The following is a 56,015-nucleotide window of genomic DNA, read 5'->3' on the forward strand; positions in this document are numbered from 1 at the left end:
GGACAGCGCCAAGAAGGTACGACGTCAGCCGGACGGCCCTAGCCCAATTTTCACCCGCTCAGGGTCGCGCCGCTAGGCGCACGAACTACTAACCCCCCCACCCCACCCCCACCTTGCCCACGGTGATCATGAGGTTAGCGGCGACAAATCGGACACGAGGCGCGGCTAACCTCATGATCAACGCCGGAGGGTGGGGTCAGGTGGGGGAGATGGCGGGGTAGGGGAGGGTTAGGGTGCCGTGGCGCCAGTGGTGGGGGTGGTTGGTGATTGGCCAGCCCGCTTCGCGGACGGCTCGGACCGTTTGTAGCCAGCGCTGGCGGGGGCCGAAGGGGGCGTAGCCGGCGGCGGCCTGCCAGGCGTCGTCCAGGGCGCCGATCAGGTCGTGGATCCGCTCGCCCGGGACGTTGCGGTGGATCAGCGCCTTCGGCAGCCGCTCGGCGAGCTGGGCCGGCCGCTCCAGGGTGGTCAGCTTCGCGGCCAGGGTCAGCGTGCGCGGGCCGTCCGCGTCGAGCAGCACCCAGCCACCGAGCCGGCCCAGCTCGTCGCAGGTCCCCTCGACCAGCAGCCCGCCCGGGGCCAGCCGGCCGGTCACCGTACGCCAGGCCTCGGCTACCTCGCTCTCGTCGTACTGGCGTAGCACGTTGAACGCCCGGACCAGGGCGGGCCGGAGCCCGGCCAGTTCGAAACCACCCCGGGCGAAGGTCAACCCGGGCGGATCGGCGGCGGGCTGGGCGGCGGCCACGCGTACCGGATCGATCTCCAACCCGACCACCCGGACGTCCGCGCGGACCCCGGCCGCGAGGCGGGCCCGCAACTCGACGGCGGTCACCGGGGTAGCGCCGTAGCCCAGGTCGACGACCAGCGGGTCGGCGGCCGCGCGCAGCGCGTCGCCGCAGGTTTCGACGATCCAGTTGTCCACCCGCCGGAGCCGGTTGGGATTCGTCGTCCCCCGGGTGACGACGCCCTGCGGCTTCACCTCAGCTCACCCGGTGCACCTTGTGCTGGGCGGCCTGGGCCAGCGGGCGGATCACCAACTGATCGACGTTCACGTGGTGCGGACGGGTGGCGCACCAGGCGACGCAGTCGGCGATGTCGTCGGCGACCAGCGGCTCGGCCACCCCTGCGTAGACCGCCGCGGCCCGCTCCGCGTCGCCGTCGAAGCGGACCAGGCCGAACTCCTCGGTCTTCACCATCCCGGGGTCGATCTCGATCACCCGGACCGGCCGGCCGCTCAGCTCCAGCCGGAGCGTGCCGGCGATCGCGGTCTGCGCGTGCTTGGCGGCGGTGTAACCGCCCCCGCCCTCGTAGACGACGTGCCCGGCGGTGGAGCCGACGATCACGATGGTGCCGGCACCGGACGCCTCCAGTGCGGGCAGCAGCGCCTTGGTGACCCGGAGCGTGCCGAGCACGTTCACGTCGTACATCCACTGCCAGTCACCGACGGCTGCGGACTCGACCGGGTCCAGGCCGCGCGCCCCGCCGGCGTTGTTGACCAGCAGGGTGACCGGGCCGGGTGCGGCGGCGGCCGCCACCGCCAGCCCGGCGACCGACTCGTCGGAGGTGACGTCGCACCCCACCGCGGTGGCCGCGCCGCCGGCCGCCTCGATCTCGGCGACCAGGCCGGCCAACCGGTCGGTACGCCGGGCGGCGGCGAGCACGTGGAAACCCTCGGCGGCCAGCCGGCGGGCGGTGGCCGCACCGATCCCGCTGGACGCCCCGGTGACGATGGCGACGGAGGTCATCCGGCCATTCTCCCCTGCCCCCGTGCCGACGCCGCGATGAGGTCCGTCACGCCCGGACCAGCCGGTACGCATTTCCGAAGCCCGATCGGGAAGATGACATCCGGCGCGGAGGTTGACCGAGAAGCGCCGGTCGTGCGGGACGGCAGCAACCGTGACAGAGGGAGCGGACGTGGCGGAAATGCACACCGGTGTCGGTCGTCAGCGCGGTGCCCTGCCGTGGCCACGGCCGCGCCGAATCGCCACCGTCTCGGTGCACACCTCGCCGCTGCACCAGCCCGGCACGGGCGACGCGGGCGGCATGAACGTCTACATCCTGGAGGTCGCCCGGCGGCTGGCCGAGGCCGACGTCGAGGTGGAGATCTTCACCCGGGCGACCTCCGGCGACCTGCCGCCGGTGGTCGAGATGGCGCCCGGTGTGCACGTCCGGCACGTCACCGCCGGGCCCCTTGAGGGGCTGACCAAGGAGGAGTTGCCCGGCCAGCTCTGCGCCTTCACCGCCGGCGTGCTGCGCGCCGAGGCGGCCCGCCCGCCGGGCCACTACGACCTGATCCACTCGCACTACTGGCTCTCCGGCCAGGTCGGCTGGCTGGCCAAGGAGCGTTGGGGCGTGCCGCTGGTGCACACCGCACACACCCTCGCGAAGGTCAAGAACGCCCAGCTCGCCGCCGGAGACCGGCCCGAGCCGAAGGCTCGGGTCATCGGCGAGGAGCAGGTGGTCGCCGAGGCCGAGCGGCTGGTCGCCAACACCCGCGTCGAGGCCCGCGACCTGATCGGCCGGTACGACGCCGACCCCGCCCGGGTGACCGTGGTGGAGCCCGGCGTCGACCTGGACCGGTTCCGCCCCGCACCGGGCGACCGCGAGTCCGCCGTACGTGCCGCCCGCCGCCGGCTCGGGCTTCCCACCCAGGGGTACGTGGTGGCTTTCGTCGGCCGGATCCAGCCGCTCAAGGCCCCCGACGTGCTGATCCGGGCGGTGGCCGCGCTGCGCGAGCGGGATCCCGGGCTGGCCGACGAGCTGACCGTGGTGATCTGCGGTGGCCCCAGCGGCAGCGGCCTCGACCGCCCCACCGCCCTGATCGAGCTGGCCGGTTCGCTCGGCGTCGCCGACCGGGTGCGCTTCCTGCCGCCGCGGACCGGCGAGGACCTGCCCGCCCTCTACCGGGCCGCCGACCTGGTCGCGGTGCCGTCGTACAACGAATCGTTCGGGCTGGTCGCGCTGGAGGCCCAGGCGTGCGGCACGCCCGTCCTCGCCGCCGCCGTGGGTGGCCTGGTCACCGCCGTACGCGACGGGGTCAGCGGAGTGCTCATCGGCGGCCACGACCCGGTCGACTGGGCCCGTACGCTGTCCCGGCTGCTGCCCGACCGGCTGCGCCGGGCCACCCTGGCCCGGGGTGCGGAGCGGCACGCCCGCAACTTCTCCTGGCAGCGCACCGTCTCCGGGCTGCTCACCGTCTACGGCGAGGCGATCGCCGAGCACCGCGAACGGCTCACCGGCCAGCTCGCCGCCGACCCCGCCCTGTCCTGCTCCTGGTGACCTGTCGCCCCAGGGGGCGGCGGCTCGGCAGCCGTAAAGTGGGTGCGATGAGCCGCAGGAGTGGGGTCGCCGCGCTGATCGAGTCGTTTTGCGCCGAGCGCGAGCTGGCGTGGGAGTCCACCGGCGAGACGTCGTACGCGGTCACCCTGCCGGGGACGCACAAGCTCAAGACGATCTGCAACCTGATCGTCGGCGAGCACGCGTTGCGGATCGAGGCGTTTCTGATGCGCCAACCGGACGAGCGCCGCGAGGAGCTCTGGGCCTGGCTGCTCCAGCGCAACGCACGGATGTACGCCGTGTCCTTCTCCATCGACGCGGTCGGCGACGTCTACCTGACCGGGCGGGTCAACCTGGCCGGAGTGGACGAGGCGGAGCTGGACCGCCTCCTCGGCGCCGTGCTGACGTACGCCGACGAGTCCTTCGACCGCATGCTGGAGATCGGCTTCGGCACCGCCATCCGCCGAGAGTGGGAGTGGCGGGTCAAGCGGGGGGAGTCGACGGCAAACCTGGCCGCCTTTGCCCACCTCTTCGCGCCGTCGACCGGCACCACGTCCGGCTCCGGTGGTTCGGACCCGTCCTGACGGGTATGCCGCACCGCGCGGTGCGGCATGTGGGACCCACCGCGGGCCGAGGACGGACTGTCGAGGAGCGTGTCCCATGGCTCAGCGCAGCAGCTCAGGTCGCGGCACGACTGCGACGAGGACCAGACCGCAAACCGGCAACCAGACCCCGGGCACGCCGGGCGTCTCCGAATCCGAGATCTCCCGGATGAAGGTCGACGACCTCCGCAGCCAGCTCCGCCGGCGCGGGGTCACCGGAATCTCCACCCTGCGCAAGCCCGAGCTGGTGAAGACGCTGGCGAGGACCCTCCGCGCGGAGAGCCGCGGCGGCGGTGCGGCACGTAAGGCCACCGGGCCGGCCGGTCGCGCCGCCACGAAGAAGGCGGCCGCCAAGAAGGCCCCGGCGAAGAAGGCCGTGGGCAAGGCGGTGCCCGCCGCGAAGGCCACCGGTGCGCGGGCGACGAAGGTCGCGGTGAAGGAGGCGGCCGTGAAGAAGGCTGCGGTGAAGCGGGCGGCTCCCGCGAAGAAGGCCGTAGTCAAGAAGGCACCCGCCGCGAGGAAGGCGGCACCCGCGAGGAAGGCGGCGACGACAAGGGCGCGGGGTACGACTGCGACAGCCGCTGCGGGTGGGCGGGCGATGCCCGCTACGGGCGGTACGGCGGCGACGCCGGTCCGGACCGGTCGGACCTCGGCCCGCTCGGTGCGGTCGTCCCAGCAGATCACCTCGCTGCAGGATCGTCCGGAGCGCCCCGGCCGGAGCCTGGTGACCGCCAACCACGACGTGATTCAGCGCTGGGCGCGGGCCCGGGGCGCTAAGCCGGCCACCATCGCCGGCACCGAGCGCGAAGGCCGGCCCGGGGTGCTGACGTTCAACATCCCGGGGTGGCGGGAGAGCAGTCGGATTCGGGAGATCACCTGGGAGGACTGGTTCCGGACGTTCGACTCACGGCGGCTGAACCTGATCTACCAGGAACAACTCCGGGACGGCCGGCAGAGCAACTTCTTCCGGACAGAGTCACCCGAACGCGAGGACGCCTGAGGTTTAGGGGAATGGCCGGCGGGAATGCGCTGTTGGCCACCGGTAGACACCCGGAGCCGGGGCGACGGATCTCCGACCCGAAGGCTGTGACGGGCGAGACAGCGATCCAAGTTGAATCCAGAATCCGGGCGAACTAACTTTATTGCACCGCGCACCGCTTGTAATCGTTCGGGGGAGCGGCGGATCGATCAGATCCGCGCAAGCGAGGCGCGAAGATCGGGTGGAGCACACCGTTGGGGGACGGTGCCATCCGAGGAACCGGCGGCGCGAGCGGGCGACGCTTACGGGGGTGAGTGTCGCCCGCCGCCGCCGGGTGTACGGAGCGCCCATCACGACGGGGGTCGGGGTGGGCGCTCGGTGTATCCGCTCCTCAGCCGCGTACCGGTTCCGGTTCCTGTCGCGGCGCGCGCAGGGCGGCGACCCGGCGTTCCCGGGACGGCCCCGCGAGCAGGTGACCGACCGCCGCGACCAGGCCCAGCCCGCCGACGACGAGCCAGTGCCGGTCGCCCAGGTGCTGGAGGCTCAGCCCGCCCAACGCCGGTGCCACGAAGGACGCCGCCGGGAAGGTCAGGTAGAAGACCGACTGGTAGCGGGCCCGCAGTTCCGGCGGCGCCAGGTCCGCGTTGATCTGCGCGTTCGGCGGTGCGGCAAGCATCTGGCCGATCGTCCAGACCACTGCCGCTCCGAGGTAGAGCGGCAGGTGGTCGGCAACGGCCAGGGCGCCGAAGCCGAGTGCCATCAGCCCGGTGGAGACCGCGAGGACACTCGACTTGCGGTACGGCTCGATCAGCCGCGGCACGAAGAGTTGCCCGGCCACGATCAGCGCGCCGCCGAGCGCCACCACCAGCCCGTACGCGGAGGGCCGCAGGCCGTCCGCCCGCATCGCCAGCGGCATGATCGTCGAGGTCTGCATGGTCAGCACGGCCAGCAGGAAGGTCAGCCCGACGAAGACGAGGAAAGTGCGGTCGGTCAGCGCGGTGTGCAGACCGGGCCGCCGGAGCCGGCCGGGCCGAACCGGGCCGACGCCGGTGGCGGCTGCCCGGGCGGCGTGGGCGAGCGTCTCCGGAACCTTCAGCGCGATGACGGCCGCAGCGGCCAGGGTCGCTGCGGCGTCGACCAGGAAGAGCGCGACGAAGCTGGCCTCGGCCAGTACGCCGGCCAACAGCGACGCCACCGCCATGCCGAGGTTGAAGGCCCAGAACTGGAGGTTGAAGGCGTGCGAGCGGCGTTCCTCGGGCACCACGTCGACGATCGCCGCGACGAACGCCGGTCCGGGCATCGAGTGCACCACCCCGACCAGCGCGGCGAGCGCGGCGATCACCGCCAGTTGCCGGCTGACCGCCAGCCCCGCCATCAGCCCGGCCGCGCCGAGGTGCGCGGCGAGCAGGGTCGCGCGCCGGCCCCACCGGTCGGCCAGCACCCCGCCGAGCAGCGTTCCGACCGCCCCGCCCGCCCCGTACGCCCCGACGACCAGGCCGGCGAGGGACGCGGAGACACCGCGTGCCGCGGTCAGGTAGAGCGAGAGGAACAGCATCGCGAAGGCGCCGGCCCGGTTGATCAGCAGCCCGGACCAGAGGTACCAGAAGGTGGCGGGCAACCCCCCGGCCGTGTCGTCCCACCAGCGCCGCACCTGTCCCCCTAAAAGTCCGCCCGCTGAGGCGATGATCAACTCTGTGCGGCACGTTGGTGTCAAACCCTCGGAGGATGCCACATGTTGCCGTACACCGAGTCGATCATTTCCCCCCGGCGGGGCGGGTACCTATGAGGCGATGCCGGCCGGCTCGGCCGGCGTGCGGGCCACGGCGACCGGCCGGACCGGCGTCGCGGGAGCCCGGAGCTGGGCGGCGCGCCGCTCCCGGGCCGGGCCGGAGATCAGGTGGGCGACCGCCATCGCGCCGCCGATCGCGGCGCAGCCGAGCCAGAGCGTGGTGTTGCCGGCGTGCTCCCGGACCAGGCCGCCGAAAATCGGGGCGGCCGCCGCGGCCAGCTGCCAGGAGAGTGAGAAGACGCCCTGGTAGCGGCCGCGAAGCGCGGCGGGGGAGAGCTCGGCGATGAGGGTGGCGTTGGACGGCGAGTTGAGCATCTCGCCGACCGTCCAGATCAGCACGGTCAGGCCGTAGAACCAGGCCGCGCCGGCGAACGCGGTCAGCCCGAAACCGGCGCCCATCACCAGCGCGGCGAGCGCCAGCACGTGCGACCGGCTCCGACCCTTGATCAGCCGGGGCACGAAGAGTTGCCCGACCACGATCAGCACCCCGTTGAGCGCGATCACCGAGCCGTACGTGGCGGGGCTCAGGCCGGATTCGCCCATCGCGATCGGCAGCATCGAGATGTGCTGGAGGAAGACCAGCGCGGCGAACAGGTTGAGCGCCACGAAGCCCAGGAAGACCCGGTCGCGCAGGATGGTCCGCAGGGCGCCGGCGGGAGCGGCGCCCTTGACGGCCGGGCCGGTCGACCGGGTCTCCCGGACCCGGGCGAAGATGACCAGCGCGGTGATCAGGGTGGTCGCCGCGTCGACCAGGAAGAGCAGCAGGTAGCCGGCCTGGGCGGCGACGCCGGCGAGCACTGCGGCGCAGGCGAAGCCGAGGTTGACCGCCCAGTAGTTCAGCGTGAAGGCGCGCAGCCGGTCCTTCTCGGGCACCACGTCGATGATCATGGCCCCGAACGCCGGACGGGCCATCTCCGCGAACCCGCCCAGCAGCAGGGCGCCCAGCGCGACCGCCCCGAGCGGCCGGGCCAGGCCGAGCGCGACCATCATGGTGGCCGCGCCGAGATGCGCGGTGAGCAGGGTGGGCCGCCGCCCCCACCGGTCGGTCAGGGTGCCGCCGATCGTGGTGCCGACCGCGCCGCCGACGCCCCACATCCCGATCACCAGGCCGGCCTGCGAGGCTGAGAAGCCGCGGGCCTGGGTGAGGTAGATGGCCAGGAAGACCAGGACGAACGAGCCGAGCCGGTTGATCAGGGTGCCGGTCCAGAGATACCAGAAGGCTCTCGGTAGTCCACCCGTGGTGTCCCGGAACCAGCCCCGTACCGTCCGCATCCCGACGCCCCCGTTAGGTAATGACCAATATCTCAGTAGCGCCTTACAACCTAGTCCCGCCCCGGAACGCTGGTCAGCAGGTTTTCCACGTGGTGGTCGTCACCACCGGTCCCTGCGTGTCCGAACATCAGGTACGGCAGGATGATCGGCATGACTGCGAGCGAGGGACCTACCGTCGGGACGCTGGTCCTGCTGCGGCACGGCGAGAGCGACTGGAACGCCAAGAACCTCTTCACCGGCTGGGTCGACGTCGACCTGACGGCCAAGGGGGAGAGCGAGGCGCGGCGCGGCGGTGAGCTGCTCCGCGAGCACAACCTGTTGCCGGACGTGGTGCACACGAGCGTGATGCGCCGCGCGATCCGTACCGCCGAATTGGCGCTCGACGCAGCCGACCGGCACTGGATCGCGGTGCGCCGGTCGTGGCGGCTCAACGAGCGGCACTACGGCGCGCTCCAGGGCAAGAACAAGAAGCAGACCCTGGACGAGTACGGCGAGGAGCAGTTCATGCTGTGGCGCCGGTCGTACGACACGCCACCGCCGCCGATCGACGACAACGACGAGTGGTCCCAGGTCGGTGACCCTCGGTACGCGCTGCTGCCGACCGAGCTGATGCCGCGCACCGAGTGCCTCAAGGACGTCGTCGAGCGGATGCTGCCGTACTGGTACGACTCGATCGTGCCGGACATCCTGGCCGGCCGCACGGTGCTGGTGGCGGCGCACGGCAACTCGCTGCGCGCCTTGGTCAAGCACCTCGACCAGATCTCCGACGAGGCGATCGCCAAGCTGAACATCCCGACCGGCATCCCGCTGCGCTACGACCTCGACCCGGACCTGCGCCCGCAGACCCTCGGCGGAACGTACCTCGATCCGGAGGCCGCCAAGGCGGCCGCCGCCGCGGTCGCCAACCAGGGCCGCTGACCGCCTGCAAGGAGGGGCTCCTGGTCAACGCCAGGGGCCCCTCCTTGTACCTCAGGCGGTCTCACCCGTGATCAGATAGACCACGTGCTCGCCGACGTTGACGGCGTGGTCGGCGAACCGCTCGTAGAAACGGCCGAGCAGGGTCGCATCGATCGCCGTCTCCACCCCGTACGGCCAGTCGTCGCCGAGCAGCACGGTGAAGAGGCTCTTGTGCAGGTCGTCCATGACGTCGTCGTCGCTGTCCAGTTCGCCGGCGATGGTCGCGTCGGGGCTGGCCAGCACCTTGCCGATCTTTCCGGCCAGCCGGTCGGCGACGGCCGCCATGTCGGTGAAGACCGGTCGCAGCTCGGCCGGCACCGCCGGCGAGGGGTGCCGGCGCAGCGCGGTCTTGGCGACGTGCTCGGCCAGGTCGCCCATTCGTTCCAGGTCGGCGGCCACGTGCAGGGCGGTGATCATGGCGCGCAGGTCGGAGGCCACGGGTGCCTGCCGGGCCAGCAGGTCACAGACCCGCTCCTCCACGTCCCGGTAGCGGCCGTCGATCTCGGCGTCGCCCGCGGCCACCGTCTCGGCTGCCGCGCGGTCGGCGGTGAGCAGGGCCGTGGTGGCCTGGCGCATGGCGGCGCGTACCGCCTCCGCCATGTCCACCAGCAGTTGGCTGACAAGCTGCAGGTCGGCCCGGAACTCGTAACGCATCGTCACTTCCTGACGGTCGGTGGCCGCCGGCGGCCGGTGCGGACCACCTGCGGCGTGAGCAGGTGCGCGACCCACCGTAGGTTGGGGCGGCCGGCTCTACGGTGAACGCGGGTGAACGACGCGGGACCCGTGAGTGAACTTTTTCGGAAGTGAGACTGTTTCGTCCCATTTCACCCGAACGCCGGCTGAACAATGACCCTACGATCGCCGGGTGGAATGGGCGGTGGCGGTCGAGGTGGCAGTGGCTCTGGTGGCCGGACTGGTCGCCGGGACGCTGCTGTCCCGACCGGTCAGGAAATGGCGCCGGTCGGCGTCGTCGGAGAGCGGAAGCTCCCGTCAGAGCACAGGGAGGCCCGGGATTCCCGACGAGCGACAGGGCGGGCTGTCCGGGCTCGGCCGCAAGACGATCGACTCGCTCCGCGCCGGCGTGGTGGTGCTCGACCCGGAGGACGTGCCGGTGCTGGTCAACCCGGCCGCGCGGGCGATGGGCCTGCTTCGTGCCGGGACGACGCCCGGATCCATCGCGGCGCACCCGCTGGTCCGTACCCTCGCCGGGCAGGTCCGGCGCACGGGCGTGCGCCGCGAGATTGAGCTGGACCTGCCGCGCGGTCGCGACAGCGCGGGAGACAACCCGCTCGGCGTGCACCTGCGCGCGATGGGCCTGGGTGCCGGCTACATCTCGGTCGAGGCGGCCGACGTCACGGAATCGCACCGGCTGGCCCGGGTCCGGCGAGACTTCGTGGCCAACGTGAGCCACGAGCTCAAGACCCCGATCGGCGCGCTCCAACTCCTCGCCGAGGCGTTGGTGGACGCCACCGAGCCGGCCGGCGGGGGCGCGCCCGACCTGTCCGAGGACCTGATCGCCGCCCGACGGTTCGCCGAGCGGATCCAGCACGAGTCGACCCGGTTGGGCCGGCTGGTGCAGGAGTTGCTGGAGTTGACCCGGCTCCAGGGCGCCGAGCCGCAGCCCGCCCCGGAGCCGGTCGCTGTGGACTGGGTGATCGCCGAGGTGATCGACCGGACCCGGACCGCGGCCACCGCCCGCCGGGTGGAGATCGCCGTCGACGGGCAGCGTGGCCTCACCGTGTACGGCAGCGACAGCCAGCTCGCCACCGCCGTGGCGAACCTGGTGGAGAACGCGATCAACTACTCGGGCGAGGACACCGCGGTACGGGTGACCGCGCGGGCCACCGACGAGCACGTCGAGATCGCCGTGACCGACCAGGGCATCGGCATCGCCCCGAACGAGGTCGACCGGATCTTCGAACGCTTCTACCGGGCCGATCAGGCCCGCTCCAGGGCCACCGGAGGCACCGGCCTCGGGCTGGCCATCGTCAAACACATCGCCAGCAACCATGGCGGCCGGGTGGATGTGTCGAGCACTCTTGGTGGGGGGTCGACGTTCACCCTCCGGCTGCCCGCCCGCCCCCCGGACGACCTGGAGGCGACGCTCTCCTCTGCTGGGATCGAGGCCGGCCCGGCCGAGCTCCGGTAGGTCCGACCGACAGGAAAGGAAACACCCCCGTTGAGCCGCGTACTGGTGGTTGAGGACGAGGAATCGTTCTCGGACGCCCTGTCCTACATGCTCCGCAAGGAGGGCTTCGAGGTGTCCGTCGCCGCGACGGGCACGGCCGCCCTCACCGAGTTCGACCGGACCGGTGCCGACATCGTGCTGCTCGACCTGATGTTGCCGGAAATGTCGGGTACGGAGGTCTGCCGTCAGCTCCGCCAGCGGTCGCACGTCCCGATCATCATGGTCACCGCCCGGGACAGTGAGATCGACAAGGTGGTCGGCCTGGAGATCGGGGCCGACGACTACGTCACCAAGCCGTACTCGCCGCGTGAGTTGGTCGCTCGGATCCGGGCGGTGCTGCGCCGGCAGAGCGCGGAGGCGACCGAGACCGGTGTCCCGACGCTCGCCGCCGGCCCGGTCCGGATGGACATCGAGCGGCACGTGGTGACCGTGGCCGGTGCCCCCGTGCAACTGCCGCTCAAGGAGTTCGAGCTGCTGGAGATGCTGCTGCGCAACGCGGGCCGGGTGCTCACCCGGGGGCAGCTCATCGACCGGGTCTGGGGTGCCGACTACGTGGGCGACACCAAGACGCTGGACGTGCACGTCAAGCGACTGCGCTCCAAGATCGAGCCGGAGCCGTCCGCGCCCCGCCACCTCGTCACCGTCCGTGGCCTGGGCTACAAGTTCGAGCCCTGATCGGGCCGCCCGCCCCTTGGGCTGGCTCATGATCTGCGCAGTTCCCTGAAAGTGCTGCCTCCCGCCGCCGCGAGGGGCCACTTTCAGGGAAGTTATCCGGATCTTTGCCCGGCGTCCCCTGGCCCGGTGCGGGTTGTCCGGACCTTCGCGACGTGTCCCGGCTCGGTGCGGGGTTGTCCGGATCTTGCCGGCGTGCCCTGGCCGGGTGTGGTGGTGTGGGGTGAGTGTCGGGTTCGTGGGTGTGGTCGGGGGGTCCCGGGGGCAGAATGGCTGGTGGGGGTCGGTCGTTGAACACGGGTGCACGGCCGAGGAGGACGCCCCCGCCAGGCGGGGTGCGCGGGCCCGGAATGATGGCGGGCCGCCGGTCGTTGTACATGGTCCCGGCGCCGCGAAGAGGCGAGCTTCCTCGCCCCGTGAGCCAGCCGGTTGAAGACTTTTCCCCGTTTTTGGGCGCCTGACGTGGTGCTTGCGCATGATGCCGACCCCCATCGGCGTGTGCGCCGACCCCCGAATGGAGCTTGGTCATGAATTCGATGCTGCGTAAGAGCATTCTTGGTGTTGCTGGTCTGGCTTTCACCGGTGGTGTGTTCGCTGGTCCGATCGCTGCTCATGCTGCTGAGCCGGTGCACGCCGCCCCGGCCGTCGCGGTGCAGGCCGGCAAGCCGGCCGTGGACATGGGCAAGTTGATTCCGAACGGTGTGCAGGGCGCGCAGTCGAAGATCGCTCTGAACGATGAGCAGACCGCGGACGCGAAGGCGATCATCGCGGCGACGAAGAAGGCCGGCATGCCCGAGCGGGCCGCCGTCATCTCGATCGCCACCAGCTTGCAGGAGTCGAAGCTGGAGAACCTGGGCCACCTGGGTGACCAGAACGACCACGACTCGCTGGGCCTGTTCCAGCAGCGCCCCTCCTCCGGTTGGGGCACCCCGGAGCAGATCACGAACCCCGAGTACTCGACGACCGCGTTCCTCAAGGGCCTGAAGCAGGTCGACGGGTGGCAGGACATGCCGCTGACCAAGGCCGCGCAGACGGTGCAGGTCTCGGCGTACCCGGATGCCTACGCCCAGTGGGAGCAGCAGGCCGCTGACCTGGTCGCCCAGTACTGGAACAGCTGACCCCGCTTGAACGACACGTTGGCCGGCACCCCGAACCCGGGGTGCCGGCCAGCGGCGTCTTGCAGATCTTGGAGAGTTGCCGTTCGAGGCGAACGGGAACTCTCCAAGATCCGCAGGCTGCACCTCGCCGGTGGTCATTCGACGAGCCGGGCCAGCAGCCTGGCTTCGCGTTTCTCGTCCAACCGAAGGTCACTCCGTCGCGGGGTGGGGGGCGATCTGGCCCTGGCGCAGGCGGGCGGCGCAAAGCTCGGCCAGTTTCGCGTACGCGGGGGCGCCGATCAGCGCGGTCAGCTCCGGGGCGTACGAGAGGTACATCGGCTCGGTGCCGACGTGCGCGTCGGTCGAGGAGGTGCACCACCAGTCGAGGTCGTGCCCGCCCGCGCCCCAGCCCCGCCGGTCGAACTCGGCGAGCGTGGAGATCAGCACCTTGGTGTTGTCCGGCCGCTTGTGCCAGTCCTGGTCCCGACGGACCGGCAGCTGCCAGCAGACGTCCGGCTTGTACTCCAGCGGATGCACCCCGTCGCGCAGCGCCTGGGCGTGCAGCGCGCAGCCGCCCCCGCCGGGAAAGTCGGCGTCGTTGAGGAAGACACACGGCGAGTTGGCGTCCCGGGTGGCCGTACGCCGGGCCGGGTTCTTGCCGTCGACGGTGTCGTTCTCGGTCCAGTTCTTGAAGCCCTTGCGGAAGTGCTGCCAGGTCTCCGGGGTGAGCCGCTTGACGGCGGCGCGGACCCGCTTCTCGTCATCCGAGTCGGTGAAGAACGCCCCGTGCGAGCAGCAGCCGTCGGCGGCCCGGCCGGCGATGATGCCGTGGCAGCCCTTGCCGAAGACGCAGGTCCACCGGGAGAGCAACCAGGTCAGGTCGGCGCGGATCACGTGCTTGGCGTCCGCCGGGTCGACGAACTCGATCCACTCCCGGGGGAAGTCCAGCTCCACCTCCCGGCTGCGTGGGTCGTCGGGGTCGTCCACCAGCACCTGCAGCTCGATCTGGCCTGTCACCCGGACCAGCGTACGCGGGGTGAGCCGGGCCGGCCGGTGAGCCGAAGAAACGTGTTGGACATAGGCTCGCCAGCATGCGACTGGGTGTCCTCGACGTCGGTTCCAACACGGTGCACCTGCTGGTGGTCGACGCTCACCACGGCGCCCACCCGTGGCCGGCGCACTCCGAGAAGGTGGTGCTCCGGCTGGCCGAGCAGATCGGCCCGGACGGCGCGCTCACCGAGGCGGGCGCGGACAGCCTGGTCAAGGCGGTCGGCATGGCCCGTACGGCGGCGGACGGGCTGGACGTCGACGACCTGCTCGCCTTCGCCACCAGCGCGGTCCGCGACGCGACCAACGCCGGCGACGTGCTGGCCCGGGTCCGCGACGACACCGGCGTACGCCTGGAGGTGCTCTCCGGTGCGGACGAGGCGCGGATGACCTTCCTCGCGGTGCGACGGTGGTTCGGGTGGTCCGCCGGCCGGCTGCTGGTCATGGACATCGGCGGCGGCTCGCTGGAACTGGCCGCGGGTATCGACGAGGACCCGGACGTGGCGATCTCGCTGCCGCTGGGTGCCGGCCGGTTGAGCCGTGAGCGACTGCGGGTCGACCCGGCCGGTGCGGTGCCGCCGTCCGCGGCGGCCGTCGACGAGCTGCGGGAGTACGTCGACGCGTTGCTCGACCCGGTGGTGAAGCAGCTTGCCGAGGTGGGCTGGGAGCGCCCGGTGGCCACCTCGAAGACGTTCCGGATGCTGGCCCGGCTGGCCGGCGCGGCGCCGTCCGGCGCCGGGCTCTGGGCCCCGCGCAGCCTGACCCGGACCGGCCTGCGGCAGGTGCTCGGCTTCATCCGGCACATCCCGCCCCGTCAGCTGCACGAGCTGGAGGGGGTGAGCGCCGGGCGGGCCCACCAGCTGCTCGCCGGTGCGGTGGTGGCCGAGGCGGTGCTGCGCCGGCTCGACGTGGACCGCCTGGACATCTGCCCGTGGGCGCTGCGGGAGGGGGTCATCCTGCGTCGGCTCGATCAGCTCGCGCCGATGTGATCGCGGTTTGGCGGTTTGCGTGCTTTGCGGATGCTCGTCCTGATACTCCGTGACCCGGGCGGTTACCCTGAGGGATGTGACTTCCCGCGTCCCGGTGCTCCTCTCCAGTTCCTCGGTCTTTCCTGAGCGGACCGCGGCGGCGTTCCAGCTGGCCTCGGCGCTCGGGTACGACGGCGTCGAGGTGATGGTCTGGACCGACGTGGTGAGCCAGGACCCGGGCGCGCTGCGCGGCCTGGCCGACCACTACGGCGTGCCGGTGCTCTCGGTGCACGCGCCCTGCCTGCTGGTCACCCAGCGGGTGTGGAGCCCCGACCCGTGGGAGCGGCTACGCAAGGCGGCCGAGCTGGCCGAGACGTTGGAGGCCCCGACGGTGGTGGTGCACCCACCGTTCACCTGGCAGCGGGACTACGCCCGGAACTTCGCCGACGGCCTCGAACGGATCGCCGGGCAGTTCGGCGGGCTGCGTTTCGCGGTGGAGAACATGTACCCGGTGCGGATGGCCGGTCGACAGTTCGTCCCGTACACCCCCGGCTGGGATCCGACCGACACCGGCTACGCCTCGTACACGCTGGATTTGTCGCACTGCGCGGCCTCGCACACCGACGCGCTGGCGATGGCCGACCGGATGGGGGCCGGCCTGGCCCACGTGCACCTGGGCGACGGCACCGGCGAAGGGCGCGACGAGCACCTGGTGCCCGGACGCGGCGGCCAGCCCTGCGCGGAGCTGCTCCGCTCACTGGCCGGCCGGGGCTTCACCGGCTCGGTCGCGGTGGAGGTCACCACCCGGGGCGCGAAGAGCCGCGCGGTCCGCGAGGCCGACCTGCGCGAGGCCCTGGAGTTTGCCCGCGCCAACCTCACCGCACCGTCCCCGGTCGACGCCTGACCGCCCCCGCCGGCGCTAACGGACCGGGGTGAGGGGTTCGGGCTGGGCGGGGACCGGAAGCGGGTCGCCGCCGGCGGCGCGCTTGCGGGCCCGGTGCGCGGCCACGTGCGAGCGGGTGGCGCAGCGCTCCGAGCAGAACCGCCGGCAGCAGTTCGACGACGTGTCCAGGTAGACGTTGCCGCAGCGCTCGTCGGCGCAGACGCCGAACCGGGCGCTGCCGTACTCGCAGAGCCAGACCGACAGGCCCCAGACCGCGCCGGCCAGGTATTCCGACGAGACCGAGGCGCCCCGGCCGGTCACGTGCATGTGCCAGTCGCTGGAGTCGTGGCCGGAAATGCGCGGCTGCACCGGGAAGGTCTCCAGCAGCGCGTTCAGCTCCGCCACCGCCTCGGCGTCCCGGCCCGAGGTGCCGTACTCGAAGACGTCGCGCAGGCGCTTCTGCGCCCGCCGGAAAATCGCCAGGTCCCGGTCCGCGATCTCGTCGCGCATCCACCCGTTGTCGTCCGGGAAGAGGGCCCGCAGGTCGTCGAGGTCGTCCAGGCGGGCGTTGACGAGATCAACTCCGGTCCGGGCGTACGCGTCGAAGTTCACGGGACCAACGGTAGACGACTCACGCGCTCCGCGGCGCGTCGATGTAGTGGGGGAGGAACCGCGCGTAACCATCCGTGATGAGGCTTGCGCTCTCGCGTACGCCGGCGCCGGCGGACTCGCCGTCGACGGTCCAGCTCCCCACTACCGTGTGGTTGCCGGCGAACTCGGGCAGCGCCCGGAACTCCTGGTAACAGAAGCCCTCGTCACCGTAGCTTCCCGGATTGGTGATCTCGGTTCCTCCGGTGACGATGCGTACCGAAGCGCCCTCCCGGCCGAGCAGCGGCTTCGCCACGTACTCGGTCATCCCGCGCGGCGAGCCCAGGTACGCCGGCAGCAGATAGTCATGGCCCGGGTACAGCTCCCAGAGCACCGCCAGCAGCGCCTTGTTCGACAGCAGCAGCTTCCAGGCCGGCTCGATCCAGGTGGTCGGGGTGCCCGGTTCCAGCGCCGGCGGCCCGTACGGCTCGGCCAGCATCCACTCCCAGGGATAGAGCTTGAAACAGGTGGTGATCGGCCCGTTGTCGGCGTCCACGAAGCGCCGCCCGTCCCAGCCGATCTGCTGGATCGGCATGAGCGTGACGTCCAGCCCGGCCTGGCGGGCCGTCTCGGCCAGGTAGCCGGCGGTGATGAGGTCCTCGCCCGACTCCTCCTCGTCGGACCAGACCACGTGCAGCCGCGGGTCGTGCAGCCCCGCGGCGATCTTCGCCCACGCCTCGACCAGCCGCTCGTGCAGGCTGTTCCACTGGTCCGCCTCGGGGCGCGTGTGCTCCAGCCAGTACCACTGCACGATGCTCGCCTCGACCAGCGCGGTCGGGGTGTCGGCGTTGTATTCCAGCAGCTTCGGCGGCCAGGTGCCGTCGTACCAGAGGTCGAAGCGGCCGTAGAGGGTCGGCGGGGCCTCCCGCAGCGACCGGGCGACCGCCTCGGTGGCCCAGGCCGGGATGCCGAACTCCGCGTACCGGTTGCGGGCCACCACGTGCTCGGCGGCGGTCACCGCCATCCGGTGCAGCTCCTCGGTCGCCTCTTCCAGCCGGAGCACCTCGGCCAGGTCGAAGGCGTACGCGGCGGTTTCGTCCCAGTACGACATGATCCCCCCGTCGGGCAGTTCGGTGTCGACGTACACCAGGCCCTGCGAGCGGATGGTGGCGTCCCAGTCGGGGCGCGGAGTGCTCGCCTCGCGTCGCACCTCAGCCGCCGCACGAGGCGAGATGGGTGCCGAAGCCGCCCTGTCCGGGCAGCGCGGCGGCGACCGGAGTGGGCGTGTCGCGGGCGGCGGCCGGCCCGGGCGCCCGGATGGCCTGCGTGACCGCGTTGCCACCGCTCTTGGCCGGGCGGGCGCAGTCGTCATCGTCGTTGTTGCAGCCGGAGAGGGTGAGCGCCAGCGCGGTCAGCGCGCCGAGGTGCACGGTGGCCGACCGGAGCCGGCGTCGGGGGCGGGGTTCCATGTGATCGTTTCTAGTCGACCGAGGCCATCGTCACCGCCCCCCGGCATGGGTCCGCAGGTGGCGTTACGCTCGGCTCATGCTCCGTTCCGTCATCCTCGCCGCCGCCCGGTCATCCCGGGTGGAGCGGCTCGTCGCGACGGCCCCGTTCACCCGGGACGTCGTCCGTCGGTTCGTCGCTGGCGCCGGCACCGACGACGCGCTGCGCGCGACCCGCGCGCTCGTCGCCGACGGCCTCGCGGTCACCCTCGACAACCTCGGTGAGGACACCGTCACCCCGGAGCAGGCGAACGCCACCCGGGACGAATACCTCAAGCTGCTGCGACTGCTCGCCGCTGCGGAGCTCACCCCGGCCGCCGAGGTCAGCGTGAAGCTCTCCGCCCTCGGCCAGATGTTCGACGAGCAACTCGCGTACGACAACGCGCGGGCGATCTGCGTGGCGGCGGACACGGCGGGCACCACGGTCACCCTGGACATGGAGGACCACACCACCACCGACTCGACGCTGGACATCCTCGCCAAGCTGCGCAAGGACCACCCGTCGACGGGCGCGGTGCTCCAGGCGTACCTGCGGCGGACCGAGTCGGACTGCCGGGAGTTGTCCGGCGCCGGGTCCCGGGTGCGGCTCTGCAAAGGGGCGTACAAGGAGCCGGAGTCGGTGGCGTACCAGTCCACCCGCGACGTGGACAAGTCGTACGTGCGCTGCATGAACGTGCTGATGTCCGGCGACGGCTACCCGATGCTGGCCACCCACGACCCGCGCCTGATCGCCATCGGCGAGGACCGGGCCCGCTGGTTCGACCGCGGCCCGGACCGCTTCGAGTTCCAGATGCTCTACGGCATCCGCCCGGAGGAGCAGCAACGGCTGGTCGGCGAGGGCTACACCGTGCGCACCTACGTCCCCTACGGCGAGCAGTGGTACGGCTACCTGATGCGCCGCCTGGCCGAGCGCCCGGCCAACCTGATGTTCTTCGGCCGCGCGCTGGCCTCCACGAAGTGACTCAGCCGTTCGACCAGACCCGGGTGCTCAGCACAGGCTATGAAAACTAGCTGGCGCGCGGGCTGGAGGTTCTGATGAAGGCACCACTGCTGGCGGTTGCCTTCCTGGTGGAGCTGGCGCTGCTTGGCGCCGCCGGCTGGTGGGGGTTCACCCGCGACGGCGGCTGGCCGCTGCGCCTGCTCGCCGGACTCGGCGTACCGCTGCTGATCGCCGTGGTGTGGGGCCTGTTCTGCTCGCCGAAGGCCACGGTGTCGCTGCCCGCGGCGGCCAAACTCACCGTGCAGGCCGGCTGCTTCGTCACCGGCGGGCTGCTGCTCGCGTTGGCCGGTCGGCCGGTGCCGGCGGTCCTGCTGGTCGGCCTCTGGACGGCGAACAAGACGCTGCTCACGTACCTCCGCGACCCGGTCTGAGCCGGGGCCAGAGATCTTGGAAGGAACGGGCCCCTCCAGGGGCCGTTTGCCTCCAAGGTCGGGCCGGGCGCGATGCCGTGGCGGGGGGTGCTCGGTTGGTCGTACCCTTCGCCCGTGACCGACGGCGACGAGCAGGTCTCCGGCCCGGCGGGGGGCAGCGGAGCACAGCCGGCCGACCCACCCGTGACCGGGCTCGCCGCGCCCAACGGTGGAGCGTCGCCCCGCCGGCGCGGGCCGCTCTGGACCGCGCTCGCGCTGGTGCTCGCCCTGCTGGCGTGCGGTGTGCCCGGCGTACTCCTGCTCGGGCTCGTGGGGGACGCGGCCGGGCGGTCGGCGGTGGGCCGAAAGGACGACCCGGCCACGGCGGCGGCGCGGCGGCTCGGCGTGCGGATGACGGCGCAGCTCGACCGCCAGGCCAGCGCGCTGCTCGGCGGCGACCGGACCGGCTTCCTCGCCGTCGCCGAGTCGGCCGCCCGCCCCGACCTCACCCGCCGCTACGCCGCGCTGCGCGCGCTGCGGGTCACCGTGTGGCGGCCGGTGGCGGACGGCGCGCCGGCGGCCGTCGACGGGCGACCGGGGGAGTGGCGGCTGGCGGTGACGGTCGACTACTGCTTCGTGGCGCCGGACTGCACCCCGAGCACGGTGGAGATCGGCACCCGGTGGCGCCTGGTGGGGGAGGAGCCCCGGCTGGTCGCCGTCGAGGAGTCCCAGGCAAAGCCCGCCGGCACCCGGCCCTGGGAGGTGAGCGACCTGGCCGTTGCCGTCGGCGAGCGGACCCTCGTCGCGACCACGCCCGCGCTACGGGCCAAGCTTCCCCGGCTGCTCGCCCAGGCCGAGGCCGCCGCCAAGGTCGCCGACCGGTACGCGGTCAGCGGCACCCCGCCGGACCGCTACCTGGTCTTCTATGCCGGTCAGGCCGAGTGGCAGCGTTGGTACGGCGGCGGCCGGCCGAAGTGGACGGCCGGGTACGCGGTCGGCGTCGGCGGCGGGCACCACGACGTGGTGTTGAACGCCCAGAGCGTCAGCCCGAGCGGAATGGGCGAGCTGCTCCGGCACGAGTTGGCCCACGCCGCGTCGCTGCCCGCCGAGGGCTACTCCGACCGGTCCAACTGGTGGCTGGTGGAAGGGCTGGCCGAGTACGCGGGCGCGGACGGTCAGCCGGTGAACCGCCACGAGGGCCTGGCCGAGGTGCGGAAGCTGGTCCGCGGTGGCTGGGACGGGCGGTTCGACTCGCTGGCGCCCGCCGACGACGCGACCGATGACCGGGTCGGCGGCGCCTACGGCGTCGGCTACCTGGCCGTACGCCACCTGGTCGACCGGTACGGGGAGCAGCGGGTGCTCGACTTCTTCCGGGCTGTGGTGCACGAGCACCGGTCCCTGGACGACGCCGCCGACCAGGTGTTCGGCGACCCCTGGCCCGCCCTGCACGACGAGTGCGTCGATTATCTCCGGGCGATCGCCGGCTGAGCTTCATGATCGACCGCTGTCCGGCGGTCCCGGCGGACCTGCGACACTGGACGGCGCTCCCAGCGCGGAGCCCCGGTCCGCGTCCGGAAGCGGCCCGGGGCGCCCGTCCGGTGGCTCCGGTGGCGCCACCGGAGCCACCGGACGCCTTCCGCGCCCAGCGGCGGCCCCGGAGGGCGGACACCGCGCTGCCGGTGGACGCGGTCTCGCCGACACCCCCAGCCTTGGTCGCGCTCCCAGAATTGGACGCGGCGCCCTTGCGGGTGGAAAACGCCAGGTCAACAGCGGGAGAGCGGCGGCCCTTCCATGATCAATCGCAAGAAGGGATCGCGCCGGTCACAGCCGCCCCGCTACCGTACTGGTAACACGCGCGTCGCTCGTCGTGGCGGGAGCAACCCGCTCGGCGGCACGCGCCGGGCATGGGATTGGGTCGGTGAGCCATGGCCGGGTCGCAGTCCGACGGTCGGCTGTCGGATGTCAGGTTCCTGACCGTCGCCGAGGTGGCGACGGTCATGCGGGTCTCCAAGATGACGGTCTACCGTCTCGTGCACAGCGGTGAGCTGACCGCGGTACGGGTCGGCCGGTCGTTTCGGGTGCCCGAGCACGCCGTGCACGAGTACCTCCGGGGCGCGTTCCAGGAGACCGCCTGACCCGCCGCCGGCCAGGCCGTCGAGTGCGACGTAACGGGCATCGACGGGGGCGCGTTGGTCCTGCTGATACGCTCCCGCTACCCTGGACCCCGACCGTGACCGCACGCCGGTGCGCCCTGCCCACCACGCTGGTCCGGTCCGTTGTCCGCAAGCGGTCACCGGCGCCACCTGCGGTGGTGTCACCCGGTCCGCCCCGCACGTTGCATCGAAAGGCTGTCGTATGGGCTCGGTGGTCAAGAAGCGCCGCAAGCGCATGGCTAAGAAGAAGCACCGCAAGCTGCTGCGCAAGACCCGCGTCCAGCGTCGCCGTCTCGGCAAGTGACCGGGGCCGGGCTCCGGCCCGGCACCCGGCATCACTTGCCATTTGTCGACCCTCGGAGGCACAGGTGATCAGGCCGCGGACGTCCCGGCTCGATCCCGTCTGCCGGGCAAGGCGCGCGACATGACCCCCGGTGGCACCCTCGGTGCTCCGGGGGTTGTCGTCGTGACCGGGGTCGGCCGCTACCTCGGCGCGCACGTCGCCGCCCGCCTCGCCGCCGACCCCCGCATCGAGCGCGTCATCGGGGTCGACCCGGCGGCTCCCGTCCCCGAGCTGGCCGACCTGCTCGACGGGGTCGAGCGGATCCGCCTCGACCTCGACTCGCTCGGCGGCCTGCTCGTCGACCTCGACGTCGACGCGGTGGTGCACCTGGCGCTGGTCAGCGCGCCCGACCCACAGCACGGCGGTCGGGCGGCGATGAAGGATCAGAACGTCATCGGCACCATGCAACTGCTCGCCGCCTGCCAGCGGCTGCCGCGGCTGCGCAAGCTGGTGGTCCGGTCCTCGACCGCCGCGTACGGGGTGTCGTTCCGCGACCCGGCCGTCTTCACCGAGGAGACCGAGCCGCGCGAGGTGCCGCGCGGCGGCTTCGGCCGGGACATCCTCGACATCGAGGGGTACGTCCGCGGCTTCCGTCGCCGCCGCCCCGACGTCACCGCGACCGTACTGCGCTTCGCGCCGTTCATCGGCTCCACCGCGGACACCACGCTCACCCGCTACTTCTCCCAGCCGGTGGTGCCCACCGTCTTCGGCCGAGACCCGCGGCTCCAGTTCGTGCACTTCGACGACGCCCTGGAGGTGCTGCACCGCGCGGTCGCCGAGGACCACCCGGGAACGTACAACGTCGCCGGGCCGGGGGTGCTCTCTCTGTCGCAGGCGATCCGCCGGGCAGGTCGGGTGGCCGTGCCGGTGCTGGAGCCGGGGTTCTCCGGTGCCGCCGCGATCGCCCGGAGCCTGGGCTTCGGCCGGTACGGGCTGGACCAGGTCGACCTCTTCGTACACGGTCGGGTGGTGGACACCACCAGACTCGAGCGGGAGTTCGGCTTCACCCCCCGCTCGACCGCTGCCGCCTTCGACGACTTCCTCCACGCCCACCACGGCGGCGCGGTGGTCACCCCGGAGCAGCTCGCCGCGGCCGAGCAGTTGGTGCTGGAGGGCATCCGGCAGGTGCGGGCCGCCGTACGGGAGCGGTCGTGAGCGGGGCCGACGAGCGGGGTGAGGCCCGCTATGGCGTACCACTGGCCGTGCCCGATCCGGACGCGGAGCCGACGCGGCGCAACGGACACCGGCCCCCGGTTGCGGCCGCCGCCGACCCGGGGCCGACCGACGAGCCGGAGGGCGGCACGGCTCCCGTGCCGCCCGCCCCGGCCGTGGCCGACCGGCCCGGAGACCACTGGGACCGCAAGGTCGCCAGGGGCCTCGCCTTCCTGCGGCGGCGGCTCGCCGGCGACTACGAGGTGGACGAGTTCGGCTTCGACCCGGAGCTGACCGACGCGGTCTTCCACCCGCTGATCCGGCTGCTCTACCGGGACTGGTTCCGCACCGAGGTCAGCGGTGTGGAGCACGTGCCGGAAGCCGAGCCCGGCCTGGTGGTCGGCAACCACTCCGGCACGGTGGCGCTGGACGCGCTGGTCCTCGCCACCGCGCTGCACGACCGGCACCCCGCGCACCGCTACCTGCGGTTGCTCGGCGCCGATCTGGTCTTCCGGATGCCGATGGTCTCCGAGCTGGCCCGCAAGACCGGCGGGACGGTGGCCTGCAACCCGGATGCGGAACGGCTGCTCAGCAACGGCGAGCTGGTCGGCGTCTTCCCGGAGGGGTTCAAGGGGGTCGGCAAGCTCTACTCCGACCGCTACAAGCTCCAGCGGTTCGGTCGGGGTGGCTTTGTCTCGGCGGCGCTGCGTACCGGCACGCCGATCGTGCCGGTGGCGATCGTCGGCGGCGAGGAGATCTATCCGATGCTCGCCGACATCAAGCCGCTCGCCCGGCTGCTCAAGCTGCCCTACTTTCCGATCACGCCGACGTTCCCCTGGCTGGGGCCGCTGGGCATGGTGCCGCTGCCGAGCAAGTGGCTGATCGAGTTCTGCCCGCCGATTCCGACCGCGCATCTGCGCGACTCGGCGGAGGATCCGCTGGTCGTGTTCAACCTCGCCGACCAGGTACGCGAGACGATCCAGCAGACCCTGCACGAGCTGCTCGAACGCCGCCCCGACCCGTTCGGTCCCTGACCGTTAACCGGCGCGGTGGCGGCGGCGCTGCAGCGCCAGACCGGCGGTGACCGCGCCGGCGAGCAGCCCGGCGGCGGCCGTCGACGGTACGGCGATCCGGACCGCCCGGCGTCCGGTGCGGAAGTCGCGGACGTCCCAGCCGTCCCGGCGGGCCTGCCGCAGCAGTGCCGGATCGGGGTTGACCGCCACCGGGTGACCCACGACGGAAAGCATCGGCAGGTCGTTGACGGAGTCGCTGTAGGCGGCGCAGTGGCTCAGGTCCAGCCCCTCGACCGCGGCAAGCCGGGCCACCGCCTCGGCCTTGGCCGGCCCGTGCATGAGGTCGCCGACCAGCCGGCCGGTGTACGTCCCGTCAACCACCTCGGCGACCGTGCCGATCGCCCCGGTCAGCCCGAGCCGGGTCGCGATCACCCGGCCGATCTCCACCGGGGCGGCGCTGACCAGCCACACCCGCTCACCCGCGTCCAGGTGCTCCTGCGCCAGCCGGCGGGTGCCGGCCCAGATTCGCGGGGCCATCAGCTCGTCGAAGATCTCTTCCGCGAGCCGCTCCACGTCGTCGACCCGCCAGCCGTTGATGAAGGCGAGCGCGGCCTCCTTGGCCTGCGACATGTCCCCGGCGCGTTCGGTGGCGAACAGCCGGAACCTGGCCTGCCGCCAGGCGAACCGAGCCAGGTCACCGGTGGTGAAGTACTTCCGGGCCGCCAGCCCCCGGGCGAACCAGTAGATCGAGGCGCCCTGCATCATCGTGTTGTCCACGTCGAAGAAGGCGGCGGCGCGACCGGGTGTCGAGGCCGCCTCGATCCGGGCCATGGCGACCTCCTCCCGTCGACGACCGCGTATCCCCCATTGGCGAGCGTATCCGGCGTTGTGTAACGGGTGCCTGCTCGCGTTGAGAAGTGTGGCGTGGCCGGCCGGTGTCCGACGGGCGGTCAGCGGTCGGCGGGGCAGGTGCCCGGGGCCGGGCCGAGGGCGTCGCTGGCCGACGGTGCCGGCAGCCCGCAGGCGATGGCGGCGCGGATCCCGGCGGCGCGACTGTTCACGTCGTCGAGGAGGGCCAGCGACCGGTGGGTGCGTTCCCGCTCGACGTGGTCGGCCCGGTCGAGCAGCCCGCTGACCGCCCGCTGCTGGCTGCCGAGGAACGCGTCGATCGCGTTCAGCCCGGCCGGATCGGAGCGCTGCGTGGCCACAGTGGCCAGCAGGCGTACGCCCTGCCGGGTGTCGGCGTCCATGTCGTCCAGGACGGCACTGAACCCGATCCGGTCGCCATGCACCGTGGTGGCCTCGTCGAATCGGGTCCGGGCGAAGTCGAGGAAGAGCTGACCTCGGCTGAGATCCGAGCTGGCCAGGGCGAGCTGGGCCCGCTCGGTGGAGCGCTTCATCCCGTAGAGCGCGTCGCCGGGTAGCGCGTTCTCGCTGGCGGCGGAGATGCCGGAGAGCGCGATCGCTCCGGCGGCCACCCCGACCAGGATCGCGCCCCGGGCGCGGGCCCGCCGGCCGGTCACGGCCGGTAGCAGCGACCCGCGTACGCCGATGCCCGCCGTGGCGGTGTCCGCCTTGGCCGGGGTGTCGACGCCTTGCCGCTCGGCGGCGGCGACCAGCATCGCGCGCAGCCCGGTGCGGAAGTTCGCGTCGACCTCGACGGCCGGCCGGTCGGCGGCGAGCCGTTGACTCACCGCGACGAGCGCGGCGAGTTCGTCGTCGGCCCGGGAACGGACGTGGTGCCGCCGGCCGCCGTTGGCCTCGTCGAGGAGCTGCGCGAAGCGCTCGGCACGCCGACGGGAGAAGAGGTCGCTGTCCACCGTAGGCACCCCCTCTCGCTGGTGACGGCCTCCTCGGCCGTCGTCGTCACCAGCGACCGGTGGCAGCGTGACGCGACGGTCGACCGAGACGGTCGACCATGCCCGCCGGACCGGGGGGCCCGGGGGACGCCGGGACAACCACTGGTCGCACCCGGAGAAACGGACCGCGCCGGTCGCCGGTTACGGGGACGGGGGCGACGAATCACCAAGCATGATTGCCGTCACCGGGGTCGGACGGCACACTTCTGCCCGTGCCCGGCGCATCGCCGAGCGGGCGCCGGGGTCGGGCACGGGTTGGGGGTCAGGGCTGGAAGCCGTCGGGCAGCAGCCGGGCCAGGGCCCGGACCGCCCGGTACTGCAACGCCTTGATGGCGCCCTCGTTCTTGCCCATCGCACGGGCCGTCTCGGCGACCGAGAAGCCCTGGAGAAAGCGGAGCACGATGCACTCCTGCTGCTCCGGGTTGAGCTGCTTGACCGCGGTGAGCAGCGCGACGTTTGTGATGTGCTCGACCACGGCCGCCTCCGGGCTGCCCTCCGGCCCCCGGTCCTCCCGGTCGGCGTCGAGCACGTCGCCGGTGGTGACCTCCAGCCGGTACCGCCCCGACTTGAAGTGGTCGGCGACCAGGTTGCGGGCGATGGTGACCAGCCAGGCACCCAGGTCGCGCCCCTGCCAGGTGACGCTGCCGATGCGCTTGAGCGCCCGGAGGAAGGTGTCGGAGGTGAGGTCCTCGGCGAGCTGGCGGTTGCCGACCCGGAAGTAGACGAACCGGAAGACCGTGTCGACGTACCGGTCGTAGAGCAGGCCGAACGCCTCGGCCTCGCCGGCCTGCGCCCGCTCGACCAGCGTCCACACCTCGGTCGCCGGATCGGACGGATCGGGGCGGCTCGGGTAGCCGGTGGCGGGGGTCGCTGCGGCGGGCACCGCTGGCAGGATCGCGGTGTCGGCGGCCGGCACCGCCGGGAGTACGGCGGTGTCGCCGGCGGACACTGCCGGGAGTATGGCGGTGTCGCTGGTCGTTGGGTCGGTGGCCGACGGGCCGTCGCCGCCGCGCCGACCCTGTGTTGGCGCGGCCGGCCGGGACGGGGTGCCGAGCCGGCCGGAGGCGGGCTTCGCGTTGCCACCGGGCACCACCGGTCGCGGCGGTGCCTCGTTGTGGTGCGAGCGGTTGCGGACCCGTCGGGCCCCCTCATCCCGTACCGCCGGGCCCCACGTCCCCTCGCCGGAGGCGCGGGACTCCACCCGTTCGTTGGCCGGTGTTCGCTGGGTCGGGCCGGTCATTCCGGCCGATCGGTCCGCGTAACCGAAGGTGGTCACCGTGCCTCCCCGATCCGCGCGGGGCGCGGCCGCACCGGTCGCTGAGGCGTCGCGGTGAGACCGCGTACGCCCGGGCCGGGCAGAGTCGTTCCGGGACGTGCCGGCGGGCGGCAGATCCCCTTGAGGTGCTGGTCCGATGCGCTCACAGGCAAGGGGGCCTCCTCGGGCTGAGGGGTGTCGACTCACGGCAAATGGGGTGAGCCGACCAGGGTGATGATAGGGGTCAACGTCACCCGCACGTGGCAAGTCCGTTACACAGAGCGGAAGTATTTCCCGCTCCATCGCACCCGTGGCGGACCGGTTGTCCGTCGTGTGCGGTTGACTTTCGCGTTGGGCACCGGTCTTGAGTGGAACTCCTGGTCGGAGCGAATTTCGTGGCTCTCGGCGTGTCGCGGCAGCGGCCCGTGGTCACCGACCTCGCCGTGCTCCGAGCCGCCTGCCTGCGCGTAACCTGGCCGGACGGAGAGTGAAACATCCGAACCGCTCGACACCGAGCAACCAGTGGGAGGCAGGTACCCGATGTCCAGTGACGCCCGGCTCACCTTGATCACTCGGCCCGGCTGTCACCTGTGCGAGGACGCGAAGGCGGCGCTCGACCGGGTGGTGGCGGTCACCGGCGACCGCTGGATCGAGAAAGACGTCACCGACGACATCGAGCTGGAGCGCGAGTACGGCGACCGGCTGCCGGTGGTGCTGCTGGACGGCAAGGAGCACGGCTACTGGCGGGTCGAAGAGGACCGCCTGCTGCGGGACCTGACCACCCCGCAGCTCTGACCGGCCCTTTATCGTGCAGCGATGACCACTGCTCGCCGCCACCTGGTGTGGGACTGGAACGGAACGCTCCTCGACGACCTCGATCTGGTGGTGCGGGCCACCAACGTCGCCTTCGCCAGCGCCGGCGGCCCGGCGGTCACCGCTGACGAGCACCGGGTCCGGTTCCGTCGGCCGATCGTCGACTACTACGCCGAGATGCTCGGCCGGGCGATCGACGAGGAGGCGTTCGGCCGGCTCGACCGGATCTTCCACGACGCGTACCGGGCCGGGCTGACCGACTGCGCGTTGGCCGCCGACGCGACTGCGGCGATCGCCGCCTGGCCGGGCAGCCAGTCGCTGCTGTCCATGTGGTTCCACGACGAGCTGGTGCCGACCGTGCAGACGTACGGGCTGACCCCGCACTTCACCCGGGTGGACGGGCTGCGGGCCGCGGTGGGCGGCGGCCACAAGGCCGAGTGGCTGGAGAAGCACCTGGCCGAGCTGGGGCTCGCCGGCCACGAGGTGATGCTGATCGGCGACTCGCTCGACGACGCCGACGCCGCCCTCTCGGTCGGCGCCCGCTGCGTCCTCTACACCGGCGGCCTCTCCGACCCGGCCCGCCTCCGCGCCTCCAACCACCCCGTGGCCAACACCCTCACCGAAGCCGTGGCCCTAGCCCACACCCTCCCCTAACCTCCCGTCCGCGCTTGTTGATCAAGGGGTTTGCGTCTGGATCGCGCGAATCCTCGACGCAAAACTTCTTGATCAACTCAGCTGGAGGGGGTGGGGATGGGGGTTAGGCGCGGAGGTGGGTTAGGACGGCTAGGACGCGGCGGTGGTGGGTTGTTGCGTCCTGGGGGAGGTTGAGCTTGGTGAAGATGTTGCGGACGTGTTTCTCGACGGCGCCGTCGCTGACCACCAGGTTTCGGGCGATCGCGGTGTTGGAGCGGCCCTCGGCCATCAGGGCCAGCACCTCCCGCTCGCGTGGGGTCAGCGCGGCCAGCGGGTCGCCGCGCCGGCGGCGGACCAGCAACTGGCCGATCACCTCCGGGTCGAGCACCGTGCCGCCGGTGGCCACCCGGTTCAACGCGTCCAGGAACTCGTCGATCGCGGCCACCCGGTCCTTCAGCAGGTAGCCGATCCCGCCGCCGGCCCCGCCGGTGGTGGCGAGCAGGTCGTCCGCGTACGACACCTCGACGTACTGGGAGAGCACCAGGACCGGCGTACGGGGCACCCGCCGGCGGGCCTCCACGGCGGCGCGCAACCCCTCGTCGGTGTGCGAGGGCGGCATCCGTACGTCCACCACCGAGACGTCCGGCCGGTGCGTCACCACCGCCTCGACCAGGGCGTCTCCGTCCCCGACGGCGGCCACCACCTCGTGTCCCGACTCGGTCAGCAGCCGGACCAGCCCCTCCCGGAGCAGTACGGCATCGTCCGCGACAATCACCCGCATAGGTCCGGTGTCTATCACGTCCTCGGTCATCGGTCCGCCCGTCAGCGAGGCAGTTCGACGCGGATCACGGTGGGGCCGCCGGTCGGGCTGGTGACGTCGAGCACGCCGCCGACCGCCCGGACCCGGTCGGCGATCCCGCTCAGCCCGTGCCCCTTGGCCAGGTGGGCGCCGCCCACCCCGTCGTCCGCCACGCTGATCTCCAGCCGGCCCACCCGACGGGTCACCTCAACGTGGCAGGCGGCCGCCCGGCTGTGCTTGGCGACGTTGGTCAGCGCCTCGGCCACCACGAAGTACGCGGTGGTCTCCACCGCCGGGTCCAGCCGTCCCTGCGGCGTACCCAGGTCGTCGTCGACCGCCAGCTCGGTGGGGACCAGCGCGCGGGCGGCGAGGGCGGCCAGGGCGCTCGGCAGGCCCCGGTCGACCAGGATCGGCGGGGCGATTCCCCGGGACAGGGCCCGCAGCTCGTCGAGGGTCTCCCGGGTCTGGGTGACCGCCTCGTCCAGGGTCCGCCGGGCCGCCTCGGGGTCGGCGGCGAGCTGCTGGCGGGCCCGGCTGAGGTCCATGGCGAGGCGGACCAGGCGCTGCTGCGGGCCGTCGTGGATGTCCCGTTCCAGCCGGCGCAGGGCGGACGCCTCGGCGGAGGCGGCGGCCCGCTTCTGGTCCTCCAGCGTGCTGATCCGGTGGCGCATCTCGGCCACCCCGGTCAGCAGGAAGCGGGCCAGGCCGGCCTGGAGCCGGGCGCACCCACGGGCCACCAGCGGCAGGGTGAGCAGGCAGAACAGGCCGAACGAGGTGTTCAACGCGATCCGTGGGGCGGGCCCCACGCCCATCCCGAGCAACTCGCTGAGGTCCTGCTGCCCGGGGCCGCGCGGGATAGCCCAGTCGTACGTGAAGTAGAGGGTGCCGCCGACGGCCATCGCCCACCAGACCAGCACCACCACGAAGGTCGGCAGTGACACGAGCAGCTTGACGAATGCGTGCAGCAGGTCGAGCCAGGACTGCGGGTCGCGCATCGGCGTCAGGATCCGGCGCCAGTACCCGCCCCGCGGCTGAGGTGCCAGGTAGACCGGGCGGACCCGGGGCTGGCGGAGCACCCCGGGCAGCCGGAACCGCTCGAGATCGGCCAGCCCGCGGGCCACGTACAGGGTGCCGGCGAGTACGGGCAGACCGAGCGTGGTGACCAGCAGTCCGGCGGTGAGTGAGATCCCCGCCACCGCCACCACGAAGCCGACCAGCGCCAGTGGCAGGCCGAAGAGCACGTAACCGGAGTCGCGCAGGAGCTGCCGGGCGAGTCCCGGCGATGGTGCGGTGGGGGCCGGTGCGTCGGCCAGGGGTGCGGCGGTCATGCCATCGAGGCTATGGGCCGGAGCCCGCCCGACCCATCCCGCGCACCGGCCTCTCCGGGGTGGGGTTCTCCCTACCCCGTGTGAGAGTCGTCGCGTCGGGCGGTGACACGGCGCTACCGGGCGCGCGCGATTGGTCAGAGAAGTCGGGATTGAGCAATAATCACCGAGCGGCGCCGACGGTGCGCGGTTATCGATCTTGTGAAGTGGAGGGGCAGGTGGAGGCGCGTCGCCGGCCAGCAAGATCGCGATTTGTGCACCTGTTCACAAGCGCCTACTCTGTAGTTCCGACGCGCCCTGCTAGCACAGCCGGCAACATCGGTCGCCAGCGGGAGTCCCGAGACGACCGGCCACCGACGCTGGTCGAGGATCGCACCGCACGGAGTCTCATGAGTCAGCACCGTCACCCTGGCGCGCCCGGTCGCGCCGGTGCCGTACCGGCGCTCCCGGACCTGCCCGAGGCGACCGTCGCGCGGCTTCCGGAATACCTCCGTGCCCTGCACGCCCTCGCCGACGCCGGCGACGAGACGGTCTCCAGCGAGGCGCTGGCCAACGCCGCCGGGGTCAACTCGGCGAAGCTCCGTAAGGACCTCTCCCACCTCGGCTCCTACGGAACCAGAGGGGTCGGCTACGACGTCGCCCTGCTGATCGACCAGATCGAGTCGGTGCTCGGGCTCACCCAGTGCCGGTCGGTCGCCCTGGTCGGCGTGGGTAATCTCGGTCACGCCCTGGCCGGCTACGACGGCTTCGCCAGCCGTGGCTTCCGGATCGCCGCGCTCTTCGACGCGGACTCGTCCCGGATCGGCGAGGAGATCAACGGGCTGCTCGTCCGGCACATCGACGAGCTGCCCCGGGTGGCCGCCGACGAGTTGATCTCGATAGGGGTCATCGCCACCCCGGCGCCGGCCGCCCAGTCGGTGGCCGACCAGCTCGTCGCCGTCGGCGTGACGAGCATCCTCAACTTCGCTCCGTGCGTACTCTCGGTGCCGGATGGGGTCGACGTGCGCAAGGTCGACCTCGCGATCGAGCTGCAGATCCTGTCCTTCCACGAGCACCGCAAGGCCTCGCTGACCGCCCTGCCCGCCACCGGCGGGTCCGCCCTCACCGCCCTGCCGGGCGGGCTCACGGCCACCGACACACAGGAGGCGATCGGCACGTGAAACTGCTCGCCGTCGGCGCGTCGTACCGCACCGCTCCGGTCGCCACGCTGGAGCGGCTGGCCGTCCCGCCCGCCGACCTCACCCGCACCCTGGACCGGCTGGTCGCCCAGTCGTACGTCGCCGAGGCCGTGCTCGTCTCCACCTGCAACCGGGTGGAGGTGTACGCGGCCGTCTCCGGTTTCCACGGCGGCCTCGGCGACATCTGCGCGGTCCTGGCCGAGCTGGCTGGCTGCCCGCCGGCGGCGCTCGCCAACCACCTCTATGTCCACTACGACGCCGCCGCCGTCAACCACGTCTTCCGGGTCGCCGCCGGGCTGGACTCGATGGTCGTCGGCGAGGCGCAGATCCTCGGCCAGCTCCGGGACGCCTACCACTGCTCCAGCGGCGCCGACGCCACCGGCCGCCTGCTGCACGAGCTGATGCAGCAGGCGCTGCGGGTGGGCAAGCGCGCGCACGCCGAGACCAACATCGATCGGGCCGGTCAGAGCGTGGTCACCGCCGCCCTCGACCTCGCCGCTGACCTGCTCGGCGGCGAACTGGCCGGCCGCCCCGCCATGGTGGTGGGCGCCGGCGCGATGGGCTCGCTCGGCGTCGCCACCCTCTCCCGGCTGGGCGCCGGGTCGCTCACCGTCACCAACCGCAGCGCCGACCGGGCCGTCCGGCTGGCCGAATCGTACGGCGCGAACGCCGTGCCGATGGCCGAACTGGTCGATGCGCTCTCCACAGTGGACATCGTAGTGGCCGCCACCGCGGCCACGGAACCGGTCCTCACCCGCGACGTGGTGAGCCGGGCGCTGGCTCGGCGCGATGTCGGCCGGGGCCGGCTGGTCCTGCTCGACCTGGCCGTCCCGCGCGACGTCGAGGCGGGCGTCGCCGAGCTGCCCGGCGTCGAGGTGATCGACATCGACCGGATGGCCGCGATCCTCGCCGACGGCGCCGCCGCCGCCGATGCCGCCGAGGTGGCCCGGATCGTCGCCGACGAGGTCGAGGCGTTCCTCAGCTGGCTGCGCGGCGCCGACGTGGCGCCCACCGTGGCCGCCCTGCGCGGGCGCGCCGACGACGTGGTCGCGGCCGAGCTGCGCCGGCTGGCCCAGCGCCGTCCCGACCTCACCGACGACCAACGCGCCGAGGTCGCCCGCACCGTGCACCGGGTGGTGCAGCGGCTGCTGCACCAACCGACCGTACGGGTCCGCCAGCTCGCCGCCGAGCCCGGCGGCGACCAGTACGCGGCCCTGCTGCGCGAGCTGTTCGACCTGCAGGTGCCGCAGACCTCTCCGGTCGACACCGTGCCCGACGTGGTGGAACCGGAGATCGTCATGCCGGCTGACACCGCCCCACCCACCGGAGGTGCCCGATGACCGCCCCCCTGCGCCTTGGCACGCGGGGCAGCGCCCTGGCGATGGCCCAGTCCGGCCACGTCGCCGAGGCCCTCACCAAGGCAACCGGCCGCGAGGTCGAGTTGGTCGAGGTGCTGACCGCCGGGGACCGCTCCTCGGCCCCGGTGCACCGGCTCGGCGTCGGCGTCTTCGTCTCCGCACTGCGGGACGCGCTGACCGCCGGCACCATCGACTTCGCCGTCCACTCGTACAAGGACCTGCCCACCGCGGACGCCCCCGGCCTGCACATCGCCGCGGTGCCGCCCCGGCAGGACCCGCGTGACGCGCTCGTCGCCCGGGACGGCCGTACGCTCGCCGAGCTGCCGCCCGGCGCCCGGGTCGGCACCGGCGCACTGCGCCGCATCGCCCAGCTGCACGCGCTCGGGATGCAGCTGGAGGTCACCCCGATCCGGGGCAACGTGGACACCCGCCTCGGCCGGGTGCTCGGCCCGGACGCCGACCTCGACGCCGTCGTCCTGGCCCGGGCCGGGCTCGCCCGCCTCGACCGGACGGACGTGATCACCGAGACGCTCGATCCGATGCTGATGCTGCCCGCGCCCGCGCAGGGCGCGCTGGCGGTGGAGTGCCGGATCGACGACCAGGACATGGTCGAGCTGCTCGCGGTGCTCGACCACGCACCGTCCCGCGCCGCGGTCATCGCGGAACGGGCGCTGCTGGCCACCCTGGAGGCCGGGTGCAGCGCACCCGTCGCCGCCTACGGCGAACTCGCCGAGGGTGAGACCGGTGAGGAGATCTACCTGCGCGGGGCGGTGATCAGCCCGGACGGTACTCGCGACCTCCGACTGTCCCGCACCGGAACGCCCGCCGACGCGGCGGAGATCGGCAAGGCACTCGCCGCCGAACTCCTCGAACTCGGCGCCGACTCGATCCTCGGCCAAGAAGGACACGCCGGCCCGGGGACCCAGCAATTTGGGAGCACAGAATGACCCGCACCCGTAAGCCCGTAGGCCGTATCGCGTTCGTCGGGGCCGGTCCCGGCGACCCGGGCCTGCTGACCAGCCGGGCGCACGACGCCTTGATCGACGCCGACCAGGTGGTGTACGACCGGGGAATCCCCGAGTCGCTGCTCGAGCACATCCGGGCCCAGGCCAAGTCCGACGCCCAGTTCAGCCCTGCCGAGGGCGTACCGGGGGACGTGGCGAAGGTGCTGATCTCCGCAGCCCGCTCCGGGCAGAACGCGGTGCACCTGGTCGCCGGTGACCCGTTCGGCCACGAGTCGGTGGTCAGGGAGGTGCAGGCGGTGGCGCGTACCGCCGCGCGCTTCGAGGTGGTTCCGGGCGTCGGCCAGGCTGAGGGCGTGTCCACCTACGCGGGTGTGCCGCTGCCGGGGATGCGGACCGCCGCCGACGTCGAGGACGTCACCACGCTGGACTTCGACGCGCTGGCCGCGGCTGTCGGCCGGGGCTCGCTCGCCCTGGCCGTGGACGCCGGCGACCTGGCCGCGATCCGGGACGGCCTGCTGGCCGCCGGGGTGGACGGCACCACCGGCGTCGGGGTGACCGGCGACGGCACCGGCGAGACGCAGTACACCACCACGTCGACCGTGGACTCCTTCGTCGCGGCGGCGCTCGGTTTCACCGGCCGGGTCGTGCTCACCATCGGTGTGGGCGTCTCCGAACGCGACAAGCTGAGCTGGTGGGAGAACCGGCCGCTGTACGGCTGGAAGGTGCTCGTACCCCGGACCAAGGAGCAGGCCGGTGCGATGAGCGCCCGACTGCGGGCGTACGGGGCGATCCCGTGCGAGGTGCCGACCATCGCGGTCGAGCCGCCGCGTACCCCCGCCCAGATGGAGCGGGCGATCAAGGGCCTGGTCGACGGCCGGTACGCCTGGGTGGTCTTCACCTCGGTGAACGCGGTGCGGGCCGTCTGGGAGAAGTTCGCCGAGCACGGCCTGGACGCCCGCCACTTCGGCGGCGTCAAGATCGCCTGCATCGGCGAGGCCACCGCGGACGCGGTCCGGGCGTTCGGCATCCAGCCGGAGCTGGTGCCCTCGGGCGAGCAGACCTCGGAGGGTCTGCTGGCCGAGTTCTCGCCGCACGACGAGATCCTCGACCCGGTCGGCCGGGTGCTGCTGCCGCGTGCCGACATCGCCACCGAGACCCTGGCCGCCGGGCTCACCGAACGGGGCTGGGAGGTCGACGACGTGACCGCGTACCGGACCGTCCGGGCCGCCCCGCCGCCGGCCGAGATTCGGGACGCGATCAAGTCGGGCGGCTTCGACGCCGTGCTCTTCACGTCCTCCTCGACAGTGCGCAATCTCGTCGGTATCGCCGGGAAGCCGCACGCGCGTACCGTTGTCGCCGTCATCGGGCCCAAGACGGCGGAGACGGCGACGGAGTTCGGCCTGCGGGTCGACGTGCAGCCGGCCCACGCGTCGGTGCCCGACCTGGTGGAGGCGCTCGCCGCCTACGCCGTCGAGCTGCGCGAGAAGCTGGCCGCCATGCCGGCCAAGCAGCGCCGCGGCTCGAAGGTGCAGGGGCCGACCGCCCTGAGGTTCCGCTGACAGGAGGCTCCCGTGGCATACCCCGAGGTTCGGCCCCGCCGGCTGCGTCGTAACGCGGCCGTGCGGCGGCTGGTCTCCGAGACTCGCGTCGACCCGGCCGAGCTGGTCCTGCCGATGTTCGTCAAGGAAGGGTTGACCGAGCCACGGGCCATCGCGTCGCTCCCGGGAGTGCTCCAGCACTCCCGGGACTCGCTGCGCAAGGCCGCCGTCGAGGCGGTCCAGGCCGGGGTGGGCGGGCTCATGCTCTTCGGCGTGCCGGCGTCACGGGACGAGTCCGGGTCCGGTGGTCTCGATCCGGACGGCATCCTCAACGTGGCGATCCGGGACGTCGTCGCCGAGGTGGGCGACGCCACCGTGGTGATGAGTGACCTCTGCCTGGACGAGTTCACCTCGCACGGCCACTGCGGGCTGCTCACCCCGGACGGCACCGTGGACAACGACGCCACGCTGGAGGCTTACGCCCGGATGGCGGTCGCCCAGGCCGACGCCGGGGTCGGCATGGTCGGGCCGTCCGGGATGATGGACGGCCAGGTCGGCGTGGTCCGCCGGGCGCTGGACGCCGCCGGTCACCAGGACGTGGCGGTGCTCGCGTACGCGGTCAAGTACGCCTCCGCCTTCTACGGCCCGTTCCGCGATGCGGTGGAGTCGGCCCTCGACGGCGACCGGCGCACCTACCAGCAGGACCCGGCGAACCTGCGGGAGTCCCTGCGCGAGGTCGAGCTGGACGTCGCCGAGGGTGCCGACCTGGTGATGGTCAAGCCGGCCCTGCCGTACCTCGACGTGGTGTCGGCGGTCCGGGCCGCGGTGGACGTCCCGGTCGCCGCCTACCAGGTCTCCGGCGAGTACGCGATGGTCGAGGCGGCTGCCGCGAACGGTTGGATCGACCGGGAGCGGGTGATGCTCGAGACGCTCACCTCGATCCGCCGGGCCGGGGCGCAGATCATCCTCACCTACTGGGCGGTCGAGGCCGCCCAACTGCTCCGCCAGCGCTACTGAGCTGTCCGCTGCGCTGCGGGGCACCGTGCGGGAAGCCGCTCCAGGGCCGACCGGGCGGCCAGGCTGTCGTCGACGGCCAACGCAAGCGCCCGGCGGATTCGGGTTCGACGTGCTCCCGGTGGAACTGCTCGGACCCGCATTCCCGGCGGCGACGTGGCCGGCGGCGCATCCGGATCCCTCGCTGGTCGCCGCGTGGTACCCGGTCCAAGCCACTGCGGATCGTCACCCTGCGTGCCTGAATCGGCGGCCCCCCACCTACCGCACCGCTCGCTTTGCTCTGCAGCCATCCACGCAGCAGCAACCCTCCGTGTCTGACGCGTATATGGCTGCGGAGCAAAGTCTGGAGAGGGCTAATAGCGTGTCGACGCGGCCGAGGGGTATTTGCCTGATTTGGGGGCTGCTGGGAGGCGGTGGAGGGAGCCGGCGGGCGGCAGTGGTCTTGTTGACGTTACCCAGCGTCATCTTTACGGTGGGTTACCAACTTCCGTGTCGGTTCCCCAGTTGGCGAGGCGGCCGGCCCGCTGACGCGGCCGGAAGTTGTCCACAGGGTGCTCGGTTTTCCACAGCCGAGCCAGCCGGGGTTGCCGCGGTGCGGCCTGCGGGGAGAGCGTGGCGGGGTGACCGATGCTGCCAACCCCGAGCGTCCCGGCCGGCCCGAAGAAGTCGTGGAACCGCCCACGCTGCTCACCGAGCCCTTCGACATTCCCTGGCCCGCTGCCGGGATCGTCCGGGCGGTCCGTCGTCGCGCCGACGCCAGCCAGCGTGAGCTGGCCCGGTTCGCCCGGGTGCATCCGGCCACTGTCGGCCGGATCGAGGCGGGCACGCTGACCCCGAGCATCGCCATGCTGCAGCGGATCATCAGCGTGGCGGGCTTCCGCCTCGCCGTCGTGGACGACTCGGGTCGGGTGCTCAAGCCGATGCGCGACCGCGGCGACCTGCGCGACGGGGCGGAACGCCGCTACCCGTCCCATCTCGACGTCATCACCGATCCGGAGCCGGGGGAGTGGTGGGCCGACCGGTATGGCCTGGCGCGGCCACCGGAGACGTTCTACCGCGACCGGGCGGTCCGGGACGCCCTGCGGCGGCGCAGCCAGTGGGAGGTGCGGGTGGCCAAGTACCGGAGTGTCCCGCCCCCGCCCGATCTGGGGCGGCGTGGAATCAGACCTTGAGCGACACAGCCGGCCGGCGGCCAAGCGTCAGCGGGGTGGATCGAGGCGGTGGACCAGCTCGGCGACGTCGACGCCGTATTCGCACCACTCCCGGTCGGGGCGGTAGCCAAGCTCCGCGTTGACCTTGAGCATGGCCTCGTTGGCCTGCGCGTTCCAGGTCTGCACCTCGACCAGCTCCGGCTCGGCCGAGCGTAGCTCCAGCAGCATCCGGGCCTTGATGGCCCGGTCGATGCCGTAGCCGCGGTGGTCGCGGACCACGATGGTGTCGTACTGGTCGGCGCGGGTCGGGTGCTGGGCCGGCACCACCACCTCGGTCAGCCCGGCGACCTCGCCGGTCTGCTCGTGCAGGGCCAGCACAATGTACGGCTTCATCCCTCGCCGGTGCAGGGTGGTCAGGCTGTCCCGCAGCCGCTCCGGGTCGTACGAGCTGGGCCGCAGCTCGCCGTCGTCGACGTCACGCACCTCGGCCTTGGCCCGCGCGTACGCCTCGATCAGCTCATCCGGCGGGCCGCCCGGGCAGAACTCCAGGTGGTATCCGGCGCCCACGCCGGTGGCCATCTCGGCCAGCGCCGGCCAGTCCACCGCGTTCAGGTCGAGCACGCTGCGGGTCTCGACGTATTCGCGGGCGAAGCCGAGCGACTCGTAGAACGCCACGGCCGGGGTGTCGCCGACCACCTCCACGCCGATCGACTGGAAGCCCTCGTCCCAGACTCGGCGGGCGGACACCCGGACCAGCTCGCGGCCGAGGCCGGTGCGCCGGGCCGCCGGGTGCACCAGCACCTCCAGCACCCCGATCCCGCCGAGGAGCAGCACGTTGACGTGCCCCAGGAGCAGGCCCGGGGTGCCGTCCTCGGCCGGCTCGGCCTGGGCGATCCAGGAGATCCGCCGCTCGCCGGGCATCACCTCGGAGAGGTATTCCCGCAGCGAACTCTCCCGCCAGGGCGGATCCTGCGGCAGGTCGGCCGCCAGGACCGCGTTCAGCGTGTCCAGCAGCGACGCGATCTCAGCGGACGACGCGTTACGAGGGTCCCACTCGCGCACCATCACCTGTCTAGCTTGCCGCCAACGGCTGCCCGGGGGAAGGGTTCGGTGCTCGAATGTATGCATCCGGTCACGTACGGCTCAGCCGCCCGTATTCGTCCGCCTTGTCGAAGACGTCCTGGGCGTACCGGCGCACGTCGTTGTAGGAGAGGATGGCACCCCACCAGTCACCCGGAACGGTCAGGTTCCGGCCACCCTTGCAGAGGTACTGGCCGGCGGCCAGGGCCGCGTCGTTGATGTTGTGGGGATCCTTGATCCCGTCGTTGTCGGCGTCCGCGCCGATCTCCTGCCACGTGCTCGGAATGAACTGCATCGGCCCGATCGCCCGGTCGTAGACGGTGTCGCCGTCGAGCCGGCCCTGGTCGGTGTCGAGGATCCGGGCGCGACCGTTTCGCCCGTCGAGCGGGTCGCCGCGGATCTCGGGTGCGGCGACACCGTCCGGACGCAGGGTGGCGCCGTTCGCGGAACCGTGCCGGGACTCGACGTAGCCGATCGCGGCGAGTGTGGTCCAGCTGAGGTGGCAGCCCGGCTGCGTCTGCTGCAGCACCAGCTCGGCGTAGCCGTACGCCTGCAGGGCGATCACCGGGATGCCGGTCCTCCCGCTGAGCCCGTTCGCCCACCCGGCCAGCGCGTCGGCCGGGCGACCGGTCGGGGCCGCCCCCACGACCGGCCCGGTCGGTTGCCCGGCGTCCGGCGGTGGCGTCCCGGTCGCCAGGTCGGTCGGCGTCCCGGTGGCGGTGTCGGTCGAGCCGGGCAGCGCGCCGCCCTCGGGCACGCCGGCCGGCCCGGTCATGGTGGCGTCGACGGCCACCGGCCCGCCGACGGCCGCCGGTACCAGCAGCGCGCCGGCCGCCGCGGTGGTCGCGACCAGGGCCAGCAGGAAGAGGCCGCCGAGGGTGGTCCGCCCGGCCGGGCGGCGGGACCAGTCCCGGGTGGCCCGGGCCGCGGCGACGGCGAGCTGCCGGGGCGGCGGAATCCGGATCGCGTGCGCGAACGGCACCCGCCGCCGCCGTAGACCGTCCCTCGCGCCGCCCCCGTCCGGCTCCGAAGTGGTCGGTGCCGGATCCACAGCGGTCGCGGCGCTGCCGGCCGTGGTGGGCTCGGATGCTGGTCGGGACCGGGGGATCAGCGGCGGCCCGGCGCCGCCGTCAGGCGGCACGGCCGGTCGTAGGGGCCGAACCGTCGATCGTTCCTTGCCGTCCACCACCCGTCGAGTATTACCCACGCCGGCCGTCGCGTCCGGCCCGGCCGTACCCTGATGGCATGCCCCGGTACGAGTTTCGCTGCCGCGCCTGCGGAGACACCTTCGAGGTCAACCGGCCGATGGCCGAGGCCGGCCACCCGGCCCCCTGTCCACAGGGTCACGCCGACACCGTGAAACTGCTCTCCACCGTCGCGGTCACCGGTCGGGGTGGCGCAGGTCGGGCCGGTGGGGCGTCCGCCCCGGCCGGAGGCGGCTGCTGCGGCGGCGGCTGCGGCTGCTGACGCCGCCGGCGATTCCACTTCCCGGTCGTCCGCCCTTGCCGCAGGTGTGGTCCTTTGGCACCTTGAGTCGGAATCCGCCCCGGCCGTTCTCACGATGTGTGACCGCGTGACCATAGGGCAGCATGAAGCCGACATCAGGGTGGGAGGTTCCACGCATGTCGCCACGGATCCACCTCCCGAGTGGTTGGGTGACCTTCGTCTTCACCGACATCGAGGGCTCCACGCGGCTGGCCCAGCTGCTCGGTACGGGTTACCGCCCGGTGCTGCGGGAGCACCGTCGCCTGCTGCGTGACACGCTGGCCGGCACCGACGGGGCGGAGCTGCTGACCGAGGGCGACTCGTTCTTCCTCGCCTTTCCCGACGCGGCCGGGGCGCTCGCCGCCTGCCTGACCGCTCAACGCGCACTGGTCAGCCACGACTGGCCCACGCCCGAGGCCAGGCCCCGGGTTCGGATGGGCCTGCACACCGGCTACGCCGAGCCCCGCGACGGCGAGTACGCCAGCCCCGAGGTGCACCGGGCGGCCCGGGTGGCCGCCGCTGCCCACGGTGGACAGGTCCTCTGCTCGGCGGCGACCGCCCGGCACGCCGATTCGCTGCCGGACGGAGCGTCCCTGTTGGACCTCGGGCTGCACCGGCTGCGCGGCTTCGACGACCGGGAACGGCTGTTCCAGGTGGTGGCGCCCGGCCTGGAGCGGCGTTTCCCGCGACCGCGTACCGCCGACGCGGTGGCGCACAACCTGCCCACCCAGGCCACCTCGTTCGTCGGGCGCGAGGCGGAACGGGTCGAGCTGAATCGGCTGGTCGAGACGTACCGGCTGGTGACGGTGCTGGGCGCGGGCGGTGCCGGCAAGACGCGGCTGGCGGTCGAGCTGGCCACCGGGATCGTCGAGGCGTACCCGGACGGGGTGTGGTTCGTCGACATCGCCGCGGTGACCGACCCGGGCCTGGTCGCCTTCGAGGTCGCCGCGGTGCTCGGGCTCCGCCCGGAGCCCGGCCGGCCGATGACGGACACCCTGGTCGAGTACGCGGCCACCCGCCGCATGCTGATCGTGCTGGACACCTGCGATGCCCAGCCGGCTGCCTCGGCCGAGGCGATCTCCCGACTGCTGGCCGGTGCCCGGGACGTCCGGGTGATCGCCACCAGCCGGGAGTCGTTCGGCCTGCCCGGCGAGGTGGTGTGGCGGATCCCGCCGCTCTCGGACGACCCGCGACCGGGCGGCGGGGAGAGCGACGCGGTCACGTTGCTGCTGGAGCGGACCGCGGCGGCCCGGGGTGGTCGGCCGCCGGGGCCGGCCGAGCAGGCCGACCTGCGCCGGGTGGTCCGCCGGTTGGACGGGTTGCCGCTGGCCATCGAGCTGGCCGCGGCCCGGCTGCGGGTGCTCTCGGCCGGTCAGCTCGCCGAGCGCCTCGACGACATGCTCGGCACGCTGGACGCCGGACGAGCGGAGCCGGAGCCGTCCACGGCGGCGTACCGGTCGGCCCAAGAGCGGCACCTGACCATGCAGGCCACGGTCACCTGGTCGTACCGGACGTTGGAGACACGCCCGGCCCGGCTGCTGCGCTGGCTGGCGGTCTTCGCCGGGCCGGTGGACTTGCCGACGGTGCAGTGGCTGCTCGACGACGATCCGCTCGACCCGCTCTCCGTACTGGTGGACAAGTCGATGGTGCTGGCCGAGCCGCACGCCTCGGGCAGCACCTACCGGATGCTCGACCCGATCCGGGCGTACGCGGCCCGCCGGCTGATCGAGGCGGGCGAGGAGCGGGCCGCCCGGGACCGGCACGTCGCCTGGTCCCGGCACGCCCTGGACCGCGCCCACCTGGGCCCGGACGGCCAGCCGATCACCCTGTCCCTGTACGCGCTCGACCCACTCGCCGGGGAACTGCGGGCCGCCCTGCGCTGGTGCGCCACCGGCGGCAGCGCCCGCTCGGGGCTGCGGCTGGCCGGCGGGCTGGACCAGTGGTGGCGGGAGCGGGGGCTGGCCCGGGAGGGGCGGCTCTGGCTGTTCCGGCTGTACGGCCGGATCGCCGAGACCGGCGAGACGATGCCGGAGGCGGAGCTGGCGGCGGCGTACCACATGCACTCGTTGCACGCCGGTGCGGACGGCGAGGTCGCCGAGGAGCTGCGCTACTCGCAGCGGGCCGAGGCGGCCGCCCGGCAGGCCGGCGACCGGGGCCTGCTCGCCCGGGTGCTGGCCGGCCGGGCCGCGCCGCTGATCGACATGGGGCAGTTCGCCGAGGCGGAACGGGTCTGCCGCGAGGTGATCGAATGGGCGTACGCGCAGGACGTTGTCTCCGACGCGCTGCGCGCCATCTACAACCTGGCCGAGCTGCTCTGGCGCCGGGGCGCGCTGGACGAGGCGGCCGAACTGCTCGGCGCGTCCCGCCCGGTCGCGGCGGCCCGCCCGGTCGAGCGGGGCCGCCGCTCGGTGGACATGCTGCTCGGCATGGTGGCGCTGGCCCGGGGCGACCTGGTGGCCGCGCACGAGCACCTGCTGGTGGCGCTGCGCTCCCGGATGAACCACGGCTACCTGGGCCGGGCCTGCGACACGTTGAACGCGATCGCGGTGCGCTGCGCGCTCGGCGGGGACGGGGTGACCGGGGCCCGGCTGTTCGGCGCGGCCCAGGCCACCCGGGCGAACCTGCGGGCCACCCCCGGCATCTACGGCCCGTACTGGCAGGAGCGGCAGGTGGAGCTGCGCCGCGAGCTCGGCGACGCGGCGTTCGACGCCACGTACGGCGAGGGCGGCGAGCTGGCCCTGGAGGAGGCGACGGCGCTGGCCCTCGGTGTCGAGCACCCGGACCAGGCCGCCGACTCCCCGCGTTTGCCCCTCCTTAGCCGTCAGCGCACAAAGCGCGCCGGGCTGGCCGGGCCCTCGTTCCAGACCCGGTCGAGAGCGGTCACGTAATAGGTGTACGGCTGCCCGGCCGCCGCGCCCGGATCCACCCAGGACTGGACGTCGCCGGCCGTGCCACGCACGGTGCCGACCAGGTGGGACGCGTCGGCGAAGCCGCACGCGTCGACGTGCCCCGTGCCGTCGAACCGGTAGATCGCGTACGAGGTGGCGGCGCCGAACGGGCCCTGGCCGTCCGCCGGCTGCCGCCAGCTCAGGTGCACCCCGTCGGCCTTCCGGTCGGCCCCGGTGAGCACGGGGTGCCGCAGCGGCCTGGCCGGGAGCTGGGACATGGTCGGCACCAGCGCCGGGCGGGAGTAGTGCTCGGCGGCGTAGCTGTCGGTGGCGCCGAGCCGGTTGGCCCGCACCTGCACTGCGGAGAAGTGCACGTTGCCGAGCACCTCCGGGTACGAGCGGTTCAACGTCAGGTGGTCCGACAGCTCACGCGGCTTCATCCAGTCCGCCCCGTATGCCGGGTCGCCGCTCTTGTAGTCGGCCTGCCCGATGTAGAGCTGGACGTTGGTGCCGCGCACCTGCTCGGCCCACCAGGGCACCAGCCGGGCGTAGTCGGCCGCCGGGTACTGGCCGATGTACCAGTAGAGCTGCGGCACCACGTAGTCGATCCACTCCTGCTTGATCCACTTGCGGGTGTCGGCGGAGATGATGTCGTACGACTGCGAGCCGGTGGTGTCCGAGCCGGCGGGGTCGGCCGAGCGGTTGCGCCAGATGCCGAACGGGCTGACGCCGAACTTCACCCACGGCTTGACCGCCTTGATTCTGGCGTTCATCTCCCGGACCAGCAGGTTGATGTTGTCCCGCCGCCAGTCGGCCCGGTCGGTGAAGCCCCGCTTGTACCGGGCGAAGGTGGCGTCGTCCGGCACCTCGTAGGTGCCGCTCGGGTACGGGTAGAAGTAGTCGTCGAAGTGCACGCCGTCGACGTCGTACCGGTTGACCGCGTCCATCATCGCGGTCTCGACGAACTCGCGGACCTCGGGGATGCCGGGGTTGTAGTAGAGCCGGCTGCCGGCGACGTTGGCCGGCGGGTACGCGAAGACCCAGTCCGGGTGCTGCCGGGCCGGGTGGTTCGGCGCGAGCTTCGACAGGTCCGCGCCGGCGCCCGGGGCCGGCATCGAGACCCGGTACGGGTTCAACCAGGCGTGGAACTCCAGGTTTCGCTTGTGCGACTCCTCGACGAGGAAGGCCAACGGATCCCAGCCCGGGTCCTGGCCGCGTACCCCGGTCAGGTATTCCGACCACGGCTCGTAAGGCGACGGCCAGAAGGCGTCGGCGGTCGGGCGGACCTGGACCACGACGGCGTTGTGGTTGAGCTGCTGGGCCAGGTCGAGCCAGCCCAGGTATTCCGCCTTCTGCTTGGCGATCCGGTCGGGTGCGGTCTGTGATGCCGCGCTCGGCCAGTCGATGTTGGTGACCGACGCGATCCACATGGCCCGGAACTGCCGCTTGGGGGTGGCCGGATCGGTCGGGCAGGTGGTCGAGGATGCGGTGGTGGCGGCGGTGTCCGCGGCGCGCGCGGGGGTGCCGGCGGCGAGTGCGCCGAGCAGCGCCACGGCCAGCCCGGCGGCGCTGAGCCGAGTTGCCTTCATGGGGTGCGGTCCCTTCGTTGGGCTCCCGGGGGTGTTCCCGTGGCGGCGGGCACCCCGGCGCACCCGGAAACATTCGCCGTGGAATGTCCGCTGCCGGTAAGAAACTTTCATCAATCGCCGGGGCGCGCAAGACCTCCGGCCGGATCGATACACAGGCTGAGCCCGCCCGACGGCGGGCCTCGCCGAGGGGCTCAGTCGAAGAAGCGGGCCAGGTGGGACGGGGACGGGGGCGGGGCGTCGACAGGTAGCGGGGTGAGGTCGGCGAAGATGGAGGCGCCGTCCCAGCCGACGTGCAGCGGATACCAGCGCGGGGTGCCGGGCGGACGCTGGCCGCAGATGCCCTTGAACGTCTGCACGTCGAGCAGCCGTACGTGGGTCGGGTCGGCCACCGCGTTCACGTGCCGCCACCAGGGGCTCATCACGTGCAGGACACCACCCGGCCGGAGCACCCGGTGGCACTCGTCGAGCAGCGGCAGGAAGTCGATCAGGTGCTCCAGGATGTGCACCGCGAAGAACACGTCCACCGAGTCGTCGGCGAGCGGCAGCGACCCGGACAGATCGGCCACCGCGTCCACCCCCGGCGCCGGGTAGATGTCCAGCCCCAGGTTCCCCGGCCACTGCTTGGTCGCCCCGCAGCCCAGGTCCACCACCACCGGCGTACGGCCGGCGACGGTCACCCGGCACCAGACGCCGAGCACCCCGGCCAGGCGGCCCACCAGGTCCCGGACCAGCCGCAGTTGGGTCGGGTCGGCGACCTCGCCGCCCACGTGGGCGACGCCCCGGTCGAAGCGCACCTCCACGGTCAGCGCGCGCAGCCGCTCGTCGTGCCGGACCAGGTCGGCCCACGCCTCGGCCAGGAACCCGTCGACCAGCCGCAGCCGCTCGGCCGAGGGTGCCGACTGCGCCATCGTGACCATGCGCCACCTCCGGGCGGCCCGATACCCGGATTCCCGCCCGATATGCCGGCCGGCACGGATCAGTCTTCGGTGATCTGCCCGGCGTCCACCCGCAGCCGCCGGTTGACGCTCACCGCCGCCAGCATCCGCCGGTCATGGGTGACCAGCAGCAACGTCCCCGGGTACGTGGCCAGGGCCGACTCCAACTGCTCGATCGCGGGCAGGTCCAGGTGGTTGGTCGGCTCGTCCAGCACCAGCAGGTTCACCCCGCGACCCTGCAGCAGGGCCAGCGCGGCCCGGGTCCGCTCACCGGGGGAGAGGGTCGCCGCCGGCCGCAGCACGTGCTCCGCGCGCAGGCCGAACTTGGCCAGCAGTGTCCGCACGTCCGCCGGCGGCAGGTCAGGTACGGCGGCGCCGAAGGCGTCCAGCAGGGGCTGGTCGCCGAGGAAGAGCCCCCGGGCCTGGTCGACCTCGCCCACCACCACGCCCGGGCCGAGCGCCGCGTGGCCCTCGTCCAGCGGCAGCCGGCCCAGCAGCGCCGCGAGCAGGGTGCTCTTGCCGGAGCCGTTCGCCCCGGTGATCGCCACCCGGTCGGCCCAGTCGATCTGGAGATTCACCGGGCCGAGGCTGAAACCGCCCCGGCGTACGACGGCGCCCCGCAGCGAGGCCACCACGGCGCCGGCGCGGGGCGCGGCGGCGATCTCCATCCGCAGCTCCCACTCCTTGCGGGGCTCCTCGACCACCTCCAGCCGCTCGATCAACCGTGCGGTCTGCTTGGCCTTCGCCGCCTGCTTCTCGGTGGACTCGGTGCGGAACTTGCGGCCGATCTTGTCGTTGTCGGTGGCCTTGCGCCGGGCGTTCTTCACGCCCTTCTCCATCCAGGCCCGCTGCGTCCGTGCCCGCGCCTCCAACTGGGCGCGGGTGTCGGCGTACTCGTCGTACTCCTCGCGGGCGTGCCGGCGAGCCACCTCCCGCTCCTCCAGGTAGGCCGCGTAGCCGCCGCCGTAGTGCCGGACCTGCCCCTGGTGCAGGTCCAGCTCCACCACCCGGGTCACCGTCCGGGTGAGGAACTCCCGGTCGTGGCTGACCAGCACCGTCCCGGCGCGCAGCCCGGTGACGAAGCGTTCCAGGCGGTCCAGCCCGGCCAGGTCCAGGTCGTTGGTGGGCTCGTCGAGCAGGAAGACGTCGTACCGGCTGAGCAGCAGCGAGGCCAGCCCGGCCCGGGCCGCCTGCCCGCCGGAGAGGCCGGTCATCGGGTGCGCCAGGTCGACGCCCAGCCCCAGCTCGCCGGCCACCTGCTCGGCCCGTTCGTCGAGGTCCGCGCCGCCGAGGTCGAGCCAACGTTCCAGAGCGACGGCGTACGCGTCGTCGGCGCCCTCGGCCCCGGCGGTGAGCGCCTCGGTGGCCGCGTCCAGCGCCGCCTGCGCCTCCGCCACCCCGGTACGCCGGGCCAGGAAGCCCCGGACCGTCTCGCCCGGCCGACGCTCCGGCTCCTGCGGTAGGTAGCCGACGTTGGCGGTGGGCGGGTTCAAAGCCACCGAGCCCTGCTCTCGGGGCTGCAACCCGGCGAGCGTACGCAGCAGCGTCGACTTGCCGGCGCCGTTCACCCCGACCAGCCCGACCACGTCGCCGGGGGCGACGACCAGGTCCAGGTCGGCGAAGAGCAGGCGGTCACCGTGGCCGGCGGTGAGGTCCTTGGCGATCAACGTGGCGCTCATGAGGTGATCGAGCCTACCGGTGAGAGAGACTCACTGCCGTGCTGACCACTCTGGCGATCGACTGCGGCGGCGGTGGGATCAAGGCCTCCGTGCTGGACGCCGCGGGGACCATGCGGGCCCGGCCGCTGCGCGTCCCCACGCCGTACCCGCTGCCGCCCGCGCTCTTCGTCACGACGCTGCTGGCCCTGGCCGGCCGGCTGCCGGCGGCGGACCGGCTCACGGTCGGGATGCCGGGCATGATCCGGCACGGGGTCGTGGTGGCCACCCCGCACTACGTGACCCGGTCGGGGCCGCGCAGCCGGATCGACCCGGACCTGGTCGCCGAGTGGTCCGGGTACGACGCGCGGAGCGCGCTGGCCGAGGCGTTCGGGATCCCGGCGCTGGTGCTCAACGACGCCGAGGTGCACGGCGCGGGCGTGGTCGCCGGGACCGGCTGCGAGCTGGTGCTGACCCTCGGCACCGGGCTGGGCAGCGCGCTCTTCGACGGCGGGGTGCTCGCCCCGCACCTGGAGCTGTCGCACGCGCCGGTGCGCTGGAAGACCACCTACGACACGTACGTCGGAGAGCCGGAACGCCGTCGCCTCGGCGACGCGTTCTGGTCCCGGCGGATCCGGCAGGTGGTGGAGGGGCTGCGGCCGGTCTTCCGCTGGGACCGGCTCTATCTGGGCGGGGGCAACTCGCGGCTGATCCGGCCGGAGCAACTGGCCCGGATGGGCGACGACGTGGTGGTCGTACCGAACACGGCCGGAATCGTCGGCGGGGTCCGAGCCTGGGACCTGGTCGGCGACCGCTACGACCCGACCGCCTGAGGCACAACTTCCGGCGCAGGAACACTCGCGCTCCGGCCGTTGTTGTGCCAGCGTCGGACCAAGGGTGGGCGACAGGGGAGGTGGGTCGAATGGATCTTCTGGCGGAGTACCGGCGGGCGACCATGTTCTTCGAAGCGGGTGACCCGACCGGGGCGGCCCGGCTGCTCGAGCCGATCGTCGAGGCGGAGCCTGGCAACTCCTCGGTACGGCAGCTGCTGGCCCGGGCATACTTCCAGTCGGCCCAGCTCAGCCGGGCCGAGGAGCAGCTGCGGGAGCTGATCGACCGGGACCCGAGCGACCACTACGCGCACCACGTGCTGGGCCGGACCCTCGAACGGCTGAACCGGCCCGTCGACGCGCTGCGGCACCTGCGCATCGCGGCGGCCATGTATTCGACCAACGACGACTACACCACCGCACTGCGCCGGGTCGAGAGCCGGGTCAGCGGCGGTCGCTGAGGATTGGGACGAAGGGCAGCCCCAGCGGGCTGCCCTTCGCCGTCTCCGCCTCCGGCGATCCGGCACGCCTACCATGGACTGGTGAAGCTCAAGCTCGATCTCCACGACATCTTCAACAAGGGCCACGACATCGACCGCGCGCTGCGCGGGATCATGGACGAGGCGGTGGCGAAGAAGGCCACCCTCGTGGAGATCATCCCCGGCAAGGGCTCCGGCCAGCTCAAGAAGAAGGTCCTGCGCTTCCTCGACCAGAAGGACGTCAAGCAGCTCTACCACCGCGTCGAGAAGGACTCGAAGAACTTCGGCCGCCTCTTCGTCCACTTCCGCTGGAAGTGATCGGCCGGCAGTCGATTGACGGAAGTGGCTCTGGTCGTCAGGCCCTTTCGAGCTGATGGCGTAGACGATTCAGCCGTCCAGGGCGCCCCCGCCCGCCCTGATGAGTCGTCTGCGCTATCAGCTCCATAGGAAGCGAAACACCCTACCTGCCCGGGCGGAAGCCTTGGATTTTCACCGCGCCACCGGCCTGCCCAGAGCCGTCGGTTCACAACGAATAGGTGTGGGCCACCGCCAGCATCTCGGAGGTGTGTGAGCCGACCACGCCGACGCGGGCCGGCCGGGGGCGGAAGCCGGGGATATCGGAGAGGCCGTCGCTGGCGTCCATCACCCGCAGCACCACCTTCTCCGTCTCCATCCGCAGGGTGAGGATCACCTCGACACCCTCCGGTGGCGGAGCGTGGAACACCAGACCGAAGCCCCATTCACTCTCCGCCGGCACGGGCTTGAGCGTCAGCGGCACGCCGTCCGCGCTGGCTCCGGTGACCGTCGCCGAGCCGGACTCGACGTGCAGCGAGAGCAGGCGGACCGGGCGCTTCGGGGTCACCCGTACAAGCAGGGTGCGCTCGGTGCCCAGCGTGGTGTCCGACAGCACTGTGACGGCGGGTGGCGGCAGGTTCGCCCCGGGAGCGTTGCCGATCCTGGCCACGTTGTCGCCGAGCGCGGGGAAGAAGTGGGAGACCGACCCCTCGTCGTTCACGTACTGGGCGGTCCACGGCTGCGGCTCTGCCTCGTGGCTGATCCACATCGCCCGGCCGGTGTCGGTGTCCAGGGCGTACATCAGGTGGGTGGGCACGGGGTGGGCGGCGTCGAAGCGGTCCACGGCCAGGCCGACCCCGGCGAAGACCACGGCGGCGAGCGTGGCGGCGGCGGCCGGCAGCGCGCCGAGCCGGCGGGCTCGGACCGCGAGCATGCCGCGCTGGCCGCCGGCCTGCGGGTGCAGCAGGTCGACCACCGGTAGCGCGGCCAGCCCGAGCAGTACCGCGAAGAGCGCGGCCACCCCGCCCATCGCCATGCCCAGCGCCGGGAAGAGCAGCACCACGGTGGGCAGCAGGACCACCACGGCCACCGCGCCGGCCAGGGTCACCGCGACCACCGGCCACGGGCCGTCCAGCCGGGCGTTCAGCGCCGCCAGCCCGGCGAGCGCGCCGGCCAGCGCGGGCAGGGTCGCCAGGTACGCCCCGCCGGGCACCTCGGCGGCGAGCAGCACCCCGATCAGGGCCAGCCAGGCCAGCCCACCGAAGGCGAGGGCTGCCGGCCCGATCCGGCGGCGGGTCAGCGCGTACCAGGTGAAGAGGACGGCGGCGGCGAGCGCGACCACGGCGAGCCGGTACCAGCCCGGCCGGTACGGGTCGAGCAGCTCGGCGTACCCGGGGCGGAGTGTGGTGATCGCGGTCCAGAGCAGCCACGCGCCCAACGGGGCGAGGACGATCGGCACCAGGGCCAGCCCGACGCCGGCGGCGAGCTTCCCGACGGTGGCCCGGCCACGCCGGACCAGCAGCCGGCCGAGCAGGCCGACCGCGACCAGGGCGAGCAGGGCCAGCGGCAGGACCAGCCAGCCGGGGTAGCGGACCAGGCCGCCGGGCACCGGGAAGTAGGTGGCGTCGTGGTCGGAACCCAGCTTCGTCAGGTCGGTCCGGCCGAACTCGCGGGCCAGGCCGAGCGCGTTGTCCCCGTGCATCTGGAGGCTGCCCCGGTCCATCGCGGCCGGGACGTCCAGCGGCGTGTGATAGACCGCGCCACCGTCGATGTACGCCGAGTTCAGGCCGACGAAGTCGTGGTCCAGGAAGGCGGTGAAGTCGGTGTCGTTCGGCAGCGCCCGGTAGATCTCCACGGCGAACGAGGTGCCCACCGGATGTTGGGCGGCCCGGCCGAAGACGTCCACCAGTTTGGCGTTGTTCCGGGACGTCTCGAACATGATCACCGGGCCGGTGCTGCCGCGCGCCTCCAGGTTGAGCACCACCCCGCCGTCCCGCGCCAGCGGGTGGTCGGCGGCGAACGCCGACGCGCCGCACAGGCACGCCTCCTCCGCATCGGTGAGCACGAAGACGATGTCGTTGTGCGGGCGCGGGCCGGCGGTGAGCGCCCGGGCCACCTCCAGGATGCTGGCGACCCCGGCAGCGTCGTCGTTGCCGCCCGGCCCGGACTGCACCGAGTCGTAGTGGGCCACCAGGAAGAGCCGCCCGGTCGAATCGGTGCCGGGCAGCCGGGCCACCACGTTGCGGACCCGGGCCAGGGTCGCCCCGCCGGCGGCGCCGCTGAGCTGCCCGGCCTCCCGGGCGACGGTGTCCTGCACCTCGGTCTCCAGGCCGAGCCCGCGCAGCACTCCCACGAGGTGCTCCCGGACCTGGTCGTTGGCCGGGCTGCCGGCCACGTGCGGCCGGGCTCCGATGACCTTCACATGCTGGTACGCCCGTTCGGCGCTGAACCGGTCCGCTGGCGCGTCGGCGGGTCGCGGCGCCGGGGTGGACAGGTCGACCAGGACACCCGCGCCGACCGCGAGCAGCGTGGCGAGTGCGGCGAGCGCGGCGGGCAGCCGGCGGCGCGGCCGGGCCAGCGTCCGATCGGCGGGGCGGGTCGGGGGTACGCCCACTCGGAACTCCTCGGGGTGGTCGGGGGTGGCCTCATCCTGCCCCTCCAGCGCGTAGTGGTGAAGCCTTCTTTGTGTGCGACCGTTGTCTGATACAGGATGAGCAGGGCACTCGGAAGGAGTCCGACATCACGAGCGAACTCCCGCGCATCGCGGCGTTGCCGCGGTCGCCCGTCGTGCCCCGGGCCGGCGCGCCGGACGGCATCGGGCACCGCGCCAACCTGCCGCCCGGCGAGCGGCTGCGGGTGCTGCTGGTCGAGGACGACGAGGGCGACGCCTTCCTGGTCGGCGAGCTGCTGGCCGAGACCAACTCGATGATCGATCTGCTGGTCGCCACCAGTCTCAGCGAGGCTCGGCAGCGGGTGGCGGGGGTCGACTGTGTTCTGCTCGACCTGGGCCTGCCCGACGCGCAGGGGCTCGACGGCCTGCGCAAGGTGCTGGACATGGCGAGCGGGGCCGCGGTCTGCGTGCTCACCGGCCGCTCGGACGAGCACCTGGGCATCGTCGCGGTCGCCGAGGGCGCCCAGGACTACCTGGTCAAGGGGCAGGTCGACGGGGTCCTGCTGACCCGCGCGCTGCGCTACGCGGTGGAACGCAAGCGGGCCGACGAGAACGCCCGCCGGCTGCGTGAGGTGGAGCTGCGCCAGGCCGAGTCCGCCCGCCTGGAGCGGGGCCTGCTGCCGCAGCCGCTGATGACCACCGACCAGGTGTCGGTGCACACCTTCTACCGGCCCGGCCGGCACGCCGCGCTGATCGGCGGCGACTTCTACGACGTGGTGCAGACCCGACCGGACCGGATCGATCTGATCGTCGGCGACGTCTGCGGCCACGGCGTGGACGAGGCGGCCCTCGGCGTCGAGCTGCGGGTCGCCTGGCGGGCGCTGATCCTGGCCGAGGTGCCGGACGACGAGGTGCTGCCCGCCGTGGAACAGGTGCTGATGAGCGAGCGGCGCCTCCGGGAGATCTTCGCGACGGTGGCGACCATCCGGCTCGACCTGGCGGCTGGCCGGGCCACCGTGCGACTCGCCGGGCATCCACCGCCGCTGCTGCTCAGCGGCGGCAAGGCCGCTCCCGTGCCCGCCAAGGGCGGCCTGCTGCTCGGCGTACGACCGCGCCGGCCCGTCGCCTTCGACTTGGAGCTCGACGCCGATGACTGGTCCCTGCTGATGTACACCGACGGCGTCATCGAGGGCCGGGTGGGCGCCGGCGACGACCGGCTCGACGTGCCCGGGCTCGCCGACCTGCTCGCCGACCCGGCCAGCCAGGCGGTGCCGCTGGCCGAGCTGCCGGCCTGGCTGGTCGGCCGGGCCGAGCGGTTGAACGGTGGGCCGCTGGCCGACGATGTCGCGATGCTGCTGGTCAGCCGGGGCGGTGGCCGGTGAACGCGTACCGGCAGGGTTGGACCCTGCGTCGCCGGGTGGTCGCGCTGCTCACCGTGGTCCTGGTGCTGCTGCTCGGGCTGGCCGTGGCCGAGGCGCTGGTCGCGGCGACGAACAGGCAGAACATCGACGTCGTCCTGACCAGGACGGGCCCGCTGCGCGTGCAGGGCCAGGAGCTGGTGAGCGCCCTGCTCGACCAGGAGACCGGCGTCCGCGGGTACGCGGTGAACGGCGACCGCAAGGACCTCGCCTCGTACGAGGCGGGCCTGAAGCAGGAGCGGAATACCACCGCCTCGATGCGGGAGCTGGCCGGCGACTACCCGGGCGTGCTGCGCGCGCTGGCGGTCGTCGAGGAGCGCGCGGAGCAGTGGCGGGCCGACGTCGCCCAGCCGGTGATCGCCACGACCGAGAGCAGCGGCCCGGACGCCGGGCAGGCGCTGATCACCGACCAGACCCGGCAGCAGTTCGACGGCATTCGGGCCGCGGCGGACACCCTCCAGGACGAGATCCTGGTCGTCCGGCAGCAGGCCGCCGACCGGCTCAACCGGACCAGCAACGAACTGGTGGTGCTGTTGATCGCCGCCGCCCTGGTGGTGGCGGTGGCCGGGGCGGTCCTGCTGCTCTCCCTGGACCGGATGCTGATCGGGCCGCTGGCCGCCCTCGTCGAGCAGGTACGAAAGGTCGCCGACGGCGACTACCGGCACCACATCGAGGGGTCCGGGCCGCCCGAGTTCCGCCGGCTCGCCGAGGACGTCGACGGCATGCGGCAGAAGATCGCCCAGGAGCTGGACGAGGTACGCGAGGCCCGGGAGCGCATCGAGTGGGTCAACGGCCAGCTGCAGAAGCAGGCGGAGGAGCTGACCCGATCCAACCGCGACCTGGAGCAGTTCGCCTACGTCGCCTCGCACGACCTGCAGGAGCCGCTGCGCAAGGTGGCCAGCTTCTGCCAGCTGCTGCAGCGCCGGTACGCGGGCCAGCTCGATGAGCGCGCCGACCAGTACATCGCCTTCGCGGTTGACGGGGCGCAGCGGATGCAGCGGCTGATCAACGATCTGCTCGCGTTTTCCCGGATCGGTCGCCTCACCACCGGCTTCACCGAGGTCGATCTCAACAAGGTGATGGGCGACGTGGCCGCCCAGACCGAGGCCGCCCGTCAGCCCGCCGACGCCGAGCTGACCTGGGACGAGCTGCCGGTGATCCGCGGCGAGGAGGCGCTGCTGACCAACCTGTTCGCCAACCTGGTCAGCAATTCGGTCAAGTTCCGCCGGCCGGACGTGCCGCCCCGGGTGCATGTGTCGGCACGGTTGGTGGACGGCGAGTGGGAGATCACCTGTCGGGACAACGGCATCGGGATCGAGCCGGAGTTCGTCGACAAGATCTTCGTCATCTTCCAGCGGCTGCACTCCAAGGATGCGTACCCGGGCACCGGCATCGGCCTGGCCATCGCCAAGAAGATCGTGGAATATCACGGTGGCCGGGTCTGGGTGGACACCGCCGCCGAGGAGGGCACGGCGATCCGGTTCACCCTCTCCGCGATCGAGGAGACGGAGGCGGTGCCGGTCGGTCGGCAGCCGGACGGCGCGGCACGGGAGGGGACGCCCGAGGGGCGGCCACAGACGATACAACGGGTGGCATGAAGGAGACGGTGGGATGACCGTGCCGGCGGACGGCAAGAGCCCGATCGAGGTGCTGCTGGTCGAGGACGACCCGGGCGACGTGCTGATGACCCAGGAGGCGTTCGAGGAGCACAAGCTCCGCAACCGCCTCACGGTCGTCTCCGACGGCGCGGAGGCGCTCGCGTACCTGCGCCGCGAGGGCCAGTACGCGGACGCGGTGACCCCGGATCTGATCCTGCTCGACCTGAACCTGCCCCGCCGCGACGGGCGGGAGGTGCTCGAGGAGATAAAGCAGGACGAGGAGCTCCGCCAGATTCCGGTGGTGGTGCTCACCACCTCCCAGGCCGACGAGGACATCCTGCGCAGCTACCAGTTGCACGCCAACGCCTACGTGACCAAGCCGGTGGACTTCGAGCGGTTCATCTCGGTGGTCCGCCAGATCGACGAGTTCTTCGTCAGCGTGGTCAAGCTGCCGCCGCGTGCCTGACCCGCTGCTGCAGGAGGTCGGCGCGCTGCTACGGGAGATCGCGGCGGACGTCGTGGTGCCGATGTTCCGCCGGCTCGACGCCGCCGAGATCTCCGAAAAGGCGCCCGGCGAGGTGGTCACCGTCGCCGACCGGCGGGCGGAGGAGCTGATCACCGCCCGGCTGCGGCGACTGCGCCCCGGGTCGGTGGTGGTCGGCGAGGAGGCGGTCGCCGACCACCCGGACCTGCTGCGGCACCTGCGTGGCACCGGTGACGTCTGGTTGGTCGACCCGGTCGACGGCACCGCCAACTTCGCCGCCGGACGGCGTCCGTTCGCCCTGATGGTGGCGCTGCTGACCGACGGCGTGCCGGTGGCCTCCTGGGTGTACGACCCGATGGCCGGGACCATGGCAGCCTGCCGCGCCGGCGCGGGCACCTGGCTGGACGGCACACCGGTACGCACCACCTGGCCGGTGCCGAAGATCGGTGCGCTGCACGGCACCGCGATGACCCGGTTCCTGCCGCCGGCCACCCGACAGCGGGTGGTGACAGGTGGCGGGCGGATCGGTGAGCTGCTGCCCGGCCAGCACTGTGCCGGCCGGGAATACCTCGACATGCTCACCGGCGCGCAGCAGTTCGTCCTCTTCTGGCACACCCTGCCGTGGGACCACGCGCCCGGCACCCTGCTCGTACGGGAGGCGGGTGGGGTGGCCCGCCGCTTCGACGGGACCGACTACCACCCGGCGGACGACGGCCCGGGCCTGCTGGTCGCGTCCAGCGCGGAGGTCTGGGACGAAGTCCACACGGCGCTGTTGGACGGCTGACCGAGCGTGATGCCGTCCCCGAAGTCGGGGGCCTGGCCGGGCGCGCGTGGTCCGGTATCGTGACCGGCGGTCGACGGAAGGACGCTCTCGTGCCCAGGACCAGGCTCATCCGCCGGCCGTTGCTCGCCCTCTTCGCCGCGACAATCCTGCTGATCGGCGCCGGCCT

General features: G+C 72.6%; 54 protein-coding genes and 1 pseudogene (1 of these 55 running past the window's edge). 35 read left to right on the forward strand and 20 right to left on the reverse strand.

Going from position 1 to position 56,015, the window contains the following annotated elements; translation table 11 throughout:
- Positions 1 to 196 precede the first annotated feature (196 nt).
- Together AB0C02_RS26365 and AB0C02_RS26370 are read right to left on the reverse strand one after the other, a co-directional pair.
- On the reverse strand, positions 197 to 976 hold the full coding sequence (locus AB0C02_RS26365) for a class I SAM-dependent methyltransferase (protein WP_357551631.1): 780 nt from the start codon (positions 974 to 976) through the stop codon (positions 197 to 199).
- Position 977: 1 nt separating this feature from the next.
- Entirely contained in the window at positions 978 to 1,742 is a 765-nt protein-coding gene (locus AB0C02_RS26370; RefSeq protein WP_357551632.1) for an SDR family NAD(P)-dependent oxidoreductase, read from the reverse strand.
- A 169-nt stretch (positions 1,743 to 1,911) separates the two neighbouring features.
- On the opposite strand from AB0C02_RS26370, the gene mshA reads away from it, so the two are divergent.
- The 3 genes from mshA (at position 1,912) to AB0C02_RS26385 (ending at position 4,875) form a co-directional block, all read left to right on the forward strand.
- A complete protein-coding gene (gene mshA, locus AB0C02_RS26375; protein ID WP_357551633.1) occupies positions 1,912 to 3,276 on the forward strand; it encodes a D-inositol-3-phosphate glycosyltransferase in 1,365 nt (454 codons plus the stop codon).
- A 47-nt stretch (positions 3,277 to 3,323) separates the two neighbouring features.
- Complete coding sequence (locus tag AB0C02_RS26380) at positions 3,324 to 3,857, forward strand: YbjN domain-containing protein (protein WP_357551634.1); 534 nt, start codon at positions 3,324 to 3,326, stop codon at positions 3,855 to 3,857.
- Between the two features lie 76 nt (positions 3,858 to 3,933).
- Positions 3,934 to 4,875: a hypothetical protein gene (locus AB0C02_RS26385; protein WP_357551635.1), complete on the forward strand. Its 942-nt coding sequence runs from the start codon at positions 3,934 to 3,936 to the stop codon at positions 4,873 to 4,875.
- 370 nt (positions 4,876 to 5,245) lie between these two features.
- Here AB0C02_RS26385 and AB0C02_RS26390 read toward each other — a convergent pair whose 3' ends face one another.
- The gene (locus AB0C02_RS26390) at positions 5,246 to 6,505 is read right to left on the reverse strand and encodes an MFS transporter (RefSeq protein WP_357551636.1); all 1,260 of its coding nucleotides are present in this window, start codon (positions 6,503 to 6,505) and stop codon (positions 5,246 to 5,248) included.
- 129 nt (positions 6,506 to 6,634) lie between these two features.
- On the reverse strand, positions 6,635 to 7,915 hold the full coding sequence (locus AB0C02_RS26395; RefSeq protein ID WP_357551637.1) for an MFS transporter: 1,281 nt from the start codon (positions 7,913 to 7,915) through the stop codon (positions 6,635 to 6,637).
- 150 nt (positions 7,916 to 8,065) lie between these two features.
- On the opposite strand from AB0C02_RS26395, the gene AB0C02_RS26400 reads away from it, so the two are divergent.
- The gene (locus AB0C02_RS26400) at positions 8,066 to 8,833 is read left to right on the forward strand and encodes a phosphoglyceromutase (protein WP_357551638.1); all 768 of its coding nucleotides are present in this window, start codon (positions 8,066 to 8,068) and stop codon (positions 8,831 to 8,833) included.
- 51 nt (positions 8,834 to 8,884) lie between these two features.
- On the opposite strand, the gene phoU is transcribed toward AB0C02_RS26400, so the two are convergent.
- Entirely contained in the window at positions 8,885 to 9,526 is a 642-nt protein-coding gene (gene phoU / locus AB0C02_RS26405) for a phosphate signaling complex protein PhoU (RefSeq protein WP_357551680.1), read from the reverse strand.
- A 211-nt stretch (positions 9,527 to 9,737) separates the two neighbouring features.
- On the opposite strand from phoU, the gene AB0C02_RS26410 reads away from it, so the two are divergent.
- From AB0C02_RS26410 to AB0C02_RS26420, 3 genes are all read left to right on the forward strand, one after another.
- Positions 9,738 to 11,021 (forward strand): ATP-binding protein, encoded by a 1,284-nt coding sequence (locus tag AB0C02_RS26410; protein ID WP_357551639.1) that lies wholly within the window; start codon positions 9,738 to 9,740, stop codon positions 11,019 to 11,021.
- A 30-nt stretch (positions 11,022 to 11,051) separates the two neighbouring features.
- Positions 11,052 to 11,735, forward strand: a complete 684-nt coding sequence (locus AB0C02_RS26415; RefSeq protein WP_357551640.1) for a response regulator transcription factor — start codon at positions 11,052 to 11,054, stop codon at positions 11,733 to 11,735.
- 524 nt (positions 11,736 to 12,259) lie between these two features.
- Positions 12,260 to 12,850: a hypothetical protein gene (locus AB0C02_RS26420; protein ID WP_357551641.1), complete on the forward strand. Its 591-nt coding sequence runs from the start codon at positions 12,260 to 12,262 to the stop codon at positions 12,848 to 12,850.
- A gap of 189 nt (positions 12,851 to 13,039) precedes the next feature.
- Here the strand turns inward: AB0C02_RS26420 and AB0C02_RS26425 are convergent, their stop codons facing one another.
- Positions 13,040 to 13,846 (reverse strand): hypothetical protein, encoded by an 807-nt coding sequence (locus AB0C02_RS26425; RefSeq protein ID WP_357551642.1) that lies wholly within the window; start codon positions 13,844 to 13,846, stop codon positions 13,040 to 13,042.
- 74 nt (positions 13,847 to 13,920) lie between these two features.
- Between AB0C02_RS26425 and AB0C02_RS26430 the strand changes: the two genes are divergently transcribed.
- A complete protein-coding gene (locus tag AB0C02_RS26430) occupies positions 13,921 to 14,865 on the forward strand; it encodes a Ppx/GppA phosphatase family protein (RefSeq protein ID WP_357551643.1) in 945 nt (314 codons plus the stop codon).
- A gap of 76 nt (positions 14,866 to 14,941) precedes the next feature.
- Positions 14,942 to 15,748, forward strand: a complete 807-nt coding sequence (locus AB0C02_RS26435) for a sugar phosphate isomerase/epimerase (protein ID WP_357551644.1) — start codon at positions 14,942 to 14,944, stop codon at positions 15,746 to 15,748.
- Positions 15,749 to 15,763: 15 nt separating this feature from the next.
- Here the strand turns inward: AB0C02_RS26435 and AB0C02_RS26440 are convergent, their stop codons facing one another.
- The 3 genes from AB0C02_RS26440 to AB0C02_RS26450 are packed head-to-tail and all read right to left on the reverse strand — an operon-like array spanning position 15,764 to position 17,784.
- Positions 15,764 to 16,339, reverse strand: coding sequence for a CGNR zinc finger domain-containing protein (locus tag AB0C02_RS26440; protein WP_357551645.1), 576 nt, complete (start codon positions 16,337 to 16,339; stop codon positions 15,764 to 15,766).
- A gap of 19 nt (positions 16,340 to 16,358) precedes the next feature.
- A complete protein-coding gene (locus tag AB0C02_RS26445; RefSeq protein WP_357551646.1) occupies positions 16,359 to 17,525 on the reverse strand; it encodes a glutathionylspermidine synthase family protein in 1,167 nt (388 codons plus the stop codon).
- A 1-nt stretch (position 17,526) separates the two neighbouring features.
- Positions 17,527 to 17,784, reverse strand: a complete 258-nt coding sequence (locus AB0C02_RS26450) for a hypothetical protein (RefSeq protein WP_357551647.1) — start codon at positions 17,782 to 17,784, stop codon at positions 17,527 to 17,529.
- Between the two features lie 76 nt (positions 17,785 to 17,860).
- Here AB0C02_RS26450 and AB0C02_RS26455 point away from each other — a divergent pair, with 76 nt between their 5' ends.
- The 8 genes and pseudogenes from AB0C02_RS26455 (at position 17,861) to AB0C02_RS26490 (ending at position 23,852) form a co-directional block, all read left to right on the forward strand.
- Positions 17,861 to 18,781 carry a proline dehydrogenase family protein gene (locus tag AB0C02_RS26455; protein WP_357551648.1) on the forward strand — a complete coding sequence of 307 codons (921 nt, stop codon included), beginning with the start codon at positions 17,861 to 17,863 and terminating at the stop codon, positions 18,779 to 18,781.
- Between the two features lie 74 nt (positions 18,782 to 18,855).
- Positions 18,856 to 19,191, forward strand: coding sequence for a YrdB family protein (locus AB0C02_RS26460; protein ID WP_357551649.1), 336 nt, complete (start codon positions 18,856 to 18,858; stop codon positions 19,189 to 19,191).
- Positions 19,192 to 19,305: 114 nt separating this feature from the next.
- A complete protein-coding gene (locus AB0C02_RS26465) occupies positions 19,306 to 20,658 on the forward strand; it encodes a hypothetical protein (RefSeq protein ID WP_357551650.1) in 1,353 nt (450 codons plus the stop codon).
- 4 nt (positions 20,659 to 20,662) lie between these two features.
- Positions 20,663 to 20,803 (forward strand): annotated as a pseudogene (locus AB0C02_RS26470) (ABC transporter ATP-binding protein); the annotation flags it as partial.
- A gap of 292 nt (positions 20,804 to 21,095) precedes the next feature.
- Positions 21,096 to 21,305 (forward strand): helix-turn-helix domain-containing protein, encoded by a 210-nt coding sequence (locus tag AB0C02_RS26475; protein ID WP_089005106.1) that lies wholly within the window; start codon positions 21,096 to 21,098, stop codon positions 21,303 to 21,305.
- Positions 21,306 to 21,525: 220 nt separating this feature from the next.
- Positions 21,526 to 21,627, forward strand: coding sequence for an AURKAIP1/COX24 domain-containing protein (locus AB0C02_RS26480; protein WP_007465623.1), 102 nt, complete (start codon positions 21,526 to 21,528; stop codon positions 21,625 to 21,627).
- Between the two features lie 120 nt (positions 21,628 to 21,747).
- Positions 21,748 to 22,821 (forward strand): NAD-dependent epimerase/dehydratase family protein, encoded by a 1,074-nt coding sequence (locus AB0C02_RS26485; RefSeq protein ID WP_357551651.1) that lies wholly within the window; start codon positions 21,748 to 21,750, stop codon positions 22,819 to 22,821.
- A gap of 155 nt (positions 22,822 to 22,976) precedes the next feature.
- A complete protein-coding gene (locus AB0C02_RS26490; protein WP_357551681.1) occupies positions 22,977 to 23,852 on the forward strand; it encodes a lysophospholipid acyltransferase family protein in 876 nt (291 codons plus the stop codon).
- 3 nt (positions 23,853 to 23,855) lie between these two features.
- On the opposite strand, the gene AB0C02_RS26495 is transcribed toward AB0C02_RS26490, so the two are convergent.
- The 3 genes from AB0C02_RS26495 to AB0C02_RS26505 all read right to left on the reverse strand — a co-directional run bounded on the left by AB0C02_RS26495 (position 23,856) and on the right by AB0C02_RS26505 (position 26,966).
- Entirely contained in the window at positions 23,856 to 24,662 is an 807-nt protein-coding gene (locus AB0C02_RS26495) for an HAD-IB family hydrolase (RefSeq protein WP_357551652.1), read from the reverse strand.
- A gap of 119 nt (positions 24,663 to 24,781) precedes the next feature.
- Positions 24,782 to 25,651, reverse strand: coding sequence for a DUF5667 domain-containing protein (locus AB0C02_RS26500; protein ID WP_357551653.1), 870 nt, complete (start codon positions 25,649 to 25,651; stop codon positions 24,782 to 24,784).
- 301 nt (positions 25,652 to 25,952) lie between these two features.
- Positions 25,953 to 26,966: an ECF subfamily RNA polymerase sigma factor, BldN family gene (locus AB0C02_RS26505; protein ID WP_357551654.1), complete on the reverse strand. Its 1,014-nt coding sequence runs from the start codon at positions 26,964 to 26,966 to the stop codon at positions 25,953 to 25,955.
- A gap of 519 nt (positions 26,967 to 27,485) precedes the next feature.
- Here AB0C02_RS26505 and AB0C02_RS26510 point away from each other — a divergent pair.
- Complete coding sequence (locus AB0C02_RS26510; protein ID WP_357551655.1) at positions 27,486 to 27,740, forward strand: glutaredoxin family protein; 255 nt, start codon at positions 27,486 to 27,488, stop codon at positions 27,738 to 27,740.
- A gap of 21 nt (positions 27,741 to 27,761) precedes the next feature.
- Entirely contained in the window at positions 27,762 to 28,412 is a 651-nt protein-coding gene (locus AB0C02_RS26515) for an HAD hydrolase-like protein (RefSeq protein WP_357551656.1), read from the forward strand.
- A 103-nt stretch (positions 28,413 to 28,515) separates the two neighbouring features.
- On the opposite strand, the gene AB0C02_RS26520 is transcribed toward AB0C02_RS26515, so the two are convergent.
- Positions 28,516 to 29,172, reverse strand: coding sequence for a response regulator transcription factor (locus tag AB0C02_RS26520; protein ID WP_357551682.1), 657 nt, complete (start codon positions 29,170 to 29,172; stop codon positions 28,516 to 28,518).
- Between the two features lie 41 nt (positions 29,173 to 29,213).
- Positions 29,214 to 30,518 (reverse strand): sensor domain-containing protein, encoded by a 1,305-nt coding sequence (locus AB0C02_RS26525; protein ID WP_357551657.1) that lies wholly within the window; start codon positions 30,516 to 30,518, stop codon positions 29,214 to 29,216.
- A 386-nt stretch (positions 30,519 to 30,904) separates the two neighbouring features.
- On the opposite strand from AB0C02_RS26525, the gene AB0C02_RS26530 reads away from it, so the two are divergent.
- The 6 genes from AB0C02_RS26530 to AB0C02_RS26555 all read left to right on the forward strand — a co-directional run bounded on the left by AB0C02_RS26530 (position 30,905) and on the right by AB0C02_RS26555 (position 37,740).
- On the forward strand, positions 30,905 to 31,675 hold the full coding sequence (locus tag AB0C02_RS26530; RefSeq protein ID WP_357551658.1) for a redox-sensing transcriptional repressor Rex: 771 nt from the start codon (positions 30,905 to 30,907) through the stop codon (positions 31,673 to 31,675).
- On the forward strand, positions 31,672 to 33,033 hold the full coding sequence (locus AB0C02_RS26535) for a glutamyl-tRNA reductase (RefSeq protein ID WP_357551659.1): 1,362 nt from the start codon (positions 31,672 to 31,674) through the stop codon (positions 33,031 to 33,033). The genes AB0C02_RS26530 and AB0C02_RS26535 overlap by 4 nt, the downstream gene beginning before the upstream one ends.
- A complete protein-coding gene (hemC, locus tag AB0C02_RS26540; protein WP_357551660.1) occupies positions 33,030 to 33,998 on the forward strand; it encodes a hydroxymethylbilane synthase in 969 nt (322 codons plus the stop codon). Before AB0C02_RS26535 ends, hemC begins: the two co-directional genes overlap by 4 nt.
- The gene (locus AB0C02_RS26545) at positions 33,995 to 35,575 is read left to right on the forward strand and encodes a uroporphyrinogen-III synthase (protein ID WP_357551661.1); all 1,581 of its coding nucleotides are present in this window, start codon (positions 33,995 to 33,997) and stop codon (positions 35,573 to 35,575) included. Before hemC ends, AB0C02_RS26545 begins: the two co-directional genes overlap by 4 nt.
- Before the next feature lie 12 nt (positions 35,576 to 35,587).
- Positions 35,588 to 36,571: a porphobilinogen synthase gene (gene hemB / locus AB0C02_RS26550; RefSeq protein WP_357551662.1), complete on the forward strand. Its 984-nt coding sequence runs from the start codon at positions 35,588 to 35,590 to the stop codon at positions 36,569 to 36,571.
- Between the two features lie 617 nt (positions 36,572 to 37,188).
- Complete coding sequence (locus AB0C02_RS26555; protein ID WP_357551663.1) at positions 37,189 to 37,740, forward strand: helix-turn-helix domain-containing protein; 552 nt, start codon at positions 37,189 to 37,191, stop codon at positions 37,738 to 37,740.
- A 27-nt stretch (positions 37,741 to 37,767) separates the two neighbouring features.
- Here AB0C02_RS26555 and AB0C02_RS26560 read toward each other — a convergent pair whose 3' ends face one another.
- Both AB0C02_RS26560 and AB0C02_RS26565 read right to left on the reverse strand, forming a co-directional pair.
- Positions 37,768 to 38,784, reverse strand: coding sequence for a GNAT family N-acetyltransferase (locus tag AB0C02_RS26560; RefSeq protein WP_357551683.1), 1,017 nt, complete (start codon positions 38,782 to 38,784; stop codon positions 37,768 to 37,770).
- A gap of 67 nt (positions 38,785 to 38,851) precedes the next feature.
- Positions 38,852 to 39,988 (reverse strand): lytic murein transglycosylase, encoded by a 1,137-nt coding sequence (locus AB0C02_RS26565; RefSeq protein WP_357551664.1) that lies wholly within the window; start codon positions 39,986 to 39,988, stop codon positions 38,852 to 38,854.
- A 56-nt stretch (positions 39,989 to 40,044) separates the two neighbouring features.
- On the opposite strand from AB0C02_RS26565, the gene AB0C02_RS26570 reads away from it, so the two are divergent.
- Together AB0C02_RS26570 and AB0C02_RS26575 are read left to right on the forward strand one after the other, a co-directional pair.
- Positions 40,045 to 40,266, forward strand: a complete 222-nt coding sequence (locus AB0C02_RS26570; RefSeq protein WP_357551665.1) for a zinc ribbon domain-containing protein — start codon at positions 40,045 to 40,047, stop codon at positions 40,264 to 40,266.
- 155 nt (positions 40,267 to 40,421) lie between these two features.
- On the forward strand, positions 40,422 to 43,172 hold the full coding sequence (locus AB0C02_RS26575; protein WP_357551666.1) for an adenylate/guanylate cyclase domain-containing protein: 2,751 nt from the start codon (positions 40,422 to 40,424) through the stop codon (positions 43,170 to 43,172).
- Here AB0C02_RS26575 and AB0C02_RS26580 read toward each other — a convergent pair.
- The 3 genes from AB0C02_RS26580 to AB0C02_RS26590 form a co-directional block, all read right to left on the reverse strand.
- Entirely contained in the window at positions 43,106 to 44,761 is a 1,656-nt protein-coding gene (locus AB0C02_RS26580) for a family 10 glycosylhydrolase (protein WP_357551667.1), read from the reverse strand. The genes AB0C02_RS26575 and AB0C02_RS26580 overlap by 67 nt on opposite strands.
- Before the next feature lie 191 nt (positions 44,762 to 44,952).
- Positions 44,953 to 45,678: a methyltransferase domain-containing protein gene (locus tag AB0C02_RS26585; protein WP_357551668.1), complete on the reverse strand. Its 726-nt coding sequence runs from the start codon at positions 45,676 to 45,678 to the stop codon at positions 44,953 to 44,955.
- A 59-nt stretch (positions 45,679 to 45,737) separates the two neighbouring features.
- Positions 45,738 to 47,375 (reverse strand): ABC-F family ATP-binding cassette domain-containing protein, encoded by a 1,638-nt coding sequence (locus AB0C02_RS26590; RefSeq protein ID WP_357551669.1) that lies wholly within the window; start codon positions 47,373 to 47,375, stop codon positions 45,738 to 45,740.
- 38 nt (positions 47,376 to 47,413) lie between these two features.
- Between AB0C02_RS26590 and AB0C02_RS26595 the strand changes: the two genes are divergently transcribed.
- From AB0C02_RS26595 to AB0C02_RS26605, 3 genes are all read left to right on the forward strand, one after another.
- On the forward strand, positions 47,414 to 48,184 hold the full coding sequence (locus AB0C02_RS26595; RefSeq protein WP_357551670.1) for an ROK family protein: 771 nt from the start codon (positions 47,414 to 47,416) through the stop codon (positions 48,182 to 48,184).
- 89 nt (positions 48,185 to 48,273) lie between these two features.
- Complete coding sequence (locus AB0C02_RS26600) at positions 48,274 to 48,642, forward strand: tetratricopeptide repeat protein (RefSeq protein ID WP_357551671.1); 369 nt, start codon at positions 48,274 to 48,276, stop codon at positions 48,640 to 48,642.
- 81 nt (positions 48,643 to 48,723) lie between these two features.
- Positions 48,724 to 48,978 carry a Smr/MutS family protein gene (locus AB0C02_RS26605; protein ID WP_067315484.1) on the forward strand — a complete coding sequence of 85 codons (255 nt, stop codon included), beginning with the start codon at positions 48,724 to 48,726 and terminating at the stop codon, positions 48,976 to 48,978.
- A 205-nt stretch (positions 48,979 to 49,183) separates the two neighbouring features.
- On the opposite strand, the gene AB0C02_RS26610 is transcribed toward AB0C02_RS26605, so the two are convergent.
- Complete coding sequence (locus AB0C02_RS26610) at positions 49,184 to 51,568, reverse strand: M28 family peptidase (protein WP_357551672.1); 2,385 nt, start codon at positions 51,566 to 51,568, stop codon at positions 49,184 to 49,186.
- A gap of 173 nt (positions 51,569 to 51,741) precedes the next feature.
- On the opposite strand from AB0C02_RS26610, the gene AB0C02_RS26615 reads away from it, so the two are divergent.
- The 5 genes from AB0C02_RS26615 to AB0C02_RS26635 form a co-directional block, all read left to right on the forward strand.
- Entirely contained in the window at positions 51,742 to 52,947 is a 1,206-nt protein-coding gene (locus AB0C02_RS26615; protein ID WP_357551684.1) for a fused response regulator/phosphatase, read from the forward strand.
- Positions 52,944 to 54,581, forward strand: a complete 1,638-nt coding sequence (locus AB0C02_RS26620) for an ATP-binding protein (RefSeq protein WP_357551673.1) — start codon at positions 52,944 to 52,946, stop codon at positions 54,579 to 54,581. The genes AB0C02_RS26615 and AB0C02_RS26620 overlap by 4 nt, the downstream gene beginning before the upstream one ends.
- Before the next feature lie 13 nt (positions 54,582 to 54,594).
- Positions 54,595 to 55,047 carry a response regulator gene (locus tag AB0C02_RS26625; RefSeq protein ID WP_357551674.1) on the forward strand — a complete coding sequence of 151 codons (453 nt, stop codon included), beginning with the start codon at positions 54,595 to 54,597 and terminating at the stop codon, positions 55,045 to 55,047.
- A complete protein-coding gene (locus AB0C02_RS26630) occupies positions 55,040 to 55,849 on the forward strand; it encodes an inositol monophosphatase (RefSeq protein ID WP_357551675.1) in 810 nt (269 codons plus the stop codon). The genes AB0C02_RS26625 and AB0C02_RS26630 overlap by 8 nt, the downstream gene beginning before the upstream one ends.
- Positions 55,850 to 55,998: 149 nt before the next feature.
- Positions 55,999 to 56,015, forward strand: partial view of a hypothetical protein gene (locus AB0C02_RS26635; RefSeq protein WP_357551685.1) — the beginning only. It continues 946 nt past the right edge of the window; 17 of the gene's 963 nt are visible here — the first part of the coding sequence; its start codon is at positions 55,999 to 56,001; its stop codon lies off the right edge, out of view.

The organism is Micromonospora sp. NPDC048999 (genome assembly GCF_040649295.1).
Lineage (GTDB): Bacteria > Actinomycetota > Actinomycetes > Mycobacteriales > Micromonosporaceae > Micromonospora.

Excerpts from the sequence above, each read along its gene's own strand:
- AB0C02_RS26370 (WP_357551632.1), bottom strand. The coding sequence starts at position 1,742 with ATGACCTCCGTCGCCATCGTCACCGGGGCGTCCAGCGGGATCGGTGCG.
- AB0C02_RS26380 (WP_357551634.1), top strand. The coding sequence starts at position 3,324 with ATGAGCCGCAGGAGTGGGGTCGCCGCGCTGATCGAGTCGTTTTGCGCC.
- AB0C02_RS26385 (WP_357551635.1), top strand. The coding sequence starts at position 3,934 with ATGGCTCAGCGCAGCAGCTCAGGTCGCGGCACGACTGCGACGAGGACC.
- AB0C02_RS26395 (WP_357551637.1), bottom strand. The coding sequence starts at position 7,915 with ATGCGGACGGTACGGGGCTGGTTCCGGGACACCACGGGTGGACTACCG.
- AB0C02_RS26400 (WP_357551638.1), top strand. The coding sequence starts at position 8,066 with ATGACTGCGAGCGAGGGACCTACCGTCGGGACGCTGGTCCTGCTGCGG.
- phoU (WP_357551680.1), bottom strand. The coding sequence starts at position 9,526 with ATGCGTTACGAGTTCCGGGCCGACCTGCAGCTTGTCAGCCAACTGCTG.
- AB0C02_RS26420 (WP_357551641.1), top strand. The coding sequence starts at position 12,260 with ATGAATTCGATGCTGCGTAAGAGCATTCTTGGTGTTGCTGGTCTGGCT.
- AB0C02_RS26430 (WP_357551643.1), top strand. The coding sequence starts at position 13,921 with ATGCGACTGGGTGTCCTCGACGTCGGTTCCAACACGGTGCACCTGCTG.
- AB0C02_RS26450 (WP_357551647.1), bottom strand. The coding sequence starts at position 17,784 with ATGGAACCCCGCCCCCGACGCCGGCTCCGGTCGGCCACCGTGCACCTC.
- AB0C02_RS26455 (WP_357551648.1), top strand. The coding sequence starts at position 17,861 with ATGCTCCGTTCCGTCATCCTCGCCGCCGCCCGGTCATCCCGGGTGGAG.
- AB0C02_RS26460 (WP_357551649.1), top strand. The coding sequence starts at position 18,856 with ATGAAGGCACCACTGCTGGCGGTTGCCTTCCTGGTGGAGCTGGCGCTG.
- AB0C02_RS26475 (WP_089005106.1), top strand. The coding sequence starts at position 21,096 with ATGGCCGGGTCGCAGTCCGACGGTCGGCTGTCGGATGTCAGGTTCCTG.
- AB0C02_RS26480 (WP_007465623.1), top strand. The coding sequence starts at position 21,526 with ATGGGCTCGGTGGTCAAGAAGCGCCGCAAGCGCATGGCTAAGAAGAAG.
- AB0C02_RS26485 (WP_357551651.1), top strand. The coding sequence starts at position 21,748 with ATGACCCCCGGTGGCACCCTCGGTGCTCCGGGGGTTGTCGTCGTGACC.
- AB0C02_RS26495 (WP_357551652.1), bottom strand. The coding sequence starts at position 24,662 with ATGGCCCGGATCGAGGCGGCCTCGACACCCGGTCGCGCCGCCGCCTTC.
- AB0C02_RS26510 (WP_357551655.1), top strand. The coding sequence starts at position 27,486 with ATGTCCAGTGACGCCCGGCTCACCTTGATCACTCGGCCCGGCTGTCAC.
- AB0C02_RS26515 (WP_357551656.1), top strand. The coding sequence starts at position 27,762 with ATGACCACTGCTCGCCGCCACCTGGTGTGGGACTGGAACGGAACGCTC.
- AB0C02_RS26520 (WP_357551682.1), bottom strand. The coding sequence starts at position 29,172 with ATGCGGGTGATTGTCGCGGACGATGCCGTACTGCTCCGGGAGGGGCTG.
- AB0C02_RS26525 (WP_357551657.1), bottom strand. The coding sequence starts at position 30,518 with ATGACCGCCGCACCCCTGGCCGACGCACCGGCCCCCACCGCACCATCG.
- AB0C02_RS26530 (WP_357551658.1), top strand. The coding sequence starts at position 30,905 with ATGAGTCAGCACCGTCACCCTGGCGCGCCCGGTCGCGCCGGTGCCGTA.
- hemC (WP_357551660.1), top strand. The coding sequence starts at position 33,030 with ATGACCGCCCCCCTGCGCCTTGGCACGCGGGGCAGCGCCCTGGCGATG.
- AB0C02_RS26545 (WP_357551661.1), top strand. The coding sequence starts at position 33,995 with ATGACCCGCACCCGTAAGCCCGTAGGCCGTATCGCGTTCGTCGGGGCC.
- AB0C02_RS26560 (WP_357551683.1), bottom strand. The coding sequence starts at position 38,784 with ATGGTGCGCGAGTGGGACCCTCGTAACGCGTCGTCCGCTGAGATCGCG.
- AB0C02_RS26570 (WP_357551665.1), top strand. The coding sequence starts at position 40,045 with ATGCCCCGGTACGAGTTTCGCTGCCGCGCCTGCGGAGACACCTTCGAG.
- AB0C02_RS26575 (WP_357551666.1), top strand. The coding sequence starts at position 40,422 with ATGTCGCCACGGATCCACCTCCCGAGTGGTTGGGTGACCTTCGTCTTC.
- AB0C02_RS26580 (WP_357551667.1), bottom strand. The coding sequence starts at position 44,761 with ATGAAGGCAACTCGGCTCAGCGCCGCCGGGCTGGCCGTGGCGCTGCTC.
- AB0C02_RS26585 (WP_357551668.1), bottom strand. The coding sequence starts at position 45,678 with ATGGTCACGATGGCGCAGTCGGCACCCTCGGCCGAGCGGCTGCGGCTG.
- AB0C02_RS26590 (WP_357551669.1), bottom strand. The coding sequence starts at position 47,375 with ATGAGCGCCACGTTGATCGCCAAGGACCTCACCGCCGGCCACGGTGAC.
- AB0C02_RS26600 (WP_357551671.1), top strand. The coding sequence starts at position 48,274 with ATGGATCTTCTGGCGGAGTACCGGCGGGCGACCATGTTCTTCGAAGCG.
- AB0C02_RS26625 (WP_357551674.1), top strand. The coding sequence starts at position 54,595 with ATGACCGTGCCGGCGGACGGCAAGAGCCCGATCGAGGTGCTGCTGGTC.